Source organism: Dolichospermum circinale AWQC310F (assembly GCF_000426925.1).
GTDB classification, from domain to species: domain Bacteria; phylum Cyanobacteriota; class Cyanobacteriia; order Cyanobacteriales; family Nostocaceae; genus Dolichospermum; species Dolichospermum circinale.
In genome coordinates, this window is sequence record NZ_KE384663.1 from 192568 (window position 1) to 241079 (window position 48512).

Annotated in this window: 43 protein-coding genes, 1 tRNA gene and 1 pseudogene; 22 read left to right on the forward strand and 23 right to left on the reverse strand. The window is 38.0% G+C overall.

Going from position 1 to position 48512, the window contains the following annotated elements; all coding sequences use genetic code 11:
- Positions 1–261: 261 nt before the first annotated feature.
- The 9 genes from ndk (at position 262) to ACIR310F_RS0101360 (ending at position 6564) form a co-directional block, all read left to right on the forward strand.
- Entirely contained in the window at positions 262–711 is a 450-nt protein-coding gene (gene ndk / locus ACIR310F_RS0101320; RefSeq protein WP_028082267.1) for a nucleoside-diphosphate kinase, read from the forward strand.
- Positions 712–1008: 297 nt separating this feature from the next.
- Entirely contained in the window at positions 1009–1344 is a 336-nt protein-coding gene (locus ACIR310F_RS0101325; protein WP_028082268.1) for a cation:proton antiporter subunit C, read from the forward strand.
- Between the two features lie 228 nt (positions 1345–1572).
- On the forward strand, positions 1573–2856 hold the full coding sequence (gene iscB, locus ACIR310F_RS0101330) for an RNA-guided endonuclease IscB (protein ID WP_028082269.1): 1284 nt from the start codon (positions 1573–1575) through the stop codon (positions 2854–2856).
- A gap of 145 nt (positions 2857–3001) precedes the next feature.
- Positions 3002–4435, forward strand: a complete 1434-nt coding sequence (locus ACIR310F_RS0101335; protein ID WP_028082270.1) for a cation:proton antiporter — start codon at positions 3002–3004, stop codon at positions 4433–4435.
- The gene (locus tag ACIR310F_RS0101340; protein WP_028082271.1) at positions 4432–4809 is read left to right on the forward strand and encodes a Na+/H+ antiporter subunit E; all 378 of its coding nucleotides are present in this window, start codon (positions 4432–4434) and stop codon (positions 4807–4809) included. Before ACIR310F_RS0101335 ends, ACIR310F_RS0101340 begins: the two co-directional genes overlap by 4 nt.
- A 4-nt stretch (positions 4810–4813) precedes the next feature.
- Positions 4814–5071, forward strand: a complete 258-nt coding sequence (locus ACIR310F_RS0101345) for a hypothetical protein (protein ID WP_028082272.1) — start codon at positions 4814–4816, stop codon at positions 5069–5071.
- Positions 5068–5346 (forward strand): monovalent cation/H(+) antiporter subunit G, encoded by a 279-nt coding sequence (locus ACIR310F_RS0101350; RefSeq protein ID WP_028082273.1) that lies wholly within the window; start codon positions 5068–5070, stop codon positions 5344–5346. Before ACIR310F_RS0101345 ends, ACIR310F_RS0101350 begins: the two co-directional genes overlap by 4 nt.
- Positions 5339–5881, forward strand: coding sequence for a DUF4040 domain-containing protein (locus ACIR310F_RS0101355; protein WP_028082274.1), 543 nt, complete (start codon positions 5339–5341; stop codon positions 5879–5881). Before ACIR310F_RS0101350 ends, ACIR310F_RS0101355 begins: the two co-directional genes overlap by 8 nt.
- 20 nt (positions 5882–5901) lie before the next feature.
- Positions 5902–6564 carry a Na(+)/H(+) antiporter subunit B gene (locus ACIR310F_RS0101360; protein WP_028082275.1) on the forward strand — a complete coding sequence of 221 codons (663 nt, stop codon included), beginning with the start codon at positions 5902–5904 and terminating at the stop codon, positions 6562–6564.
- 52 nt (positions 6565–6616) lie between these two features.
- Here the strand turns inward: ACIR310F_RS0101360 and ACIR310F_RS0101365 are convergent, their stop codons facing one another.
- Positions 6617–7339, reverse strand: coding sequence for a TerC family protein (locus ACIR310F_RS0101365; protein ID WP_028082276.1), 723 nt, complete (start codon positions 7337–7339; stop codon positions 6617–6619).
- Positions 7340–7556: 217 nt separating this feature from the next.
- Here ACIR310F_RS0101365 and ACIR310F_RS0101370 point away from each other — a divergent pair, with 217 nt between their 5' ends.
- On the forward strand, positions 7557–9017 hold the full coding sequence (locus ACIR310F_RS0101370; protein WP_028082277.1) for an aminotransferase class I/II-fold pyridoxal phosphate-dependent enzyme: 1461 nt from the start codon (positions 7557–7559) through the stop codon (positions 9015–9017).
- Between the two features lie 101 nt (positions 9018–9118).
- Positions 9119–9631: a DUF2059 domain-containing protein gene (locus tag ACIR310F_RS21170; protein WP_051289434.1), complete on the forward strand. Its 513-nt coding sequence runs from the start codon at positions 9119–9121 to the stop codon at positions 9629–9631.
- Between the two features lie 138 nt (positions 9632–9769).
- Here ACIR310F_RS21170 and dusB read toward each other — a convergent pair whose 3' ends face one another.
- The gene (gene dusB, locus ACIR310F_RS0101380) at positions 9770–10819 is read right to left on the reverse strand and encodes a tRNA dihydrouridine synthase DusB (RefSeq protein WP_028082278.1); all 1050 of its coding nucleotides are present in this window, start codon (positions 10817–10819) and stop codon (positions 9770–9772) included.
- Between the two features lie 109 nt (positions 10820–10928).
- Between dusB and ACIR310F_RS0101385 the strand changes: the two genes are divergently transcribed.
- The gene (locus ACIR310F_RS0101385) at positions 10929–11423 is read left to right on the forward strand and encodes a TM2 domain-containing protein (protein WP_028082279.1); all 495 of its coding nucleotides are present in this window, start codon (positions 10929–10931) and stop codon (positions 11421–11423) included.
- A gap of 272 nt (positions 11424–11695) precedes the next feature.
- Here ACIR310F_RS0101385 and ACIR310F_RS0101390 read toward each other — a convergent pair whose 3' ends face one another.
- The 3 genes from ACIR310F_RS0101390 to thrC form a co-directional block, all read right to left on the reverse strand.
- Positions 11696–12145 (reverse strand): DUF2996 domain-containing protein, encoded by a 450-nt coding sequence (locus tag ACIR310F_RS0101390; RefSeq protein ID WP_028082280.1) that lies wholly within the window; start codon positions 12143–12145, stop codon positions 11696–11698.
- Positions 12146–12319: 174 nt separating this feature from the next.
- Positions 12320–12595 carry a MoaD/ThiS family protein gene (locus ACIR310F_RS0101395; RefSeq protein WP_028082281.1) on the reverse strand — a complete coding sequence of 92 codons (276 nt, stop codon included), beginning with the start codon at positions 12593–12595 and terminating at the stop codon, positions 12320–12322.
- Between the two features lie 134 nt (positions 12596–12729).
- Positions 12730–14034: a threonine synthase gene (gene thrC, locus ACIR310F_RS0101400; RefSeq protein WP_028082282.1), complete on the reverse strand. Its 1305-nt coding sequence runs from the start codon at positions 14032–14034 to the stop codon at positions 12730–12732.
- Positions 14035–14620: 586 nt separating this feature from the next.
- Between thrC and ACIR310F_RS0101410 the strand changes: the two genes are divergently transcribed.
- Complete coding sequence (locus tag ACIR310F_RS0101410; protein ID WP_028082283.1) at positions 14621–14971, forward strand: hypothetical protein; 351 nt, start codon at positions 14621–14623, stop codon at positions 14969–14971.
- 54 nt (positions 14972–15025) lie between these two features.
- Here ACIR310F_RS0101410 and ACIR310F_RS0101415 read toward each other — a convergent pair whose 3' ends face one another.
- The gene (locus ACIR310F_RS0101415; protein ID WP_028082284.1) at positions 15026–16024 is read right to left on the reverse strand and encodes a cyanophycin synthetase; all 999 of its coding nucleotides are present in this window, start codon (positions 16022–16024) and stop codon (positions 15026–15028) included.
- 687 nt (positions 16025–16711) lie between these two features.
- Between ACIR310F_RS0101415 and ACIR310F_RS0101420 the strand changes: the two genes are divergently transcribed.
- Positions 16712–16948, forward strand: coding sequence for a hypothetical protein (locus ACIR310F_RS0101420; RefSeq protein WP_028082285.1), 237 nt, complete (start codon positions 16712–16714; stop codon positions 16946–16948).
- Positions 16949–17031: 83 nt separating this feature from the next.
- Here the strand turns inward: ACIR310F_RS0101420 and ACIR310F_RS0101425 are convergent, their stop codons facing one another.
- Positions 17032–19137 (reverse strand): M3 family metallopeptidase, encoded by a 2106-nt coding sequence (locus ACIR310F_RS0101425; protein ID WP_028082286.1) that lies wholly within the window; start codon positions 19135–19137, stop codon positions 17032–17034.
- Between the two features lie 443 nt (positions 19138–19580).
- Between ACIR310F_RS0101425 and ACIR310F_RS0101430 the strand changes: the two genes are divergently transcribed.
- Both ACIR310F_RS0101430 and ACIR310F_RS0101435 read left to right on the forward strand, forming a co-directional pair.
- A complete protein-coding gene (locus tag ACIR310F_RS0101430; RefSeq protein ID WP_028082287.1) occupies positions 19581–19958 on the forward strand; it encodes a DUF1823 family protein in 378 nt (125 codons plus the stop codon).
- Positions 19959–20359: 401 nt separating this feature from the next.
- On the forward strand, positions 20360–21403 hold the full coding sequence (locus ACIR310F_RS0101435) for a 3-deoxy-7-phosphoheptulonate synthase (RefSeq protein WP_028082288.1): 1044 nt from the start codon (positions 20360–20362) through the stop codon (positions 21401–21403).
- A gap of 182 nt (positions 21404–21585) precedes the next feature.
- Here ACIR310F_RS0101435 and ACIR310F_RS0101440 read toward each other — a convergent pair whose 3' ends face one another.
- Positions 21586–22005: an ATP-binding protein gene (locus ACIR310F_RS0101440; protein WP_028082289.1), complete on the reverse strand. Its 420-nt coding sequence runs from the start codon at positions 22003–22005 to the stop codon at positions 21586–21588.
- A gap of 128 nt (positions 22006–22133) precedes the next feature.
- Here ACIR310F_RS0101440 and ACIR310F_RS0101445 point away from each other — a divergent pair, with 128 nt between their 5' ends.
- Complete coding sequence (locus ACIR310F_RS0101445; RefSeq protein ID WP_028082290.1) at positions 22134–23339, forward strand: SpoIIE family protein phosphatase; 1206 nt, start codon at positions 22134–22136, stop codon at positions 23337–23339.
- A gap of 228 nt (positions 23340–23567) precedes the next feature.
- On the opposite strand, the gene ACIR310F_RS0101450 is transcribed toward ACIR310F_RS0101445, so the two are convergent.
- Positions 23568–23900: an STAS domain-containing protein gene (locus ACIR310F_RS0101450; RefSeq protein WP_028082291.1), complete on the reverse strand. Its 333-nt coding sequence runs from the start codon at positions 23898–23900 to the stop codon at positions 23568–23570.
- A gap of 223 nt (positions 23901–24123) precedes the next feature.
- Positions 24124–26154 (reverse strand): glycosyltransferase, encoded by a 2031-nt coding sequence (locus ACIR310F_RS0101455; protein ID WP_028082292.1) that lies wholly within the window; start codon positions 26152–26154, stop codon positions 24124–24126.
- A gap of 278 nt (positions 26155–26432) precedes the next feature.
- Here ACIR310F_RS0101455 and ACIR310F_RS0101460 point away from each other — a divergent pair, with 278 nt between their 5' ends.
- Positions 26433–29267 (forward strand): DUF3131 domain-containing protein, encoded by a 2835-nt coding sequence (locus ACIR310F_RS0101460; RefSeq protein WP_028082293.1) that lies wholly within the window; start codon positions 26433–26435, stop codon positions 29265–29267.
- Between the two features lie 239 nt (positions 29268–29506).
- On the opposite strand, the gene ACIR310F_RS25075 is transcribed toward ACIR310F_RS0101460, so the two are convergent.
- Both ACIR310F_RS25075 and ACIR310F_RS25080 read right to left on the reverse strand, forming a co-directional pair.
- On the reverse strand, positions 29507–29839 hold the full coding sequence (locus ACIR310F_RS25075; RefSeq protein ID WP_051289435.1) for a hypothetical protein: 333 nt from the start codon (positions 29837–29839) through the stop codon (positions 29507–29509).
- A 78-nt stretch (positions 29840–29917) separates the two neighbouring features.
- A complete protein-coding gene (locus ACIR310F_RS25080; protein WP_051289436.1) occupies positions 29918–30238 on the reverse strand; it encodes a hypothetical protein in 321 nt (106 codons plus the stop codon).
- On the opposite strand from ACIR310F_RS25080, the gene ACIR310F_RS25085 reads away from it, so the two are divergent.
- A complete protein-coding gene (locus ACIR310F_RS25085; protein WP_051289437.1) occupies positions 30237–31088 on the forward strand; it encodes a hypothetical protein in 852 nt (283 codons plus the stop codon). The two genes, ACIR310F_RS25080 and ACIR310F_RS25085, sit on opposite strands and share 2 nt — an antisense overlap.
- A gap of 265 nt (positions 31089–31353) precedes the next feature.
- On the opposite strand, the gene ACIR310F_RS0101470 is transcribed toward ACIR310F_RS25085, so the two are convergent.
- From ACIR310F_RS0101470 to opgC, 3 genes are all read right to left on the reverse strand, one after another.
- Complete coding sequence (locus ACIR310F_RS0101470) at positions 31354–32745, reverse strand: DUF3131 domain-containing protein (RefSeq protein WP_081677535.1); 1392 nt, start codon at positions 32743–32745, stop codon at positions 31354–31356.
- A 175-nt stretch (positions 32746–32920) separates the two neighbouring features.
- Positions 32921–34228: a DUF3131 domain-containing protein gene (locus ACIR310F_RS21180; protein ID WP_051289438.1), complete on the reverse strand. Its 1308-nt coding sequence runs from the start codon at positions 34226–34228 to the stop codon at positions 32921–32923.
- A 2-nt stretch (positions 34229–34230) separates the two neighbouring features.
- A complete protein-coding gene (gene opgC, locus ACIR310F_RS0101480; RefSeq protein WP_071604772.1) occupies positions 34231–35379 on the reverse strand; it encodes an OpgC domain-containing protein in 1149 nt (382 codons plus the stop codon).
- Positions 35380–35879: 500 nt separating this feature from the next.
- Between opgC and ACIR310F_RS0101485 the strand changes: the two genes are divergently transcribed.
- On the forward strand, positions 35880–39650 hold the full coding sequence (locus ACIR310F_RS0101485; protein WP_028082296.1) for a response regulator: 3771 nt from the start codon (positions 35880–35882) through the stop codon (positions 39648–39650).
- Between the two features lie 106 nt (positions 39651–39756).
- Here ACIR310F_RS0101485 and aroF read toward each other — a convergent pair whose 3' ends face one another.
- From aroF to ACIR310F_RS0101510, 5 genes are all read right to left on the reverse strand, one after another.
- Positions 39757–40806, reverse strand: coding sequence for a 3-deoxy-7-phosphoheptulonate synthase (aroF, locus tag ACIR310F_RS0101490; RefSeq protein WP_028082297.1), 1050 nt, complete (start codon positions 40804–40806; stop codon positions 39757–39759).
- A 185-nt stretch (positions 40807–40991) separates the two neighbouring features.
- Entirely contained in the window at positions 40992–41573 is a 582-nt protein-coding gene (locus ACIR310F_RS0101495; protein ID WP_028082298.1) for a Uma2 family endonuclease, read from the reverse strand.
- Positions 41574–41872: 299 nt separating this feature from the next.
- Positions 41873–42343: a PAM68 family protein gene (locus ACIR310F_RS0101500; protein ID WP_028082299.1), complete on the reverse strand. Its 471-nt coding sequence runs from the start codon at positions 42341–42343 to the stop codon at positions 41873–41875.
- A gap of 11 nt (positions 42344–42354) precedes the next feature.
- Positions 42355–42624: a 30S ribosomal protein S15 gene (rpsO, locus tag ACIR310F_RS0101505; RefSeq protein ID WP_028082300.1), complete on the reverse strand. Its 270-nt coding sequence runs from the start codon at positions 42622–42624 to the stop codon at positions 42355–42357.
- A 121-nt stretch (positions 42625–42745) separates the two neighbouring features.
- The gene (locus tag ACIR310F_RS0101510) at positions 42746–43222 is read right to left on the reverse strand and encodes a hypothetical protein (protein ID WP_028082301.1); all 477 of its coding nucleotides are present in this window, start codon (positions 43220–43222) and stop codon (positions 42746–42748) included.
- 170 nt (positions 43223–43392) lie between these two features.
- On the opposite strand from ACIR310F_RS0101510, the gene ACIR310F_RS0101515 reads away from it, so the two are divergent.
- Positions 43393–44652 carry a hypothetical protein gene (locus tag ACIR310F_RS0101515; protein ID WP_028082302.1) on the forward strand — a complete coding sequence of 420 codons (1260 nt, stop codon included), beginning with the start codon at positions 43393–43395 and terminating at the stop codon, positions 44650–44652.
- Positions 44653–44771: 119 nt separating this feature from the next.
- On the opposite strand, the gene ACIR310F_RS0101520 is transcribed toward ACIR310F_RS0101515, so the two are convergent.
- Positions 44772–45917: a SpoIID/LytB domain-containing protein gene (locus ACIR310F_RS0101520; RefSeq protein WP_028082303.1), complete on the reverse strand. Its 1146-nt coding sequence runs from the start codon at positions 45915–45917 to the stop codon at positions 44772–44774.
- Between the two features lie 70 nt (positions 45918–45987).
- Positions 45988–46059: transfer RNA gene (locus ACIR310F_RS0101525), tRNA-Gln, on the reverse strand.
- 436 nt (positions 46060–46495) lie between these two features.
- Between ACIR310F_RS0101525 and ACIR310F_RS0101535 the strand changes: the two are divergent.
- Positions 46496–47840, forward strand: a pseudogene (locus ACIR310F_RS0101535) (ammonium transporter).
- Between the two features lie 149 nt (positions 47841–47989).
- On the opposite strand, the gene ACIR310F_RS25090 reads toward ACIR310F_RS0101535, so the two are convergent.
- The coding region (locus ACIR310F_RS25090; protein ID WP_196803144.1) for a hypothetical protein at positions 47990–48512 on the reverse strand (523 nt) is incomplete at its 5' end.

Consider the following 48512-nt stretch of genomic DNA (forward strand, 5'->3'; position numbering starts at 1 on the left):
TCGTTATTCCATGAATCTTGCGTAAGTCCTAAAGAATTAGGATGATCAGCCAATATTCCCCTGTGCTAAGAATCGTTAGTTACAAGAATCTGCGTTTATCTGCGGTTAATTACCTATTGCTGTATGTAATCAGGAAAAAAATGGTAATTCAATCCGGTTATCCACCATGATCAGGGAAAATTGCTCAGACTACTAGACAAAAGACCTCAAGACAACTGACAATTAACCCATCAAAATTTGATTATGTTTTTGGAGACAGACTTGGAACGCACATTTTTAGCAATTAAGCCGGACGGTGTACAGCGTGGTTTGGTGGGTGAAATTATCCGCCGTTTTGAAACCAAAGGCTTTACCTTAGTTGGGTTGAAGTTTATGAAAGTCAGTAGAGAATTAGCGGAACAACACTACGCTGTTCACCGTGAAAGACCTTTTTTTCCTGGTTTAGTGGAATTTATCATTTCTAGTCCAGTTGTGGCAATGGTTTGGGAAGGTGAGGGCGTTGTTGCATCAGCGAGAAAGATGATTGGTGCAACCAACCCCTTAAACGCAGAACCAGGTACAATTCGTGGCGATTTTGGCGTTAATGTAGGTCGTAACCTGATTCACGGTTCTGACGCTCAAGAAACAGCCCAAACAGAAATCGCTTTATGGTTTAAGGATGAGGAATTAGTTGCTTGGCAACCCCATTCAAAACTGTGGTTAAATGAGTAATTAGGTAATGGGTAATGGTTAATGGGTAGTAAAACTCTTAGCTGTTACCTGTCACCTGTTACCTTAAATGAATATAAAAAATTTAATACACCATCAGAGATTTTGAAAACCTCCTTTTGGAGGTTAGGAAAAAAAGATTGCAAGCCAAGATATGATACATAAGTTCCTTAATACTAAATCATTAGATATCACTATAATAATCATCAAAATATTTTAGCACTTGATATTAAGTTAGTACCAAAAATCTGTGCTTATATTAAATTATCACTTGAGCATAAAATAAAATAATTAATTACCGTGTTAGAAGCCTGTGTACTAATAACAATATTGTGCGGTTTTTTCGGGATTATCCTCAAAAAAAACCTGGTGATGAAAATTGTCTCCATGGATGTGATGAGTACAGGTGTGATTGCCTTTTATGTACTAATTGCATCACGAGAAGGCTTATTTACCCCGATTATTTCCAGTGTAAAAAATATTAATTATGCCGATCCTGTTCCCCAAGCAGTGATATTAACAGCGATAGTTATTGGTTTTTCTATTCAGGCTTTGATGCTGGTTGGTGTGATGAAATTAGCACAGGATAATCCCACCCTGGAAACCCATGAGATTGAGAAAAATAATACACCGTAAATTACCCACCACTTCCCTTCGGGTAAGTGGGGGCTTTTAAAGCCCAGAGTTTACCCGACTAAGTGTTAAATCACTACGATTTTCAGGTCATCTCACCTACAAATACGCAGCCAGTTTGTAGATCTGAGGTTAACAGTTAAACAGGCCTATTGGGTTAATCCAGTGCTGTTAGCGTAAAAAGCCTTTAAATCTTTGTCTAGGCTAACATTACCCGCAAGGAGGGACAATATGTCCAAAGTATTTGTTTTAGATACCAACTTCACGCCATTAAACCCAATTCATTCAGCACAAGCTAGACAACTACTAAGAACCAAAAAAGCAGCAATATTTAGACAGTTTCCGTTCACAATTATTCTCAAAAAATCCCGTCCTGACTCCCCAGTATCGTTGCTAAGGCTAAAGATTGATCCTGGTGCAAAATTCACGGGAATGGCATTAGTTAACGATTCAACTGGCGAGGTTGTATTTGCTGCTGAATTAAAACATAGAGGCTTTGCAATTAGAGATGCTTTAACTTCTAGAAGGCAATTAAGACGTTCTAGACGTGCCAGAAAAACTCGTTACAGACAACCAAGGTTTTTGAATAGAACCCGTCCAGAAGGATGGTTAGCACCGAGCCTACAAAGTCGGGTTGATAATATTAAAACTTGGGTTGAAAGATTGCGTAAACTCGCACCAATTGAGGCTATTAGCCAAGAATTAGTCAGGTTTGATATGCGGTTAATAGCTAATCCTGATATTCAAGGCCAGGAATATCAACAGGGAACTTTAGCTGGTTACGAAACCAGAGAATACTTACTAGAAAAGTGGGGTAGACAATGTGCTTACTGTGGAGTAAAAGACGTTCCTTTTCAAATAGAACATATTCATCCACGGGCCAAAGGTGGTAGTAATTCAATTACAAATCTCACTTTAAGTTGTGAAAAGTGTAACACCAAAAAGGGAACGAAAGACATTAAAGATTTTCTCAAAAAAGACCTTTCAAAGTTAGAAAAAATCTTGAAGCAAGCTAAAAGACCACTGGCTGATGCAGCCGCAGTAAACACAACTCGTACTGCATTACTAGAAGTTCTAAAAGCAACCGGATTACCTGTAGAAACAGGTTCAGGAGGGTTAACTAAATTTAATCGTAGCCAACAACAATTAGAAAAAAACCACTGGATTGACGCGGCTTGTGTTGGTAAATCAACGCCAATTCTCAATATCAAAAGTGTTAAACCATTGTTAATTACAGCTAACGGACACGGTTCTAGACAATCTTGTCGAACCGACAAGTATGGTTTTCCAAGTAGGCACGTACCGAGAGAAAAAATACATTTTGGTTTTCAAACTGGCGATATTGCTAAAGCGGTTGTCACCACTGGTAAAAAGATTGGTACTTATGTAGGAAAAGTTGCTATTCGTTCAACTGGTAGTTTCAATATTTCTACTAAAAATGGATTGATTCAAGGAATATCACATAAGTTTTGTAAACGCATTCACGCAAAGGATGGTTATTCGTATGCAGTATAAAAGATTTGTTAATTACTCAACTGTCCTTCTCGCTATTTGTGCTAACGCACAAAATTACTCAAGGGACGTTTCACAATTAACCCTCCATTCCTCCCATCACCAAACTGAGTACAGTTTTGGTGGGGGTCTCCTGGAGGAGGTTTAGATGAATACTATTACATTGACTTGGATTGCTACCCCATTTTTTCTAGGGTTCATCATTTTTATCGTTCCCAAACTCAACCGACATTTAACTCTGTGGGGAACTATTGCTTCTGCTGCTTATGGGTTGCAGTTATTTCTCAATCCATCACCTGTGACACTTAATTTACTAGACAGTTTCGGTATTAAATTAATAGCAGACGAGTTAAGCGCTTACTTTATCCTCACAAATGCTATAGTCACGGCTGCTGTTGCTCTTTACTGCTGGCGCAGTGATAAAACGGCTTTTTTCTATGCTCAGATGATTATTGTCCATGGTAGCCTCAATGCTGCCTTTGTCTGTGCAGATTTCATTAGTTTATATGTGGCTTTAGAGGTAAGTGGTATTGCGGCCTTTTTATTGATTGCTTATCCCCGTAGCGATCGCTCAATTTGGGTAGGTTTACGGTATCTATTTGTAAGTAATACTGCCATGTTGTTTTATCTGGTTGGTGCGGCGCTGGTTTATCAGACACATCATTCCTTTAGTTTTACAGGTTTAAAGGGATCACCACCGGAAGCACTAGCATTAATTTTTCTGGGATTATTAATCAAAGCGGGGATTTTTGTATCCGGTTTATGGCTACCTTTAACTCATTCTGAATCAGAAACACCAGTTTCTGCATTGATGTCGGGAATTGTCGTTAAAGCCAGTGTTTTACCTTTATTACGTACTGCATTCGTTTCCGAAGAAATTGATATTATAGTCAGAATTTTCGGTGTAGGAACAGCTTTAATGGGTGTATCCTATGCTGTTTTGGAAAAAGATACTAAGCGAATGTTGGCCTTTCACACAATTTCCCAATTAGGCTTTATTCTCGCTGCACCAGTAGTAGGTGGATTTTATGCCCTCACCCATGGATTAGTCAAATCATCTTTATTTTTGATTGCAGGTTCTTTACCCAGTCGCAACTTTAAAGAATTGCAATATAAACCCATTCATACAACAATTTGGATAGCCTTAGTTATCGCTAGTTTATCAATTTCTGGTTTTCCTTTATTATCAGGCTTTGCTGCCAAGAGTTTAAGCATGAAAAATTTAGCATCTTGGCAATTCATAATTATGAATATTGCCGCAGTTGGTACAGCAATATCCTTTGCTAAATTTATTTTTTTACCCCACAGTCGAGAAGGAGAACAGAAAATCAAACCAGGTTTTTGGATATCAATAATATTTTTGATCACTGGTTTAATTGTTGCCAATATTGTCTATCCTCAAGCTTATAATACTGCTGATATTACAAAAGCACTTATAACCATTGTTGTGGGCTGGTTAGCCTATCATGTTATTTTCAAAAAGTTATCAATATCTTTACCTCGTGTATTTGAAGAATTTGAGCATTTGGTTGGTGTCATGAGTCTAACTTTAATTTTGCTATTTTGGATGGCTTTCCCATGATTGGACATCTCATATTAAGATTATCAATTTGGTTTTTACTCACTGCTAACGTCAGTTTAACAAATATTATCATTGGTGTAATTATTGCCTTAATTTTACCACGTGGTAAATCCTCACCAGAAAAATTAAAAGCTTGGTTAAAGGTGATAATTAAAATTATTATTACCATTCCATTGGCTTTTATGGAGGCATTTGAAATTATCCTGCGTCCCCATCATCAAGAAGAAATTATCATAGAGAAAGTCAAACTCAAAAGATCACCTTTATTGATTTTTGTGGATATATTTCTAATTACCTTCACACCCAAAACCATAGTTTTTAAATACCGTGAAGAAGGATGGTATGAAGTCCACCAAATTAAACCCGGCAGGTAAAATTATGAACTTAGAAATAGTCTTAATGGCAATGATTGTAGCTTTACTTATCCCCATTTATGAAGCTGGGAAAAGTGATGATATTTGGCAGAAAATGTTGGCCTTTGGTAGTATTTCCAGTAAAGTAGCAATCATGATTCTTGTAATTTCCGTTTTGCGAGATGATTGGATGATTGGTGTAGTCGCAGCGATTATTTTGAGTGTAGGAAATGCCGGATTAATGTTATTAGCACATATCCTGAGAAGATTGGGTGAAGTATGATCAACTTTCTGAGTTATACCTGTATAGCTATAGGCATAGTTTTTTGGTTTTGGGGAACTTTTCATTTAGTTAGCAACAGATCAGTATTATTCAAATTACATGGACTTTCTGTTGCTGATACTTTAGGTTCAATGATTATTATCATCGGACTATTATTGAAAATACCCAGTGAATGGCCATTACTTATTCTGGGCATTATTTCCTTAGCAATTTGGAATACTATGCTGGGTTATGTATTAGCATATTGTTCAACACAAGAGGCAAAAAATGAATGATACTTATCTCTATTTGATCATTGCTTTATTACCCTTAACTGCGGGGATGTTAGTAACTCAAACTAACCCCTATCATGCTTTAGTGATTCGTGGGGTACTCGGTGCCATAGCCGCAATGGTAGATGCAGTTTTAGGAGCAGCAGATGTAGCTTTAACAGAAGCATTAATGGGAACAATGCTATCAATTACTCTCTATGCAATTGCAGTCCGTTCATCTTTAGTTTTGCGTCTTGGTGTCATTGAAAATCAGTCAATAGAAAAAAATCAGGATAGCACTTTGCAACAACTTATCAACGAATTTCGCCAGATTTTTAACAAACATTACTTACGGCTAGAAATTGTTCCCTATAGCAATAACCAAAGTTTACAACAGGCATTAATAGAAAAGGAAATTCATGCTACTTGTGTGCGTTTGGAAGAAAGTAATCAAGGAGAAGAAACCTACCAAACTGCAATTCGAGTGCAACGTATCTATAACATTATAGAAAGTGAACTTTCATCACCAAAAACAATTTTAAAATATTTCCATGTTTGACATTTAGGGGAGCAGCATTTATGAAATTAGTCTACATTTTAGCGGGAATAGCTTTATTTGTGAAAATGCTGATCATGCCTAATTATGAACCGAATTTATCAGATATTTCCATTGTGGAAACAGTAGTTAAAGAAAGTGGTGTTCCCAATGCGGTATCAGGGATTATTTTCAGAAATCGGTTATATGATACAATCTTTGAAGTAATTGTTTTTACTATCGCCATTCTCGGAGCTAATTTTTTACTAGCTAATGACAAACCATCTTGCAGTATTTATCAATTCAAAGATCAACCATCAATAATATTAGCTCGTCTAGGGGCGACAATTGCGGCGTTAGTGGGTATTGAATTAGCAATTAGGGGACATTTGAGTCCTGGGGGCGGTTTTGCGGCTGGTGTCGCTGGTGGTACAGCCATTGGACTCATAGCAATTACTTCATCATATCAGTGGATGCAGGATATTTATCACCGTTGGCACGCTGCTACTTGGGAAAAGGTTTCGGTATTGGTTTTCATTGTTTTAGCAGTGATAACTTTATCGGGACTAGAATTACCCCACGGTGAGTTAGGGGCCTTATTTAGTGGTGGAATTTTGCCGATATTAAACATCCTAGTTGCTGTTAAGGTAGCATTAGGTTCTTGGGCTGTGGTTTTGATTTTTATTCGTTATCGTGGTTTGTTGTAAGTTGAGGTCAGAAAAGTTCGGGAAAGTATTTGTCACTTAGTTCCCGTCTTTATCACTTTGAGACTTGAGTTTTTTCCCTTTCTTCTGGGACTAATTCTACAACGGTACGCTTGGAAAATCCCCAAGCTAAGATCACACCAATAACAGTTACTACCAGCCATTGTGGTGGTACTAAATCATCATTGATGACTTTTAATAGCAACCGTAAACCGACAAATGCGACAGTAATATAACCTGCGTCTTCTAAATTTTCATATTCATCTAACCAGCGGATAAATAATCCAGCCATGAATCTGAGAGTCACAATACCAATGGTTGTACCGGTAATTACTAACCATGTTTCTTGGGAAACTGCGATCGCGGTTGTGACACTATCCAAAGAAAAAGCTAAATCTGTCAAGGCAATTACGGGTATAGCTTGCCACAGGGAGTTAAACCGTGGACCGTGATGATGATTGGACTCGTCTTCCTGAGAACTAAAGTGTTGAAATACTAACCATAAGAGATAACCAGCACCTAAAAGTTCAAATTGCCAAAATTTTTGTACCCAAGTCGCTGTTAACAGCAGCGTAATTCTTAAAATATAAGCGAATACTAAGCCAATGTTGAGGGCTTGACCTTCTCGTTTTTTGTCTTCTAGTCCTTGGGCGATCGCAGCGAGGGCGATCGCATTATCAGCGGATAGTACCGCTTCTAAAAATACTAAAATCAAGAGAACAATGGAGGCTTCAACGCTGAAGTGAAAGTTTAGGTAATTAAATATTTTGTCTAACATTTTTCACAAGAGGGGGATAATTAAAAATTAATAGGAGATTTTTACTGTAGAACGCACATTGGCACTCTAAATTACCTCCTTGTTGTTTACGCAATATGTTTATTATATATCAGAATGTCAGAGCCGAGAAAATAGTTAGTATTGCTGAGAGGGTGTACTTCACTCAAGCCAAAGGTTTTTATTCCTTGCTTAAAAGACCCTAGGGGACATTGACAATATGCTAAATCAAAACCAAACCCCGCTTATAGAGGCATTAAAAGCTTGTACAACCCGTTCTCATGCACCATTTTACACTCCAGGGCATAAACGCGGCCAGGGTATTTCCCCAATTTTCAGCGATTTATTAGGTAAAGAAATTTTTCGCGCTGACTTAACGGAATTGACAGAATTAGATAATTTATTTACACCCCAAAGCGTAATTTTAGCAGCACAAGAATTAGCAGCAGAGGCTTTTGGGGCTGAGAAAACATGGTTTTTAGTTAATGGTTCTACCTGCGGAATTGCAGCTGCAATTCTTGCTACTTGTAAAAGGGGAGAAAAAATAATTCTCCCGCGCAATGTTCATTCTTCAGTTATTTCTGGATTAATTCTTTCTGGTGCAATTCCTATTTTTATAAATCCTGAATACAACTCAGATTTAGATATCACATATAGTATAAGACCAGAATTAGTAAAAGCAGCATTAATAAAACATCCAGACACAAAAGCAGTATTGATAGTTTATCCAACTTATAATGGTGTTTGTGGAGATTTAAAGGCAATTTCACACCTAACTAATCAATATAATATTCCCTTAATTGTAGACGAAGCTCATGGCGCACATTTTCATTTTCACCCAGAATTACCGACCTCAGCTTTAACCGCAGGTGCAGATTTAACTATACAATCAATTCATAAAACATTAGGGGCAATGACACAAGCCTCAATGTTACATATTCAAGGAAACAGAATTGATATTGATAGAATTAATAAAGCCTTACAATTAGTTCAATCTACCAGCCCTAGTTTTATACTTTTAGCTTCTTTAGATGCTGCACGTCATCAAATGGCAATACATGGAAAAAAATTGATGTCTCAAACTTGGGAATTAGCGCAAGAAGCGATAATTAAAATTAATCAAATTCCTGGTTTATCTACTCCTTTAATTAATAGCAAAAAATCACCAGTATTTTTAGATTTAGATCAAACTAGATTAACTGTAAATGTTAGTAAAATAGGATTTACAGGCTTTGCGGCTGAAGAAATTTTAGATAAAAAATTCCATGTCACTCCAGAATTTTCATCTTGGCAAAATCTCACATTTATTATTAGCTTAGGAAACACAAAAGCAGATATTCAAAACCTGATTCAGGGATTAAATAATCTTACCCATGTCACCCCCTTGACATCTGAGTGTCAACCGTGTAAGAATAGAAACGATGCTATAATGGGTCATGATCTGTGCATTTCTCCCCGTGAGGCCTTTTTTGCTAATAGCGAGGTATTACCCATAGGGGAAACCCAAGACAGAATTTGTGCAGAAATTATTTGTCCTTATCCTCCAGGAATTCCTGTATTAATGCCAGGGGAAATAATTACAAAATCAGCTTTAGAATATTTGCAAGAAATTCAAAATATGGGTGGTTTTATTAGTGGTTGTGCCGATGAAACTTTACAAACTCTAAAAGTTGTGAAATAATATAAGATAGTGTTTCTACATCATAACCCCTGGTCTTTTACGGGGATATTATACTTCACTCAACCAACAACCGCTATAATACAAAACTGGGTTTTAAAACAATGCAAATAAAAACTTTTATTTTCGCGGTTTCACTGTCCTTTCTCTCTACTGTCAATATCCCAGTTTTTGCTCAAATTCGAATTATTCCGACTTTACCAACTAACAAAATTGAAGATCAAGAAAAAATCAGTAATATCAAGAAATTGTTAGATATAACTGGTTTTAAAAACATAGCAAGATTAGAAACAATCAAATTAAGAGATAGCTTCAAAGCTAAATATCCTCAAATACCTGCAAAATTTCTAGATGCTTTTTTGGCTGAATTAAAACTAGAGGAAATAGTAGATGAATTAATTCCAATTTACAGCAAATATTTTACCAATGAAGAAATAAAAGGACTTATTGCATTTTACGAAACACCACTGGGAAAGTATTATTTAACTGTGAGTCCTCAAATTTCTAATGAAGCAGAAGAAATTGGCCGAAAATATGGGATACGAGCCATGCAGAGAGCATTGGAAAAATTGAAATTAGAAGGATTGAAATCAGAAGGATATGTCACCCCACGTTAATAGGATCTAAGGCGTTGCTGAACTGAAGTATGAAATTGAAAAATCAATGATTTCAAACTCCTACCCTCTGCGACTCTGCGTCTCTGCGTGAAATAAAATCATACTCTTAATCAGCAAAGCCGGATCTAAACTTGATATTTATGCTATAGTTGCGGGTATTTCTTCCTCAATTTCATAACCATGAGTTAAATTTTCCTTAGCTCTATCAATCAAATCTAAACCTTGTTGTACAGTTTCCATTAAACTTAATTTACCTCGTAAATCAGCAGCACCAGCAAAACCTTTAGCATACCAAGTCATGTGTTTACGAGCTTGACGGACTCCCCTATCTCCCTTGTATTCCCATAAAGCAAAAAGATGTTCTCTAGCACATTCTAAACGTTGAATGGGGTTAGGTGATGGTAATAATTCTCCTGTTTTTAAGAAATGATCAACCTCACCAACTAAAAAGGGATAACCTAAAGTTCCACGAGAACACATTACCCCATCTGCGCCAGTTTGTTCTAAACATTTTACCGCAGCTTCCACAGAAAAAATATCCCCATTACCAATAACAGGAATTGACAGCACTTCTTTAACTTTAGCTATCCATTCCCACCGCGCATTACCATTATAACCTTGAGCGCGAGTGCGTCCATGAACAGTAATCATTTTTGCTCCCGCGTCTTCCATGCGTTTAGCAAAATCTAAAATAGTAATTTCATTTTCATTCCAACCAATACGAGTTTTCACAGTTACAGGAACATCTACCGCTTTCACAACTTCCCGCACAATTGCCTCTGCAATTTCCGGTTGACGTAATAAAGAAGAACCACCACCATTTTTAGTAATTTTATTAACTGGACATCCCATGTTAATATCAACAGTATCTGCACCTTCCGCAACCGCTTTTATTGCTGCTTCCGCTAGAAAATCGGGACGACAATCAAATAATTGAATACTAATAGGTCTTTCTTGAGGATCTACCTCCATAATTTTTGGTAATTGGTTAACATAGTGTAAACCCGTTGCATTGACCATTTCCGTATACATCATAGATTCTGGTGCATAACGACGTACTAAACGACGAAAGACCAAATCAGTCACCCCCGACAATGGAGACTGTAAAACACGGCTTTTAACCGCAAATGAGCCAATTTTGAGAGGTGTCGAAAGTCTAGCTTGAAGTTCAGGAGAAAGAGAAATCATGGTTAAAATTAAAAATAGAATCGTTAATTGGGGAATTGAAGACTAACGAAGGGTAGTTAATCAAAGGGTAGATGATTAAACCAGTAAATCCTAATGGACATAAAATAAAATGACTATAAAAAACAATCAAAATCAAGATCGTCTTCTTGTTTCTTATCTTCTGTGTGGAGCAGGTTTTTTTGGTATAGGAGGCTTACATCGCTTATATAATGGCAAAATCGGTACTGGTTTATTATGGCTATGTACTGGTGGTTTATTTTATATTGGACAACTTGTTGATTTAGTGATCATACCGAATATGGTTGACGAATATGAGCAAAAATTGCGGTTAAAAGCAGGTGTATCATCTGCGGGTATACCCATGAATGAGCGGATATTTATATCACAAGTTCACCAACCAAATGGTAAACCACTCATTGTCAAACTCATAGAAGCAGCAGAGGCTAATGGTGGTAGTTTAACAGTAACTCAAGGTGTTAAGGCCACAGGAGCTAGTCTTATAGAAGTAGAAACCATGCTCAAAGAAATGCTACAATCAAATCATGTAACAATAGGCAACAACCCTATTTCTGGAGTTGTGACTTATTACTTTGATGAATTGTAAAATCAAGAACCTTCATTCATTAATGGAAAATCTTAATTTCTCTTTGCGCCTCTGCGCCTCTGCGTGAGATAAAAAAACAACAATTAAACCCACCAAAAACAAGTAATGACTCCATGATGAATTGTAAAATCAAGAACCTTCATTCATTAATGGAAAATCTTAATTTCTCTTTGCGCCTCTGCGCCTCTGCGTGAGATAAAAAAACAACAATTAAACCCACCAAAAATAGGTAACGACTCCATTTCTGAAGTCGTGACTTATGATTAAGTTAACTAATTTCTACCTAGCCATTTTTGACCATTCAAACGATATACTAACCGAGATACTAACAAATCTAGGGTGATTTTCCGCTCGTCAATTAAAAATGATTCTAGGGTACTCGGTTTTTTACCTTCATTACAGGAAAAACCTTTTTTACCTTGAATATTCTCTTCGGGGAAATATACATTAAACTGGCGTTGTCCCCCTTGCCAGGAACCGATAACTTGCCAACATTCTTCAGCTGAGGTAAAACCAATTATGGAATACTTCTGCTTGGCAAAAGTCAGTTTTACATCTGGCACACCTTCTTTTGTAATTGCTGCTTGCAGTGCTGGGAGATAATGTTGCTGCATAAACTCTTCAAAAGGCTTATCTTCCAAAGCTGGGGGTTTTTCCTTTTTAGCAGCTTTGGCGGCGGTTTTTTCGCTTTCTGCTGGAGTTTGTGTGGTTTCTTCTGCCATTGCTCATTTTGGGGTAGTCAGTTATTTTTATTTTGACATACCAGAGCTATGAATTTTGCAATTTTATTCATTTACTGTTGAAGCAGAGCCTCTGGACTACATTCCCAGTGGGAGACTGGGAATGAGATAAGGAGATATGACTAAAACTTTATACTTTAAACATTTATATATGCTTCAACCACCTGCAACAGCAGGAACAATACTCACCTCGTCACCATTATTGAGGGCTGTTTCTGTACCGTCTAAAAAGCGAATATCTTCGCTGTTAACATAGAAATTCAAGAACCTTAAAGGTTCTCCTTCTGGCTTACGCAACCGCCCTTTGATAGCAGGATAGCTGTCTTCTAAGTAATCAAACAATTCAGAAATATTACTACCACTGCATTCTAGGACAGCTTGCTCGTTTGTAAACTTTTGTAGAACGGTGGGAACTAAAACTTTTACGGCCATTGTTTAAACGTTAATTGTGAGTGAGTAAGCTAAATAGGCGGTTATAAACCGCGACAGGTAAAAACCTGAATTTTTGTTGAGTCCACGGAGGTGGACTTTATTTGTATAACTACGGTTTCTCACCGCTAAAGCTTCTAAACTAGGACTTGTTGCCATTCTAAACGGTCAAGGGTCCGGGATCTTTCTAAAGCCCGCTCAAAACTGTCTAGTTTGGCCTCAATTGTCAAAGGTTCGCCAATATAACCTTGAATTGCTTCCTGGGTTTTCAAACCATTACCAGTGATATAAACTACTGTGGTTTCATCTGGATTGATTTTGCCAGCTTCTACCAATTTCTTCAGAACTGCAATGGTTGTACCCCCTGCGGTTTCTGTAAAGATGCCTTCGGTTTCTGCTAATAATTTAATACCTTCGATAATTTCCGCATCATTAACTGATTCAATATTACCGTTGGTTTTTTGAGCTATTTCTACAGCATATACCCCATCTGCGGGGTTGCCAATAGCGATTGATTTAGCAATTGTATTCGGTTTAACTGGTTTAATAAAGTCTTTACCTTCTTTAAAGGCTGTCGCAATGGGAGAACAACCTTCTGCTTGAGCGCCACTGAACCGGACAGCTTTATTTTCTACTAAACCAACTTCTACAAATTCTTGGAAACCTTTATAAATTTTAGTAAATAGAGAACCGGAAGCCAATGGTGCAACTATATGATCTGGTAATTCCCAACCTAGTTGTTCTGCAACTTCAAAGCCCAAGGTTTTAGAGCCTTCAGAATAGTAAGGACGGAGGTTAATATTCACAAAACCCCAACCATGGGTATTGGCAACTTCTGAACAAAGACGATTAACTTGATCATAATTGCCTTTGACTGCCATGAGGGTAGGACTATAAATCAAACTACCGATAATTTTACCAGCTTCTAAGTCAGAAGGAATGAATACACAACAATCTAAACCGGCATGAGCGGCGATCGCTGCGGTAGAATTTGCTAAGTTACCTGTACTAGCACAAGAAACAGTTGTAAAACCTAATTCTCTCGCTCTACTGAGGGCAACGGATACCACCCGATCCTTAAAACTCAGGGTGGGCATATTCACGGCATCATTTTTAATATAAAGCTTATTTAGACCCAGGCGACGGGCAAGACGGTGAGAACGCACCAAGGGAGTCATCCCTGTACCGACATCTATATAATTATCTGTAGCAACGGGTAAAAAGTGACGGTAACGCCAAATTGAGTTGGGACCTGCTTCAATAGTTTCTCGACTAACTAAGCTTTTAAGAACATTGTAATCATATTTGACTTCTAGCGGACCAAAACACAATTCACATACATGAGTAGCTTTAAGCTCGTATTCTGCGCCACATTCTTTACACTTCAATGCCTTGAGTATGGAAGTGTTTGCTTGGTTGAGGTTTGTAATCGCCTGAGTCATAATTTACCTTTCCCTGGATGTCCGTCAACTTTGAAATCATAGTAGCACGAGACAAAATCATCGTCAAACATACCCGACAAAAATTATCGGGTTTGGTTACTCAACCGCAGCAATTACCAGAAAATTCATGAATTACTCTCAAAAAAGATCAGGCTTTAGCAGTACGCACTTGAGTGAAATACTGTTAGTAACAGCTTGTCTAGTTCCCCTCATTGGGGTTTTATGACAACCAACAGGTAACTTGCTGTGTGTCACTGGTTGTGAGTACAGAATTTAGTATAAAATAACGACATATACAAGCCAGAAATGGGGGGGTAAATACTGATTTATAGATTTTTGGTGAAAAAGTACTAAAAATCATTTACATCCTGGAATTAATGCCATATATTATTTATCAATACAATCTAAAAACCAAATAAATCCTAGCAGTCAAAGGGCTTGAGTGCTAATGTCTGAGGTAATCTTGAAACTGATGTAATTGGCAGAAATTCTACTTTTTCTAGATGAAGTTAGCGGACTTTTCCGCAATAGTTTTCGCCAAAAACAGAGGTTTATCGGCAATTGATGACTTTGGAGGACGAGAATGATTAAATACAGTTTCAATTTGATAGGGGTATCTCCTGTTTGGCATTTTTTTAATCACCAACAACAGAGTTTAGTAAAACCACAACATCAAGGGATAGAATATCTAGGAACTCACACTTGTACTTTAGATGCGTTCCTAGAATCTATAGAACCAATTCCTGTAAAATGGGGTTGGAATTTAGATCAAGTGGTAGATACGGTAATTGAGTTTTGGATGAATAATGCTGAGAGTATTAACTATTGGAAATCTCGTTTACAAGATGCCGGACATGATAGTTTACTCGTAGCTAGAGTAGCAGATATGAACTATTTGTCTGGGGAATTGGAATCACTACTAGAGAAAAATTTGTAACTCTTAATTACCAGCAATAGAATAGCAGGAAACAGGAAATAGAGTATTTTTTGTTTACCTGGCAACTGCTATGTCATTTTCTAGTGCTTTGAGAATTTTTAAATACAATTCTTCTACTTTTTGCGCTGCTACTTTACCACTAGCAGCATAGTGATCTAACCCGGGAGAACCATTTACTTCAATTAGCGTATAATCTGTCATTGGGATAGTAATATCATGGGTGAGTATATCTATTCCTGCTAATCTTAATCCTATATCTTTAGTAATATTAATTGCTAATTTTTGAAAGTCAGGATGAATAGTTGCCGAAAAATCTACAGCCTCACCTCCACTAGATAAATTAGCATTATCTAAAAGATAAACAATCTGATTATTAGGAATCACACTATCCCAATGAAGATTTTGTGTTTTTAATTTTTTATCAATGCGGAAATCATCAACTTTAATACCGTTTTTTCTGCCAATGATAATAAATTTTTCCTGCTTTTGTTGTAGCAACTCTAAAACATTAGATATACCATTACCGGCAACAAATAAGGGAATCCTTTGATAAGCAACAATCACTTCATTATCTAAAACAACAATTCTATAGTCATTACCACTATAAAATTTTTCGACAATCAATCCTGATTTAATTTGGAATATTTTATCAGCTACATCATAATATTCTGCCTGATTATATACTTTAGTAACTAATATTCCATGACTAAGATTGAGAGGTTTAACAATTACAGGAAATCCCATTGATTCTGCATAATTAAATCCATCATCAATATTTCTGAGATTTGTCAATTTAGCGCATAAATTATCACTAAAAAAAGTTTTTCCTTCTGTAACTTTATATCCAAACTGCTTCAGGAAAAAATTACTATACGCTTTATCTTTAACTAACTCAGCTGCCCCAAAACCATTAATATCTAATTTGCTATGACTAAAAACTGACTTTTTGCCATTTTTAAATGTAATATGTCCAACTAATTCATATTCTGGTTCAACTAAAACTATAGCCCCTATTTCCAATGCTACTTTTCTGATAATTGGTGTAATTGACATTTTTATTTTTCCAGACTATCTCAGATTATACGGAAAAAGTATAGCAACATTAGTAAATATTTGACAATCTAAAATCTCAAGTAATTTAGGACTTACACATCTGGCATAATACATGAAATCGTAGTTAGGACTAAAGTCCTATGTTCAAGACGCTATGGTAACACCCATCAGGGCATGAAATCGTAGTTAGGACTAAAGTCCTATGTTCAAGACGCTATGGTAACACCCATCAGGGCATGAAATCGTAGTTAGGACTAAAGTCCTATGTTCAAGACGCTATGGTAACACCCATCAGGGCATGAAATCGTAGTTAGGACTAAAGTCCTATGTTCAAGACGCTATGGTAACACCCATCAGGGCATGAAATTGTAGTTAGGACTAAAGTCCTATGTTCAAGACGCTATGGTAACACCCATCAGGGCTAAAGCCCTGACTACAAACAAATGATATGATAATTTATACGACTACAATTATTTATATGTAAGCTCAAATACTGAGTAAGTCCGTATTTACTCCTTAGCAGCAAATAAAAGTAAATTTTATTAAAAAATAAGTTGTTGCATCACGTATTGACAATTTTGAAAATATGTAATAACAAGGTGGCATCATCAATAAAAAGCGATGGTACATTCTTGGTTAAAACACAAAGTAACGCCCTTCACTCAAGTTCATACGCATAAAATAATCATGCAACAAAATACTGATTACAAAAACACCACTTCAGAACATCAAGCTATAGCTTACAGAAAAAGGCTGAACGGCTGGGCTGTAGCCCGTGTCGTTACCGAAAAGGAAAAAGTAATTGTTGCCAGATTCCGCAGTCGTTCGGATGCAGAAGGTTATATTCAGCACATACGCCAGTTAATTCTTGATGCTGATTTTGAACTTTTCTTTGATTGTCAACGTGAAGAAGCTGTAATATAAATTCACTCAGACCTGGGGTAAGAGGAACAGATTTTCTTTGGGATTTTGAATTGTTTTGTCCTCTTATACCTTGAATTGCTAATTTACGGGTCAGTTAGCAGCCCATTGTGTTTGAGTAAAGCCTTGGTACTGGGTTCTCGTCCCCGGAAGGTTTTAAAGACATCCATGGGATGCTGACTACCACCTAATGCTAAAATTGTATCTCGATAGCGTCTACCAATATCATGAATTGCGGCCTCATCTTCCAAGCCCGCTTCTTCAAAAGCAGCAAAAGCATCAGCACTAAGTACCTCAGCCCATTTATAGCTATAGTAACCCGCTGCATAACCTCCTGCAAAAATATGACCGAAAGCACACAAAAACCCATCCTCTGGTAATGGTGGTAACACAGTTGTCAACTTAGGGATTCTTTTTTGCACATCTGTGACAGTTTCTTGACTGTTGGGACGATAGCGGTGATGTAATTCCCAATCCACACTGCTAAAATATATCTGTCGCAACATAGCTGAACCACTCATGTAATTACGTGCCGCCAACAACTTTTGGTAATAATGTTCTGGTAATGGTTCACCCGTCTGATAATGTTTGGCCATACCCAATAAGGTCTGGCGGTCATAACACCAATTTTCCATAAATTGGCTTGGTAATTCTACTGCATCCCATTCTACATTATTAATACCTGCTGCTTCTAAGTAATTTACCTTAGTCAGCATATGATGTAAACCATGCCCAAATTCATGGAATAATGTCTCAACTTCGTCAAAAGCCATTAAACTAGGATTACCATCCACAGGGGGCGTTTGGTTACAAATCAAATAAGCGACAGGGAGACGGATAGTAGTTACAGCATTTTCTTTGATTTGTTTGCGGTGAATACAAGCATCCATCCAAGCACCACCACGCTTTTCAGCCGGACGGCTATAAGCATCTAAGTAAAAATAAGCAATGATTTCACCGTATTTATCAGCAATTTGGAAATAACCCACATCCTCATGCCATACTGGTGCTTGGCCGTCAGCAGGAGTTACTGTGACACCAAAAAGCCTTTTTACCAGCCCAAATAAACCATCTAGGACTTGAGGGAGGGGAAAATAGGGGCGTAATTCTTCAGCCGTAAAAGCAAATTGTTCTTCCTGTTGACGTTCAGCCCAAAAACTAATATCCCAGTGTTGCAAATTTTCTGCTTCTGCTGCTTTTTTATTCTTTGCAAAAGCTTTAAGTTTGTCTAAATCTTTAACAGCAGCATTATAACTAGCTTGACGAAGTTCTTCTAAAAGTTTTTCTACAGAGGTAACATCCTGAGCCATTTTACTAGCCAAACTGAGTTCAGCAAAGGTTTCAAAGCCAATTAACTGAGCTAATTCCTTTCTTAACTCTAAAATGCGGGTAATTAAGGGATTATTATCTAATTCTCCAGAAGATGCTCGAGTAATATAAGCTTTATAAACTTTTTCCCGCAAATCCCGTCTGGTACTATGCTGCATAAAAGGGAAATAACTGGGAAAATCTAAAGTAATATACCAAGGACCATGTTCTGCTGTAGCATTTTCCTCTCCAGCCGTGCGAGCAGCTTGGGCTGCAAGGCTTAACAAGCTGCTTGGTAAGCCGTCAATGTCATCTAAGGTGGTGAGGATTAAAATAAAGCTTTTAGTGGCATCTAGGATATGATTAGCAAATCTAGTGCCTAGTTCTGCTAATTCCATCTGAATAGCATTAAAACGCTGCCTGGATTCTCCCTCTAAGCCCACACCTGACAATTCTGCATCTCGAATAGCCGCTTTAATAATTCTCTGTTGGGCTGAATCTAAAGTTTCCCAGGTATAACTATTACGAATTGCTTTAAAAGCATTATAAATAGGTTTACTTTGACCCAAAATATTTAGAAACTGAACTACTTGTGGCTGTACCTGTTCGTAAGCAATACGTAGTTCTGGACTATTTTTAACGCCCATTAAATGATTGAGTATTCCCCAACTCCAATTTAGTCTTTCTGTCAATTTTTCTAAAGGTTCTATTAAACCAGTCCAAGTAGGCTGTATATTTGCCTCTAGGATGGTTAACTGCTTTTCAAGTTCTGCTAATAAATAATTAAAAGCTGGTTCGACTTGCTCCGGTTTAATATCCGCAAATGCAGGTAAACCAGAGCTTTGAAGTAAAGGATTTTGAGAAAAAGTAGCAGTTGCACGCATGGTAGTGAATTAATAGCCAAGGAGTTAAGTGGGGACAAAAATTGATTTTTCTTGCTTGATATGGTGACTCAGTAAGCGTAAAAATCGGCTTTTTTAGGAATAAGCTCACATTGATACGCATGACTGTTACTGCACTATTTTTGGGTTGAAAATATCTTCGAGATACTCTATGTGATATAATCAGCACAAGTCAAAAACGTGGCGATAAACTTTCCCATTGCTAGAATTACAAAATTAATATTGTAGCAATTTTTTTCCAACTAATTACTTTTATTTTCACTGATTCTGTAGTCATAATGCGCTATAGGCAATTTGCATCTTGAGTACACAATATGCAGTATCTGAGCAAAAAATATCATCAAGCTTTCTACGTATAAGAAATCAGCTATATATCAGCTATATAATAGCCATATAATATCTATTTTCTCTGTTCTCTTAAAATCATGTCTAACCTACCACCCTTGAATACAGAAACAATTTGGGCAATCATTAATGATACCATTGATGATGCTACCGTCAACCAATTACTATGGTATTACTTAGGTTATCGCTATGATACCACAACAGAAACCTATGATCATAGTCAAGTAGAGACGGCATGGAGAGACGAATATCCCCAACCACCGGATTTTATAGATTCTCGCCTAGCAATTATGAAATTAACTCGTTCTATTCCTCCTGAAAATAAACAACTACTTAAAGAAAAATTAGGTTTTAAAGGTTACAAAATTGGTGAATTTGGTCCGCGACAAACTCGCAGAGCCACCTCCGCAAATTGGTTATTAAGTTATATGTTAATCACCACTGGTAAAATTGAGTAAAATTACTGAACTGCGTCTACCTTGAAAACCATATTTTTGGGAAATTGGGTCTATATTAAATTGGTAATAATCTGTACAGAATCATCAAGCTTATAAATTTATTTATCTTCATCTGCGTTTATCTGCATTCATTTGCGGTTATTACTTCTGACTTAGGTTTAGGTATTAAATTATCTTCTTCCAGCTAATGTTATGGAAATAACACAGACTTATGTTGTATTTTTGAAAAAAGCTGTGTATATTAATATAATATATATCAACCCTTGCACATAATAATCCTACCTGAATTTGTGCAACTTGTTTTTTGTTAACTAACTAATTTAGACTTAAAGAGAATAAAAAACAGTGTCACAGAAGTTTTAGGATTGCTAACGTATAACACAAATCAAGAGATTTCTGCTATGATCCACAAATTAATTAACACTAACATTAAGAGTTCTCATGTTTTGCTAACTCCTAATGAAGTCAAGGAAAAATTACCTTTAACCAAGACCGCTGAAAATACAATTTTAAAATTCAGACAAGAAATAGAGCATATTCTAGATTTCCAAGATAGACGAAAATTCATTGTTGTTGGTCCCTGTTCAATTCATGATCCTAAAGCAGCCATAGAATATGGAGAAAAATTACTAGATTTAGCGAAAAAAGTTGATGATAAACTGCTATTAATTATGCGAGTTTATTTTGAAAAACCGAGAACTACCGTAGGCTGGAAAGGACTAATTAATGATCCCGCAATGGATGATTCCTTTAATGTAGAAAAGGGGATATTAATTGCTAGAAGTTTATTGTTAAAGTTGACAGAGTTAGGATTACCAACCGCCACAGAAGCACTTGATCCGATTATTCCTCAATATATCAGTGAATTGGTATCTTGGTCTGCAATTGGCGCGAGAACAACTGAATCACAAACACACCGAGAAATGGCTAGTGGTTTATCTATGCCGGTAGGTTTTAAAAACGGTACTGACGGGAATATTCAAGTAGCTGTAAATGCACTCAAATCAGCGAGAACACCCCATAATTTTCTGGGTATTAATCAAAAGGGACAAGTGAGTGTATTTCAAACTAGGGGAAATGATCATGGTCATGTAATTTTGCGTGGTGGAACTCAGCCTAATTTTGATGCAGAGAACATTAAATTAGTGGAAGAACAATTAAAAGCTGCCAAATTATCACCAAGAATAGTTGTTGATTGTAGTCATGGTAATACTAATAAAGATTACAGGTTACAATCTATGGTGTTTGAAAATATTATTCAGCAAATATTAGATGGTAATAGTTCCATTGTGGGAATGATGCTAGAATCGAATTTGTATGAAGGTAGTCAAACGATTACAGGAAATCGTGAAGATCTAAAATATGGTGTTTCCGTAACTGATAAATGTATTAATTGGGAAGAAACAGAAAGAATTATTTTGGCTGCTCACGCCAAATTGACCTAAATCCACAGCAGGTTTCATGTATTTATACCACAGATGAATAGATTGAATGAATCTATTACCAATAGACATCTGATGAGAATCAAATGTGGCTAACTGGAAACTATGATAGGGATAATTCATTAATTGTCCCTATATTTTTTCCCACGCCATGTCTAGTAATAGTGCAAAATCAATTTCATGTTCTAACAATAATGTTTACTGATAAATAAACAATAACGATTGTCATCTGTTAGTTTATAGGATAGTTTGTCAGCAATGGAGGACATTATTTGCAATCCCCGTCCTCGTTCTTGATCATTATCCTCTAATGCTGAAGTTATTTGCAATTGCTTTTCTAACTCAAAAGGTTCTCCCAAAGACCATATCCGAATTTCTATATCTTCTTCGAGTCTGATAACTTCTAATTCAATCGGAGTTTCTCTGGGCAATTTTTTGTGGGCGTGTTCTACAATATTAATAAATCCTTCTACTAGTAGTGTTTGTAATTCCCACCAAATTGTTTGATTATTAAATGGGGGCTGGTTGATTTGCTCCAGCCAGGATAAAACTTCACTTGTAGCATTAATATCTGTATTGGTTTTTAGGTAGATTTTATGATTCATTGATCAGTCTATAGAATATTTGACTATGAGTGTATATTCAAAATGTGAAAAATAAAAATGTAAATCCTTAGACAAGATTTAATGTAGAGTAATGAATAAGTAATTATTCAAACTGTTTAATGGTCAAAATGTTTAAAATTCTTGTCATTGATGATGATCCTATCTTACGAATGGTTTTGAAAAAAACGCTGAAAACCCAGGGCTATGATGTTACCATAGCGACTAATGGCGAAGAGGGAATAATAGAAGCCAAAAAATTATGTCCCGCTCTCATTATCTGTGATTGGGTAATGTCTGGGATAGATGGTTTACAAGTGTGTCGTCAGATTAAATCAGATCCCAAATTAGCTACAACTTTTTTTATTCTTCTGACTGCAAAAGGAGCTTCTTTAGGAGAGGAAGATGATCGTGTCAGAGGATTGGACGCAGGAGCAGATGAATTTATCTCTAAACCCATTGAGATGAATGAATTAAAAGCACGGGTAAGAGCAGGATTAAGGCTACATCAATTAAGTCGAGATTTGCAGCATCAAAAACAAATTTTAGAGCAGTTAAATCGAGATTTGCAGCATCAAAAGCAAGTTTTAGAAACCGAACTAGCTGAAGCTGCTGATTATGTGCGATCGCTTTTACCATTACCACTTGTAGGATATGTTACCATAGAATCTTTATTTGTACCTTCAGCACAGTTGGGTGGAGATTGTTTTGATTACTATTGGATTGATGATGAGCATTTGGCAATTTATCTATTAGATGTCTCTGGTCATGGCGTAGGCTCGGCTTTGCTATCTGTATCTGTATTGAATATCTTGCGATCACAGTCTCTACCAAATACTAATTTTTGTCAACCAGCAGAAGTTCTCAAGGCACTCAATGAAAGTTTTCAAATGAGTAAACATGGCGATAAATACTTTACCATTTTGTACTGTGTTTTTAATCGTGTTAATCATCAGCTAGTTTATGGCAATGCTGGACATCCACCGGCTGTATTAATATTTGGAAATGATCCCTCCAGCATTGAGGTTATAAAACTAGAATCTCTAGATTTACCCATTGGCTTTTTACAAGATATCAGTTTTGAAACTGCTATTTTGGAAGTTGCAGAAAACAGCACTTTATATATTTTTAGTGATGGTGCTTACGAACTGCTGCAACCAGGGGGACAAATTTGGGGTTTCGACTCCTTGGTTAATTTATTGCTCACCCATAATCAGACAAATAACAATCATATTAATCAACTCTTACCTGAGATTATAAATATCAGCGGCAACGAAAATTTTGATGATGATTTGTCTTTACTACGAGTTAATTTTAGTGGCTGTCAAAATCCCTAAGATGTAAACTTTTATTAACGGTGTTTGAAAAGTTTTCGGCGATTATAAATCCCTACTACACAAACACAGACCACCTGGGTGGACTAGGAAAAAATTAAGGGTTTGAAACATAAAAGATGGGTTTTGTCTGTCTGCAACTAGACTTGTCTATTCATCCTGATAAGATTGGGAAAAACCGGATATGTACAAGTTTAGACTTGCTAAAACTTCACCTATAGAATCAAACCATTAAGCATTTTCTAGTTCTAATACTTTGCTGTCAAACACTTCTCTATTACTTAATATGTTCAAAACTCGATTGATTTTCGTTAATTCAAATAACATTTTGACTTGTTCATTAATGGAACATACAAATAGTTCTCCTTTAGCATTTCTAACACTTTGCATTGCTCCCACTAAAGCACCTAAACCAGAACTATCAATAAACGTCACCTTTGACATATCAATCAATAGCATATTAACTCCATTATTAATGATATCAGTAATTTGACGACGTAATTCATTACCGGAGGTGGCGTTTAAAATTCCTGATGGTTCAAAGACGTGAATTTTAGAAGTCACAAATTATCTTCCTTTCTGTGTTAGTTTGTAAATTTACCATTGAAAATGGTCATATCTATTGAAAATTATACTACTATTTAAGGCATTTTGTAGAACTTTAAAAAATAGATTTACAAACAATAAGGACTTTCATTAACTTTCCCCACGGGGTGAGGGGGTGAGGTTTTGTGGTTGTATACAATTCTGTTGAAACACCCTCTCAGAGGTAATTCATGAATTACCTCTACTTTCCTTCTGTTTTGTGTAAATCCTGTGGTTGCCAAACAGCAGCGCTGATAATTGCCCAAAGTAGAGATAAAATATATATACCCCATAATGTGTTGATCAAATAAACCCAAGGAGTTTCTAACTGACCAATAGCGAGACGATATATACTCCATATTATACCTAAAATTATTAAAATAAACACAGTTAGTTGTGGCCAGATTAGCTGGAGATAGATTCCTGATTGTCGCTGCTTAGGTGTAACCTGAAATTTAATAGGTTGTCCGGTTAATACACTCCATGCAGATTGAATGAATAGGGGAAATAAAGAGATAGAATATTGTTCTGAACGCCATAATTCCGCAGCATTAATTCCCCAACCAGCGGCTAAAAAAGTCAACCTATTAATTATAAAAGCTGGAAGAAAATGGATAGTAAAATCAAAGCCATAAGTTTTCACGGGGATAGTTCCTGTAAAAAAATAGATAATGGGACAAGCAATAAAAATCAAAGTTGCAAACCCAGAAAAATAACTATATGTTGTCTTAAAATAGTGTAATCGTTGCCAAAATGTCAGTCCTGGTTTGGTGAGAGGATTTTCTCTCATTAACACTTGAATTGTGCCTTGAGACCAGCGCATTCGCTGTTTGAGGGTAGAACTTAAATCATCAGGAGCAAGTCCTTCTGCTAATAATTCATGATGATAAATTGATTTCCAACCAGAACTATGCAACCGCATGGCTGTATTCATATCTTCGGTAATACTATTGCTAGAAACACCACCAATTAATTCAAATTCATCTAATTTTTTGCCATCTTTGACAAATTCATCTGCAAAATATTGTAAACCCACACTAACCAATGCTTCTCTTCTGAGGACTGCATTTGTACCCGTGTAGAAAGCTGAATTCATGCCATCTTTACCTTGTTGAATGGGTCCATAAAATAAATTGGCTCGATGTCCAAAGGGGTCTCCAGGGGGAATATTATAAAAATCTTGAGGAGTTTGCACAAATGCAATGCGGTTTGGCTCATATTTTCCTGAATACAAATTATAGGTATAGAAATATGGCAAAACTCGCTTTAAAAATGCTGGTTTGGGAATATGATCTGCATCTAAAGTCAGAATAAAATCCCCTGTGGTTTCTCCAGAAAAAATGGCGTAATTGAGATTACCTGCTTTAGCATGATGAGGTACTCCTGGTTGTTTAGGACGAGCAATATACCGTAACCTAACCAGTTGCACAAGTTCTAATTCTTTTTGACTAATTGCTAATTCTAATGCCCTGCGTTCATGATTAAGATGTTCATATATAGTTGATTTACTGCCATGATGACTATTTTGATGTTGAGGATTTAACCAGAGAATAAACTGTTGTAAACTGTGGACAAATTTAGCGGGAATATCCTCGAAAGTATTTTCTGATCTAGAAGATGATTTTTGCAGCCATTCTTCGGCGGCTTTTACGTCAGGTGCTAGATTTTCCAGTTGCTCAATTCGTTGATTTAAAGTAGATAATTCCGCGTCAATTCGATTAGCTTCCTGTTGTAATAATGGTGATTGTAAATCCTCTAGAGCTAATCTTTCTGACATGGCTCGCATTTGTTCAGAATTACCATCATCTAATACATATACACGCAGCTTTGTGGTTGGATAATCTATTGCTAAAGCTGCTCTAGCAGTTTCTTCCACCATTTCTGAGGGCTCATTATAGCAGGTTATAAATACATCTACATTTGCCCAATCAGAGCTAGGAAGGGGTGGGCTTAACTGGTGAAGGGACTTAACTTGTCGGACTATAGGCCGCCATAGTCCAATGACAAACATAACTCCCCCGAAATAGCTGTAAATTTCCGCCAGTAATAAAGGAATAGACAGCCATAGAGCATCAAAGTTGATAGAATGAGTTATCCGCCATTGTAAATACCAAGCACCCAAAATTAAGTTGATTTCCGCTAAATACCGAAAAAGTAGGGTTCTTTTTTTCAGTTTTGAACGGCTATTACCGGAAAAATTAGCTGCATCATAACTAGAGTACGCTGAGTTCATTTTGCTACCAAAAATAAAATTTAAATTAGTCAATTAGAAGTTGTTCGTTTTTATACGAGTCACGTATTTGATTTTTGATTTTAACTCCCATGGTTGCCCATAGCCGGCCTATAGTCCTTGATATTTTTTAGACATCATTCAGGATTCCTGTAGCTTGGTAACATAGAGTTGTTATTTAATGTATCAGATTTTTGGTGTCATTTCTAACGATAGCGAAATGATTCTCTCTTCTCTATCACTCTAGTCCCCCCTGAATAGTTCTCAAATTTTATTTGTAAATGATACAGCAACACCGTCGCTACAAACTATTAAGATGGATTGCATTGTTCCTAAGTGGAGCATTTCTGCAATTTTTGTTCTGTGTGCCTACAGTATCTTTAGCACAAAATTCTACTCCTAATGGCTGTAGTCAAATTTCAGCCCCTCTGACACCGGAGGAACAGACTTACGCTCGTGCAGCTTGGCAGTATTTTGTCAATAACTATCAAGCAAATACAGGGTTTACTAATTCTACTGGTGGTTATCCTTCTGGTACTCTCTGGGACATTGGTAATTACCTAATGGCTTTGAATGCAGCGCGGTGGATCAATTTGATTAACCAGTCGGAATTTGATTCGCGCTTAAACAAATTTCTTACCAATTTTGCTAACCTTACTTTATTTGAAAACGCTTTACCAAATAAGGTATATAATGCTGCTAATGGAAAAATGACTGATTATGGTAATAAACCTCTAGAAAAGGGTCTGGGTTGGTCTGCTTTGGATATTGGTCGCATATTGGCTGCTTTTCATATTATTGGCACTTGTCATCCTCAGTATAAAAATTGGCTAAAGGGAGTTCTCGGTAAGTGGCAGTTAGCAAGATCACTGAAAGATGACCAACTTTACGGAGCGCTTGTCTTACCTAATGGTAAAACATTGTTGGTACAAGAAGGACGACTTGGTTATGAGGAATATGCTGTTAGGGGTTATGAACTATGGGGATTTAAAGCACCCAAAGCGGCGGCTTTAGAGCCTTTCAAACTTGTAGATATTAACGGTGTGAAAATTCCTGTTGATACCCGTGATTTTCAAAGCACTAATGCTAATAATTATGTAGTTAGTGAATCCTATATTCTTGATGGTATTGAATTTGGCTTAGAAGGTTATTTAAAAAAATATGCTGCTGACATTTTAGAAGTACAAAAGCGACGCTTTGAATCTACGGGACAACTAACTGCTGTTTCTGAGGACAACATTGATCAACCTCCTTATTTTCTCTACAATACTATTTACTCCAATGGAGTTGCTTGGGCGACAATTACGGAGAAAAATAAGCCCTATACAGAGTTGCGGAGTATCAGCACTAAAGCTGCCTTTGGCTGGCGCTATCTTTACCCAGGTAATGCTTATGCTCAAAAGGTTTTTGATGCGGTTAAGGATTTACGTGATCCTAAAGGTGGCGGCTTCTACGCTGGACTGTATGAAGAAACAAAAAAACCTAATAAGTCCTTGACAGGTAATACTAATGGCCTAATCATGGAGATTTTATATTACAAGGCTAGAGGAAATCGTCCTTTGATTGGTGGTAGTGGGGTGAGTTTTGCAAAAATACCGTCTGGTGATTCTAAACCCTCAGATTCTAAACCCTCAGATTCTAAACCCTCAGATTCTAAACCACCTGCTGCAAATTCCCCAACTCCAGCCCAAAATCCTATTCCCATAAATGTTACACCTGCCCAGACTAATACAGCGACTAACCCACCACCGCTGATAGTTAAACCTATTCCATCCTTGGGTGTCCCGCAGCCAGCTAAACCATTACCTAAACCTTTAACAGTTGTGCAAAGACGTTACGCTCAAGCCGCCTGGAACTATTTCTCTGCTAATTCTCAGCCTACAACAGGATTGGTGAGCGATCGCTCTGATGTTAAGGGTTCAACATTGTGGGGATTAGGAGATTATCTAACAGCGCTCAATGCAGCATGGGCAATGGATATAATTTCTGCCAAGGAATTTGATCAGCGCATTCGACAGTTGTTGGCTGCTTTAGCGCAGATACCGCTGTATGCGGGGGAATTACCGAGTCGGGGTTATGATCCGCGAACATTGCAACCAGTAGATTATGGTGGTAATCCAGTTCCTGAAGGTACTGGTTGGTCGTCTTTGGATGTGGGAAGACTATTAGCAGCCCTTTATAATTTAAAAACAGATCATCCCGAATACACGCAAGTTGTTGATCAAATTGCTCTCGATTGGTCATACTTGCGGGTTGTGCGGGAAGGTATTCTTTCTAGTGCCAATGTCACCAAAGATAAAAGTGGGCGGTTAGTCCCCAGAATTAATCCTGAAACCCGCTTGGGTTATGAAGAATATGCTGCTAGAGGTTTTCAATTGTGGGGATTTAATGTTGATAAATCTGCTGTGGGTGGTGAATATAAAACAACATCAGTGGAGGGGGTAGAAGTTCCCATTGAACGGCTTCGTAAAGATACAAAATCAAAGGTTAATCAATATACCGTTAGTAATCCTTTCCTGCTGTATGCTCTAGAGTTTGGTTTAGATCCAAAAATGCGATCGCTCTTTACAGCAGTCTACCAAGCCCAAGCCCAACGCTACCTTAATACTGAGACTCTTACTGCCTCAGCTACTACTCTCATTGAGCGTCAACCTTACACTGTCCACAGTTCAATTATTGGTCAAAATCAGCCTTGGGTAGCCTTAGATGATGATGGTAAACTACTACCAGAGGGAAGATTAGTCAGTTCGGCTGTGGCATTTGCCTATTATGCCTTATTGCCTAAGGATAGCTATACTCAGGAATTAATCAAGGCAACAACGGACTTATATAACCCTTTGCTGGGCTTTTATGAAGGTTTTTATGAAAAAACAGGTAAAACTGCTCTTGGTTCTACTAGTAGCACTAACAGTATGATTCTACAATCTTTACTGTACACGGCAACAAAGCAACAACCCCTCCTCCGTCCCAATACGGATATGAAATCACCCTGGTGGCAAGCAGTGGCCGATGGTAATTCTGGTCGGGGTCTACCGAATACTTCTACTCAGAAAACCAAATTTGTGACTAATGCCACTGAACATTACTGGATTACTGTCAAAGATGGTACGAATTAACTTTTGCATGGTTAGATACTTGATATCATATCCGCCCAATCACTTACAATATAGTTCATCATTGTATTGCCTTTTCCCAATTACCAATTACCAATTACCAGCCTCAACAGATATGATAAGTGTTCAACCGAACATGATATGATGTCGCTATCAAAGAAGAGATAAATGATCATGAGTCCACCAGATGAACCTAATTTACCAGTTCAGATTCATAATTTATGAATCTGAAAATATTCATTTTATTCCCCTAAGTAACTATTTTGTAAGATGTTACTCTCAATAAACTTGCTACAACGAATACTATATTTGTTTTCTCCAATAAGTATCATCACTAGTTTCGGTATTAAGTCTGTATCTGCTGCTCCTATCCAACTAGATGAAAATTGGGATTCAGTCTCACTTTTGATAGAACCCTTCCCTGTAGTTGATAATTTACCAAATTCACGCCAAAATAACGGAGATATTACAGAAACAGATTCCTCTCTTTTTTTCCCACTAGATGAAAACTCGAACTCATTTCCAGAATTAACCACACAAATTGCAACTTTTAGTATTTTAGAAAACTTAAACACAGTTTTTGACAGTAGCTTTCTTCCTCAAAACTTACATTCAATACCAGTATTAATTGCTGCACCTGAAAACTTCAATCCTCAGCTAAGGTTAACTTCCCAACGAGTATCTCCTCCGCAAGCACAACCAACTTCACAACCAACTTCTACAGTACAACCAACTTCTACAGTACAACCAACTTCACAACCAACTTCTACAGTACAACCAACTTCTACAGTACAACCAACTTCACAACCAACTTCTACAGTACAACCAACTTCTACAGTACAACCAACTTCACAACCAACTTCTACAGTACAACCAACTTCTACAGTACAACCAACTTCACAACCAACTTCTACTACACCTGTGCGGTCAGCATTTATTTTGGAAAGTATCCAAACAGGGTTTCGTAGGGACATGAATAGTTCCCAGCAGGAGAACCAAACTATTGAACCAGTCTTTCAATTTCGGTTATTCAATGGAGAGAAAATTAAATTGAAAACTGCCTTTAATAAGTTGAGTCAACCGAAATTTGCATCTCTTACTAATATTCCCCTTCAGTTGGGATGGGAAGGCAAAACAGGTAAATATACTATAAAATTAGGAGCAGGAATTGATCTATTTAATCGCTTACCAATGGCTCTCAATTTCAATGCTCAGATAGATAGACCAATTGCTGTTAAACTCAATCCAGATTATAGCCTCAAGTCAGGTTTATTTTTATCAGCAGTCGTAGAACAAAGTCCTTATAAAACTAGTGTGAAAACACTGGAAAATCAAATTACAGCTATGCGCTCTGGATTCAATACTTTTTGGCAAATTGACCCTAATACCAGCTTTTTTGGCTCCTATCGTGTGGGTTTATATAATGATGGTAATTTTGAGCAACAGATTTTTAACCGCTTGGAACATAAGTGGGGTGAATTTTGGTTTGCTGGTAATGTTTTCGCTTGGAAGTATGCAAGCGATCGCCAAGAGAGTAGTGGCTATTTTTCTCCAGTATCTTCTCTAGTTTATAACGGTGAAATCGGATGGGGAAAAAACATTTTTCCTTTTTTAAATTGTCGCTTAAATACCACCTTGGGAAGACAAAGAGTTAACGGTGATAAAAGTGGAGGTACTGGCTATCAAACTCGCTGTACAGTCAAAATATCACCAAATATAGCTTTAGATTTAGGTTATAGTTTAGGTAAGTCTCACAATCTCATGACTGGGGAAAGTCTGTATAATAATCAGACATTAACAAGCCAATTACAGATAAAATTTTGACCTATTTTTTGACTGAAAACCCAATATTTCACAAGTAGAAAAAATTCAGAGTAAACAGGAAGAACTCATGTTTAAAAACATGAGATTGAAATAATGACACTGTTTTTTTCGTGCTACGCATCTTTTAAAAACATCTTTTTTTTGACTGAGCTTTAAACTCAGCAACTTTTGTTTCTTATCTGTTCCCTGTTCCCTTTTTTTGTAAAAGTACGGAAATTGAAATCATAAATTATCGAATTTCACAGCATCAAAATAAACTTTTACTTTACTCTTTTATTCCAGCCCAAACCGTAAGAGGTTTACCAACTTTTTTGTACAGCAAGCTTTCTAAAATTACACCATTATTATTAGCAGTAAGAGCTTTATTTGGCTGATTTAAAGACTCATAAAACCCGTTGTACCAACCTTGATCAGATTTGAGTTGAGTTTGCACAAAATTAAATAATTTGTCTGTGTAAGCAGTATTATAAAGGACGTGCCAACCTACTGCGGCCTTAGCGCTGAGAAAACGTAAATCATCATATTTTTTTCCTGTTGCTGTGATGGTTGCCCAAGGTTGTCCATTCACAAATAAGCTACTATAAACAAAGTAAGGAGCGCGATCTAAATTATCTTCCGTGACAGCAGTTAAAAATTTAGTCGTTTGATAACGAGCTTCTTGAGCAGCTAAAATTCGGTCTGAGAATGCTTTAGGTAAAGCTTGAAATCCGGTTTCAATGCCATCTAAAATATAAGGCTCGCTGAGAACATAATTATTTGCACCTGAATTTTGATAATCCCGTCGATCATAAGGAACACCCTGCCCGTAGAGGTCTACAAAGTCTGTATTTGATGTATAATCTAAGGCTTTTTTGACATCTAAACCCCAGAGTTTTAACCCGTAAGCTCCGTAATTTTCATAACCTAAACGCCCTTCTTGGGTATACTGTTCTTGACCAGCAATAACAGAAGTACCGTACATTTGCCCGTTTTTGACCAATCGCTTGATTTGCCAATGTTTCCAGACGGCTTCTGTTGGCGATCGCATTTTGGGATATTTTGTACCAACAATATTCAGCCATATAGCTAAACGTCCTAAATCCAAAGCAGACCAACCAATTTCTTCTCGTTTATCTAATTGACCATAATTTACAGGTATCAATGTTTTTGAATTATAGACTTTATTCGGTAATTCTCCCTTATACAAAGGCATGGACGCTAGAGTTTTTAACATCTGACTCATTTTGCTCTCAAACTCTTCTACCGTAATGATATTAAGTTCTTTAGCACTGACCAAAGCAGCCATAGCAGCGGCTTGGTCCCACATAGTAACAGAGGCAAAATTATTTACAGAATTAACCAAGCCAGTTTGATCGTTCCAATTACGTTGGAAGTATAACCAAGCTTGACGCGCCATTGCAGTTTCCTCTGTAGTTAATGTCCCACTTCCGGGCGCAATATAGGGTCCCTTGGCGGTTGTCAATTCGGCAGCGGCAATGGGTTTACCTGCTACAATTGTTAATTTAGTATTCAGCTTGCTAATACTATCAGTATTTATAGCTAAATACTTTGACAAAGAATTGAAACCTATAATTGCGATGACAGCGGTTATAACTCCGCCAAAGGTAGCGATAAAAGATAGTTTTTTTGATGGTGGCTCAAAATCAGAATTGATCATGGAATTGGTAATTGGTAATATAATTGAAAGTCTTTTCTTGTCTAGTTTTTTTTAAGTCAGGACTTACGCAAAATATCTCTCCCTAAGCCCCCATTTCTGTTCCCTGTTCCCTGCCCCCTCACAGGCAACTTTTATGGCTACGCCACGCGGGCTATCAGCAAGCCCTATCCGATGATTAGGATTCTTTTTCCTTAGCCCAAACTGTCAACGGTTTGCCCACACGACGATATAGTATTGCTTCTAACACTATACCGTTAGTATTCACAGTTAAAGCTCGATTTGGTTCTTGAGTTTCCTCATAAAAACCTGCAAAAACGCCACGACTTGGATCAGTCAGCCAGCGCATACCCTTATGAAGTCTTTCTGTATAGGGAGTTTGAAACAGCATATTCCAGCCTATTGCGGCTTTAACACTACTACCCCGATAAACAAAGGCATCTTTACCAGATGAGTCTATACTTTTCCAAGGTTGACCATTGACAAAAATACAATTGTAGACAAACCAAGGCTCCCGATCTAAATTATCCTCAGACCAGGCTGTGAGTTGATTGGTAGCTTGATAGCGACGTTGTTGAACTTGGAGTAACTTGGCTGCATATTCCGCAGGTAAAGCCTGAAAACCACTTTCCAACCCGTCCAAAATATAGGGTTCACTAGTGACATAATTATGATAGGTGCTGCGTTTATCCGCTGGTACTTCCACACCCATAACATTGACAAACTGAGTTTCGGCTTTGGTATCAAGTGCTTTGGGGGCTACAATCCCCATTTTTTGTAATCTATAGGCTGCATATTGTTCATAACCTAGCCGTCCTTCTTGGTTCCAGGTTTCCTGGCCATTTTTAATCGCTGTCCCCATTAGCTGTCCATTCTCTACTAACCGCTTTAACTGCCAACGAGCCGTGACGGCTTTACTGGCCGCAGCGTGTTTGGGGTATCGAGTTTCGATGATATCTAGCCATTGCACCAGTCGTGCTAAATCAATGGCCGAAAACCCAATTTCTTCAGGTTCTGCCAATTTGCCGTAGTTAACCGGGATTAAAGTTTTCGCGTTATAGGCTTTGTTTGGTAACTCATTCCGGTACAAAGGTATTTTGGTTAGGGTGGCCAATACTTCCTCTATCCATTGATCAAATTCTGCTGCCTTGAGTAAGCCTAATTCCCGTGCTGCCACCATACCAGCTAACTGACTACCCACGTCCCACATTGTTGTACTGGGAAAGTCCGCAGCGGAAGAAACTAAACCCGTGGATAAACGATTTTTCTCAAAATAGCGCCAAGCTGTACGGGCTAATTGTATATCTTCTGCATTCAGCCGATTTTGACCAACGGAAGTCACTGGAATTGGGAGAATGTTAGTCTCACGCCATTCTATTCCTTTATGCAATCCAAAGCCAACTAAGGCGATCGCCGCAGCGACAATAGTTTGTTTTAATAAACTAGGTTGGATCGGAGTAGGATTGATAGTTGTATCTTGTGTCATGGTTAGCGGGGGATAATATTAAACAACACTTCTTTTTTCACCAGCCACCAGAAGCAGCCCACAGCTACAGCCTGAGCGATAGTAGTGACTATGGGATTACCATCAACTAAAGCCGGAATTAAAAACCAAATCACTGTGACTGGAACGTGAACAATATAGACGTACAAGGAGTTTTGACCCAAACTAATCAACAGTTTCCCCAGAATTTTATTTAACGGTTGCCAAAATGTATCCACAATTATGTACAGCAAAGGGAAGAAACCGATGTGATTAATTAAACGCAAAAAACCCACCCGACTCCGGTCTGTCCATGCTAACCAAGCAACTCTATCTGAGAATTTGGCTGGCCAAACACCAAGCTGAATATCATAATGTGCGGTTGTAATTGAGCCAATGACGATTAATACCAAGCATAAGACTAGGGGAATTTTCGGTATTTTTCCCCATAATTTTTGTAGTTTTTGACGATAATAACCTGCTAATACTCCATGCACGTATAAAATTTGCCAACCAGCTAAGGCAAAGTAAGGATGTTCTCTGTCTAAAGGATGGAAACTCAAGGCATAAGGATGTAATTGTTGGATACTCCAAAATGTCCAGGAAATAGCCAAAACAGGCAACCAAAAGCCCTTCCTTAACATCCAGAAAATGGCAGGGGAAAACAGCAACAGCAATACATACAGTTGCAAAATGTCAATGACAGGTGGTGCTAAATGGAATGTAGCTGCCGCTAGTAATATTTGCCACCAAGTCCCGGGCGCAAAATCAAAGGCTGGACGAGTCCAACCGGGGGCAATTATACTTAATAAACCCAGGACAGACATTAAAATAAGACTGGTGAGATAAAGTTTTCCAGAACGCTCTAACAGTTTTTTCATGGCTTCAGAAAAGCCAACTTTATTGATACGCCCCAATGTCACCATTCCTAATACTAGCCCAGAGAGAAATACGAATCCTTCGGCCGCACTGGCGTAAATATGTCCCCTGTTGATAGCACTGAAATAAGAAGAACTTTCTAAATGATTGAATACCATGGAAACAATGGCAATGCCCCGGAGAAAATCAATCCTTATATCTCGGTTTCCGTAGAGCGTGGGATCATAGCGCCAGGATACAGGAGGATTGTTTGTTGTAATTGTATTGTTATGCACAGTATATGGTTACTTTCGGTTATTTAACTACTTGGTTCTAGAACAGAAACTAGATATTTCTTTGTAGGGTTTAAACTCTTCTCTGTAATGGAGTACGTGAGGCATTGAGTTTATTCAGAGGGGTAATTTCGCCGCCCCACACTTTTCCTGGAGTCCTGACTTGGTTTACAAGGCTGAACATATACCGATAATCTTAGGCATACCTACTCAGTCTAAATCATAATGTATTTTAGGATCAGAGTTGAAAATTTTTCTTAATATTCAGCACTTTTGCTATTTTGCTGATAATATACCCTCAAGCAAGAAATAAAGTGTAAAAATCCTGAATTTTCTTGATCTGCTTGCAGCAGCGCTTCGCTATCAGTAGGTAAGTGGTGAATTAGTCAAATAACGCATCAATTAAATTTACGTAAATATTGTTACACATTTTGGTGTTTTTACGTCTACATACTCAAAATAGCCAAAATCACAACACTTTTAACTAGGGGTAAATTTTAAATATGAAAGCATTATTACGCAATGACGAAGCTGGAAGAATTGAAGCACTTTTACAGTACAGAATTCTTGATACTCAGTCCGAACGGGAGTTTGATGATATTACCCGTTTAGCTTCTTTTATTTGTGCAACTCCCATGGCCGTAATGACCTTAGTTGATACAGACCGCCAATGGTTTAAATCTAAAATTGGGCTAGAAGCATCAGAAACACCCCGTAGTATGAGTTTTTGCAATCATGCTATCCAGCAACCAGATCCCATGATCATTCCCGATGCTACTTTAGATCCAAGATTTGTGGATAACCCTTTGGTGACATCAGATCCCAATATCCGTTTTTATGCGGGCATACCCCTAATTAATGATGACGGTTATGGCTTAGGAGCGCTGTGTGTTATTGATGACATACCAAGACAACTCGCACCACAACAGATAGAGGCATTAAATATTTTAGGTCGCCAAGTCATGCAACAATTAGAATGGCGGCGTAATTTAGATAGTTTGCTTCTCTCAACGGTATTAGATACAGTTAATGCTTTAGTGATAGTTCTTAACCCAGAAGGGGAAATTATTGGATTTAATCGAGCTTGTGAAGAAACCACGGGTTATTCTGACAATGAAGTTAGAAATCAATGCTTTTGGAACGTATTTACAGAACCGAAACGCCGTCGAACAGTGCGATCTATTTTTGAAAAAATTAAATTAAGTAAGGGGTTAAGAGAATATGAAAATTATTGGCGAATAAAAGACGGAAGTCTGCGGCTAATTAATTGGTCAAACAGAACGGTTTCAAATGAAAATGGTGAAATTGAATTTATTGTTTGTACCGGCATAGATATCACTGAACGCAAACAAGCTGAAGAGTCTCTAAAACGACAATTAGCAGCAGTGGAAGCAACGAGTGATGGCATTAGTATTGTTGATAAACAGGGTAATTATCTTTATCTCAATAGCTCTTACGTGAATATATTTGGCTATAGTCATGCCACGGAATTGCTAGGAAAAAATTGGCAAGAAGTGTATGAACAAGAGCAGGTTAAATTGTTTGAAAAAAACATATTTCCTGAACTAATGAAACAAGGTTACTGGCATGGAGAAACAATTGCTCAAAGAAAAGATAGCAGTAACTTTCCCGCAGAAATGTCTTTGACAAAGTTGAAAGATGGCGGATTCATTTGTGTAGGCCGTGATATCAGTAAACGCAAAGAAGCCGAAGAAGAACTAAAATACTTGAACTTGCGATCGCAATTATTAGCTGATATTACTTTAAAAATCCGCAGTTCTTTGCAGATAGATGATATTCTGCAAACTAGTGTTACAGAAGTACAAAAACTGTTGAAAACTGACCGTGTAGTAATTCTAGAGTTGTTGGCCGATGGCTCTTTAACAGCGCGGAAAGAAGCATTAATTCCCGGTATTCCAGTTGTTATGGGGACAAATATTGTTGAGCCTTGTTTGACAAAAAATTACATCGAGAAATATACTCAAGGATGGATTGGTGTGATTAATGATATTGAAAAAGCTGACATTCGGCCTTGTCATATCGAACTATTACAAAAGTTTAATGTCAAAGCTAACCTAGTTATTCCTATTTTTCTTAAAGATGAATTTTGGGGTTTACTAATTGCTCATCATTGTACCCAACCCCGTCAATGGACTAACTGGGAAACAGAATTTCTCAAGTCTTTATCTGATCAAATAGGTATTGCTTTAGCTCAAGCTAAATTGCTGGAATCGGAAATTCTGCAAAGACGAGAACTGGAAATTGCTCGTCATCAAGCTGAGTTAGCATCTCTGTCCAAAAGTAGTTTTTTAGCGAATATGAGTCATGAAATTCGCACCCCCATGAATGGCATTTTGGGCATGACTGGTTTATTATTAGAAACTCCTCTCAACCCAGAACAAAAAGATTTTTTAGAAATAGTTCGCGTCAGTGGGGATGCTCTTTTATCTCTGATTAACGAAATTTTAGATTTATCCAAACTTGAAGCTGGAGAAATGATCATCGAAAGCATAGATTTCGATCTTTGTAATTGTCTGGAAGAAGTGCTAGATTTATTAGCTCCTCAAGCACATCAAAAGGGACTAGAAATTGCCACACTGGTACAACAGAATGTCTATAAATATCTGAGGGGAGATGTTGGGCGCTTACGACAAATTATCATGAATCTGATTGGTAATGCTATTAAATTTACCAAACAAGGAGAGGTATTATTAGAAGTAGAATTGAAGTCAGAAACTCAGGATCTAGTCATTCTCAACTTTACTATTATAGATACAGGAATTGGTATTAGTCTTCAAGATCAAAACAAACTTTTTCAAGCATTTAGCCAAGTTGATGCTTCTATTACCCGTCAATATGGTGGCACAGGTTTGGGATTAGCAATTTGTCAACAATTAGTAAGTTTAATGGGTGGAAAAATTGGCGTAAAAAGTCAGATGGGTAAAGGATCTCAATTTTGGTTTGAGCTACCTTTTCTGAAGCAAATCCAGCCTTCTTGTCAGATTTTGGAGCTTAATATATTGACTAACAAGCGGTTGTTAGTAATAGATGACAATGGCACTAACCGGAGAATTATTTATCATCAAGCTACTCATTGGGGAATGTTGGTAGATGAAGCTGCTTGTGCAAATACTGGTCTTGCAGCTTTACAAAAGGCTGCTGCCGAAAATCACCCCTATGATATTGTTCTCATTGATATGCAAATGCCTGTGATAGATGGTCTAACGCTGGGATCACAAATTAAAGCTAATGCTGCCATTAGCAATATTCCTTTAGTTCTATTGACTTCTAGTAATCAAAAGGATGAATCGAAAAAAGCAATCAACATCGGATTTATTAGTTATTTAGTTAAACCAATAAAACCTTCTCGCTTGCTAGATACTATCATGGATATCTTAGGAAGCCAAGCAAAATTAGATAATTTCCAATCTTCTAAAATTGAGCAATCTTCTATAACTGTGTTGGATGAAAAGATACCTGATTCGACAAAATCAAAGTTAAAATTGCTCGTAGCAGAAGATAATCCAGTTAATCAAAAAGTTATCCTCAAGCAACTCCACAGTTTAGGGTATAAAGCTGATATCGTCGCCAATGGCCAAGAAGTTTTGGAAATGTTGGATAACATTGCCTATGATTTAATTTTGATGGACTGTCAAATGCCAATTCTCGATGGTTTAAAAACTACAAAAGTAATTCGTTCTCGGCCAATAAGTTCATTTGTTAATCACCGACAACCTATAATTATTGCTATTACTGCTAATGCTATGAAGGAGGATCAACAGAGTTGTTTAGATGCTGGTATGGATGACTATTTTAGCAAACCAATTACTAAGGATAAATTAGCAGCATTATTAGAGCTTTGGAGTTCGAAAATTATGGCGGGACGAGTAGTGACTATTCCTGACCCTGAGCCAGCAGTTTTAATGACAAATAATCCGTTAACAGATTTACCAATTGATTGGGAACATCTACATCAAATCTCAGACAATGATCCAGAATTTGAGTTAGAAATATTAAAAGTTTTTGTGGAAGATAGCCTGTTTCATGTGGAGGGAATTAAAGCCGCAATTACCGTTAATGACTTTCATCAACTGGCCAGGGAAGCTCATCATCTTAAAGGTTCTAGTGGTAATGTTGGTGCTACAGCCATGCGGAAAATTGCAGAAGAACTAGAACAACTCAGTCGCAAACAGAGTTTTGTCGGTGCTTATCAATTGGTACTAGGATTAGTTGATTTTATCAACAAGATTCAAGGATTTTTAATTAAGTGCTGAAAAAGTTTTTTCGTTCCCTGACAAGGTTATCCATGAAGTTAGGTTGACCGTGGTAGAGACGTTCCATGGAACGTCTTTACATAGAGCCGACTCTTGTTAGCATTCGTTAGCTTTTTTGGTTCGGCCAACGACCGACCGCTTGACCAATTACCGCCAATTCTGACATTAATTGATCAAAAGCGTCCGGTGTTAAGGATTGGGGTCCATCGGATAACGCTTTGGCTGGGTTGGGGTGAACTTCAATCATAAGCGCGTCCGTACCCGCAGCGATCGCCGCCATGGCCATAGCAGGGACAAACTCGGACCAACCCACACCATGACTAGGATCAATCATAATTGGTAAATGGGTGAGTTTCCGCAACACCGGCACAACCGACAAATCTAGAGTATTGCGGGTATATTGACGGTCAAAAGTTCTAATTCCCCGTTCACACAAAATCACATGAGGATTACCCGCTGCTAAAATATACTCAGCCGCCATTAACCAATCCTCAATAGTTGCAGCCATACCGCGTTTTAACAGCACAGGTTTATGTTGCGCTCCTACTTTTTTAAGCATGGAGAAATTCTGCATATTTCTCGCCCCCACCTGAATCACATCTGCGACTTGGCCAATTTTCTCCAAATCTTCCGTATCCATAACCTCGGTAATAATCCCCAACCCGCTGACTTTCCGGGCGGTAGCTAACAATTCCAAAGCACTTTCACCATGACCTTGAAAAGCATAGGGTGACGTACGGGGTTTATAGGCCCCACCTCGCAAAAACTTAGCCCCCGCAGCCTTTACCCGCAGCGCCGTTTCTACAATCATCTCCTCATTTTCCACCGAACACGGTCCAGCCACAACCACCAAAGGATGATGTTCACCAAACACCACATCTCCTTGAGGAGTATTTACCACCACCTCAGAAGCTTCTCCATGACGGAATTGACGACTAGCCCGTTTATAGGGTACTTCCACTCGTAATACTTGTTCAATCCATGGACTTAATTCTTGAATACGGGGGGGGTCTAAATCAGCGGTTTCCCCAACTAAAGCAATGACCACCTTATGTTGACCAATAATTTTTTCTGGAGTTAGTCCCCAACTAGATAATTCTGTAGTAATGCGATTTATTTCTTCCTGGGGGGAACCAACCTTCATGACGATAATCATTTACGAGTTCCTTTTGTAGTAAATTTTTGATTAACTAACTTGAGATTAACAAGGAAAACCTATGAAAAAAAGCGTTACCCGCAAAATTTTATCTATGATAGGTTTGGATAATTTGGGATAATACTCATCATAAATTACCTTACCAGTGGTTTTGTATGATGCTTCTTTGCGAATAGCATAGCGAGCTACATGATAGCCACATTGATAACATCCTCATATATATCTGCCATTTCTAAAATTAATCCAACGGAGTCTAAATGTAATTTATCATCACGATTAATCAAAGTTTGTATAGTCCAATTTCTTTTTTCATCTTGACGATAAACCTCTACTTTAACTTGATCCTGAGAAATCAAAACATATTCTTTCAAACTTGCTAAACTGCGGTAATTAAGAAGTTTTTCCCGTCTATCTATAGTTTCTGTACTTGGTGATAGGACTTCAATAATTAAACAAGGATAATTCAAAAAATAACGGTCTTGATCTTCCGTGTCGCAACTGACGATGACATCAGGATAGTAAAATATAGTTTGATTCTCATGAGCTAAATTTATTCTTACTTTCATGTCAGACATGAAAACATTACAGGAACTACCCCGTAACCGAGAACGCAAAGGCGAATAAACATTTCCAGAGATTATATTATGTTCTTTACTACCTCCAGCCATAGCAAAGACCTCACCGGCAAAATATTCATGACGAATATCGCTAATTTGTTCTAACTCCAGATATTCTTCAACAGAGAAAAAGTAAAGAGGGGACTGCATAATTATAATTTTTTCCGGCTTAATAATTCTCAAATTATGATCAAATCCTTCACCAACATAACAATATAACTTATTTGAGGATTTCGGGTTCTCAAACTCTTCCTCTCTGCGCCTCTGCGCCTCTGCGTGAAACCTTGATCAAAATTATGTTGTTATAAAATAGCCCTAAAATCCCTACCAATTTAACAATATAGCGCCAGGTATTTTTGGCTGCATATTGGGTATAAACCAGAAAAAACTTATTTTCCAACTTACCCCAGATTACAGTTATGACCTGGACGCTGATTATTAGATGATGATTAGACGTTCTTTTTCCGGGTATCACGCCAAACTTCGGTCATCCTTCCCCAGTTAGTGCTAAATTCATCCAAACCGATCATATTTCCCGGTCTTTCCACGTCCCAAGAAGCGGAAAGAACACCATAGGTAATTCCCAACACGCCTAAACCAAATAATCCCATATTCACCAATAAAACGGCGATAGGCGGAAGTTGGATATGAGCTAGAGTAACTAGCAGATAGCTAACTACCAAACTAGCAATACCCAAAAATGTGGGAATACCGCAAAAAGCAGCCACTCGGCGAATCATGCGCTGGCTCACCACTTCAGGAATAGCCATTTCTTGTTTAGAATAACGACGTTGCTGTTGCGGTTTTTCCTGGGTTTCTTGGGTTTTAAGGACGGGCTGAGTTATGGACTTAGCGGATTTTTGACGCTTTTTGTTTGGTTCAAAAGGTAATTTACTACGTTCCGATTCTTCAGCAGCCATAAGAATAGTTCCTAACCGCGAATACCGAGACGAGTAATTAAAGCTTGATATTTTTCCCGGCTACCTGCTTGGATGTAAGCTAGAAGACGCTTTCTTTGACCAATCATCTTCAATAATCCTCTGCGGGAGGAATGGTCTTTCTTATTAACTTGCAAATGTTTACTGAGTTGGTTAATCCGGTCAGTGAGCATTGCTACTTGAACATCAGCCGAACCAGTGTCGGTTTCATGAACTTGGTAGCCAGAAATGATTTCTTGTTTGCGCTGTTGCGTCAGAGCCATGATAGATTAGGTCTTTATTGTTTGTAAATTTGTGTAGCAGTTTCCTATAATATCACACCTATCCATTCCTGTGGCAACTTCCTGATCAGGAGTCAGGAATGCAGCAATCACCCATTACCGCTTACTCTGGTGATTTAAGGGCTTGATCTAAAATTTGTCTAGCTTGTTCGGCTTTTGATTTTGCTTCGTGGTAACGGAGATTGGCCTGAGCAAAATTTTTGAGAACCTTAAAACCTTCTTTGAGATTGGTTATTTCTTCCTCGGTGACGGATTTATCAGTAAATAGCACATCAATGGCTTTGCGAATTTCTAAGGCTTCTGTGCGCGATTCTTGGACTTTTAACTTTAAAGAAGCTAAATTACTGAGAATTTGCACCGCTTGGGTAATTTCATCTTCACGACTAGAAGTATCTGTCGTTGGTTCTTTGATTTCAATTAACTGTTGGGGACCAAATCCTGCTTCTAGTTCGGTTGGTAATTCCCCCGCTTCCATAAGTTCCATTAGCTGATCCATTGCTTTGTCACGGGCTTTAGCGGAATCTTTACCAGGAACAATCAGGATAATTTCTGGACTTTGAGGAATAGTGTATTGAACCATAGGTGTATATATAAATTTCAGCTAATTGGTGATAGGTACGGAATAATGAATTAACCGCAGTCCAGAAACCACTATAAGGTATTATTGCAATTAAGAACCGCAAAGACAAGAAATATTAGTTCAATTATACTTAATAAAGGTCAACCAAAATATAACAAAATGACAAATTTATGACTCCCAATTCCGCCATTATGCGTTCTGTGGAACAACTGGGCTACCGCGTCACTGTTGGTGATGTGGCCACACAGATAGGATTAAATATAGCTGAAGTCAATCAAGGTTTATTAGCTCTAGCTGCTGACGCTGGGGGACATTTACAGGTTGCAGAATCAGGTGATGTTGTTTACCAATTTCCCCGCAATTTTCGAGATATTTTACGCAATAAATACTTGCAAATACGGTTGAAAGAATGGTGGAAAAAAATCTGGTCTGTGCTATTTTACTTAATTCGGATTTCTTTTGGTATTCTTTTAGTTGCTTCTATCATTTTGATTACTGTAACTATTTTCATTATTATCACTGCTAGTTCAAATCGGGATGATGATAATCGCGGTGGTAGTAGTTCTAGAAGTAATAATTTCTTCTTTTTCCCTGATTTATTCTGGTATTTTAGCCCAAATTATGGCGATAATTACCAAGAACGACGAAGAGAAAAGGGCGAAAATAGTGAAATGAATTTTTTGGAAGCGGTGTTTTCATTTCTCTTTGGTGATGGTGATCCTAATGCTAATTTGGAAGAACGCCGCTGGGAAGACATTGGGGCTGTGATTAGTAATAATCAAGGTGCAGTAGTAGCAGAACAAATTGCTCCTTATTTAGATGATATTGGCGAAAAATATCAACAAGAATATGAGGATTATATGTTGCCTGTGCTGGTAAGATTTAATGGATTTCCCCAGGTAAGTTCAGAGGGTCAAATGGTATATTATTTCCCAGAATTACAGGTAAGAGCTAGTAAAAAACAGCGGCGTTCAATATCTGAATATCTCCATGAATTTTCCTGGAAGTTTAGTGCAGCTAGTTCTGGACAAATTCTCCTCAGTGCGGGTTTAGGCGGAGTGAATTTTGTTGGGGCTTTGATTTTGGGAAATTTATTGAGAGATGGCACAATTGCGGCTCAAATTGGCGGTTTAGTTGCTTTTGTGCAAGGTATTTATGGATTGTTATTGGCTTATGGTACGGGGTTTTTAGCCATTCCCTTAATTCGATATTTCTGGATTAAACGGCGTAATGATAAAATTACTACTCGCAATTATCAACGCCAAGAACGATCTAGATTATTAGCAGGTGCGGATACTTCTTTGCAGAAGAAAATCGCCTTTGCTCGTGAATTTGCAACGGAAAAAATCATTAGTAAAGAAGATTCTGTTTATTCCACAGAAACAGATTTATTAGAACAGGAATTTCAGAATAAGCAAATAGGTGATTAGTCAGTGGTCAGTTGTTAGTTGTCGGTTGTTAGTTGTCGGTTGTCAGTTGTCAGTTGTCAGTTGTTAGGTAATAGGTAATAGATAATAGGATGATATTTATTTTTCTCTTGCAAGAGCGCCTATTTTGTTTGAATGGGTGTCAAGGCTACACCTTGATAGTAATATCCTAAAATTTGTAGATGGTTTGCACCACGTTTTGCTAATTCATAAGCCCCCCATTGACTCATTCCTAAACCATGACCAAAACCTAATCCTTGGAGGATAAAACTACCATTTGCGTCTTTATTGACAATGAACCGCGTACTTTTAATTTTTAGTGCGGTTCTCACTTCTTCACCTTGGAGAATTTTAGTGCCTTTATTACCGATAATTTTCAGAGTTTTGACACTTCTAAAAGGTGAAACATTTTCGATAATCATCTCTTTGACATTACCAATACCGGCAATTCTGGCACTAATTTCTCCGGGGGTGAAGGTTTTTGTCCAGTTACATTCTTTGATTTTTTGATCAAAATCGGGAACAGCACGCAAATAAGGTTCTCTGGTACTCCAGACATCTTCGACGTTTTCAGTGTGTCCACCGGAACAAGCATGAAAGACAGAAAGAATAATTTGATTATTGTAGGTTAATATCTTGCCTGCTGTCTGGTCTGCTGCGTTGTAGGTTCTGGGAGATTCACTGCTTACACCTTTATAAATTTGCCAACGATCTGGACTATCCCCTAAATCATACACCGGATTTCTTCTCTGTCTTTCGCGCTCATAAAGGGCATAGGTACGGGCTGCTATGGCTTGGGCTTTGAGGGCTTCCTCCGGCCAGCTAGAATTCATTTCTCCACCAATGACGCTGTAGAGATATTCTTCTAAATCTACCCAGTTCACAGCAGTTAAGCCGTTACCTGTGGGTACTACTAAGGTTCTACCACGAAACCAGCGATCGCCAATATAAACAAATCCCTTATTTGTTGGTTCAATCCAAAATAACCCTGATTGCCATCTGTCTAAGGCAATTCCCCCGGCAACCGCTTGAGCGGCAAAGGGTTTCATTCCTGGTAATTCTCCTAATGTCTTACCCCTACTATCTTTGACAATAGCGGTTGTGGAAGCACCGACTTTTACCTGTTTAACTTCTCTTGCAATGGCCACACGCAGAATTACAGACCCTTGGGCAGGAGCAAGTAAAACAAACCACAGTAGTATACCTATCCACCAATGTCTACCTTTAAGTTCAGAAAAAAAACTGCCTAATAATAGTTGAAATTTCATTTTAGTTGTTTAACTATAAGCGTCTACTGTTTACTTTTTATATATTTGTATATATTTGGTTCTTATATAACTGGGGCGCTAGGATTCGAACCTAGGGATGGCGGGACCAAAACCCGCTGCCTTACCACTTGGCTACGCCCCAAGGAATTAACTTTAGATAATATAGCAGTCCTTCTGGGATTATGTCAACTGTTTTGAAAAAAAATTTTTTTGCTGATGGGGAATGGGCGGTTAAGGGGTTTTTTGAGAAAAAAATATTTATTGCTTATTGCCAACTGATTGCCAAAAAATGGGGTGTTTGTAAAATTTTACAGCCTCCACAAAATTGTATTAATAGTAACAGAATTTTCCATGTCAAGATCACTCAGATAGAAATATAAAAAAAGATCAAATTTTTAGTAAAATTTTGGTTAAGCTGATGTTAAGCTGACTAGAAAATTAGAATTTAAGTAACTTTTAAGACAGAAAAAAGTAGCGAAAAATACGAATTGTATTTAATCAGGATCAACATCGTAGACGCAGAGGAAAGAAAACAAGTGTTGAAGAAAGTAGTTATTACCGGGTGTTTAACTTTATTGATGCTGGGGGGGTTGTTAACAGGGAATGCTTGGGCAGCGGGGTCAACGGCTGCAGCACCCCCTGATACAGGAGATACAGCATTTATGTTGATCTCATCTGCCCTGGTATTGCTGATGACACCGGGATTAGCGTTCTTTTATGGTGGGTTTGTGCGATCGCGCAATATCCTGAACACATTAATGATGAGTTTTGTATTGATGGCCATTGTTGGAGTCACTTGGGTTGTGTGGGGTTATAGTCTTTCCTTTGCCCCTGGTTTACCTTTCATTGGTGGTTTACAGTGGTTAGGTTTAAACGGTGTTGGCTTAGAAACAACAGGTTATCTGCAAGGTTCAGCCCCAGCAGAAGTGGTATCCTACGCGCCAACAATTCCCCATCAGGCATTCATGATCTATCAAGCCATGTTTGCTATTATCACTCCAGCATTAATATCAGGTGCGATCGCTGAACGGATGAGTTTCCGTGCCTATTGCCTATTTGTAGTGCTGTGGTCAACGTTTATCTACACACCCCTAGCGCACATGGTGTGGGCTAAGGGAGGATTTTTAGGTTTATATGGCGGTATAGGCGCTCTAGACTTTGCCGGTGGGACAGTAGTACATATTAGTTCTGCTGTTTCGGCACTAGTAGCAGCTATTGTCCTCGGTCCGAGAAAAAACTATCCAGATCGTCTGAGTCCTCCCCACAATGTCCCCTTTATTTTGTTGGGTGCTGGCTTACTTTGGTTTGGTTGGTTTGGCTTTAACGCTGGTAGTGCCTTATCTGCTGGCACAGTAGCCACAGTAGCCTTTGTGACTACTAATACATCCGCTGCCGCCGGGTCGTTAATGTGGTTGATTTTAGAAGCTACATTACGGGGAAAACCCACCGCTGTAGGGGCAGTGACCGGTGCTGTCGCTGGTTTAGTTGGAATCACCCCAGGGGCGGGATTTGTCACCCCTCTAGCCGCAATCTTCATCGGTTTGATTACCTCTTTCCTCTGCTTCTATGCTGTCAGTTTTAAACACAAGTTACAGGTTGATGATGCCCTAGATACCTATCCTGTCCATGGTGTTGGCGGTACTATCGGGGCGATTTTAACGGCTTTCTTTGCCACAACTGAAGTTAATTCTGGCGGTAAGGACGGGGTACTGCGTGGTAACTTGAGTGAATTATTTGTGGAATTAGCAGCAATTGCTCTCGCCTATATAATTGCTGGGGTGGGGACTTGGATCATTCTGAAAATTATTGCGGCTACAGTTGGTTTAAGAGTCCCAGATCAAACAGAAAATCAAGGCTTGGATATCCATGAACACGGGGAAGAAGGTTATAACTTGTGAGTTCGCAGACCGAATTTCTAACTAATAAGTAATTTAATTTATTAGGGATATCCGGTAAAGATTGTAGAGACGTGACCTGGAACGTCTCTACAAGGGTTGTAAGTCAAGCATATTTTATTTTCACCTGATGTCTATTAGGGTCAGAGGTAACAAATTAGTAATTGTGGATAGATTTTATTTCAGTAAAGAAATATGATTTTGATACCTCTTCCCTGTAACCTGTTCCCTCTTCCCTGTAACCTCTTCCCTGTAACCTGTTCCCTCTTCCCTGTAACCTGTTCCCTCTTCCCTGTAACCTCTTCCCTCTTCCCTGTAACCTCTTCCCTGTAACCTGTTCCCTCTTCCCTGTAACCTCTTCCCTCTTCCCTGTTCCCTGTTCCCTGTAACCTGTAACCTGTTCCCTCTTCCCTCTTCCCTCTTCCCTCTTCCCTCTTCCCTGTAACCTGTTCCCTGTTCCCTGTAACCTGTTCCCTGTTCCCTGTTCCCTGTAACCTCTTCCCTCTTCCCTGTTCCCTGTTCCCTGTAACCTGTAACCTGTTCCCTCTTCCCTCTTCCCTCTTCCCTCTTCCCTCTTCCCTGTAACCTGTTCCCTGTTCCCTCTTCCCTCTTCCCTGTAACCTGTTCCCTGTTCCCTGTTCCCTCTTCCCTGTTCCCTGTTCCCTGTTCCCTGTTCCCTGTTCCCTGTTCCCTGTTCCCT

Excerpts from the sequence above, each read along its gene's own strand:
- iscB (WP_028082269.1), top strand. The coding sequence starts at position 1,573 with ATGTCCAAAGTATTTGTTTTAGATACCAACTTCACGCCATTAAACCCA.
- ACIR310F_RS0101335 (WP_028082270.1), top strand. The coding sequence starts at position 3,002 with ATGAATACTATTACATTGACTTGGATTGCTACCCCATTTTTTCTAGGG.
- ACIR310F_RS0101340 (WP_028082271.1), top strand. The coding sequence starts at position 4,432 with ATGATTGGACATCTCATATTAAGATTATCAATTTGGTTTTTACTCACT.
- ACIR310F_RS0101345 (WP_028082272.1), top strand. The coding sequence starts at position 4,814 with ATGAACTTAGAAATAGTCTTAATGGCAATGATTGTAGCTTTACTTATC.
- ACIR310F_RS0101350 (WP_028082273.1), top strand. The coding sequence starts at position 5,068 with ATGATCAACTTTCTGAGTTATACCTGTATAGCTATAGGCATAGTTTTT.
- ACIR310F_RS0101355 (WP_028082274.1), top strand. The coding sequence starts at position 5,339 with ATGAATGATACTTATCTCTATTTGATCATTGCTTTATTACCCTTAACT.
- ACIR310F_RS0101360 (WP_028082275.1), top strand. The coding sequence starts at position 5,902 with ATGAAATTAGTCTACATTTTAGCGGGAATAGCTTTATTTGTGAAAATG.
- ACIR310F_RS0101365 (WP_028082276.1), bottom strand. The coding sequence starts at position 7,339 with ATGTTAGACAAAATATTTAATTACCTAAACTTTCACTTCAGCGTTGAA.
- ACIR310F_RS0101370 (WP_028082277.1), top strand. The coding sequence starts at position 7,557 with ATGCTAAATCAAAACCAAACCCCGCTTATAGAGGCATTAAAAGCTTGT.
- ACIR310F_RS21170 (WP_051289434.1), top strand. The coding sequence starts at position 9,119 with ATGCAAATAAAAACTTTTATTTTCGCGGTTTCACTGTCCTTTCTCTCT.
- dusB (WP_028082278.1), bottom strand. The coding sequence starts at position 10,819 with ATGATTTCTCTTTCTCCTGAACTTCAAGCTAGACTTTCGACACCTCTC.
- ACIR310F_RS0101385 (WP_028082279.1), top strand. The coding sequence starts at position 10,929 with ATGACTATAAAAAACAATCAAAATCAAGATCGTCTTCTTGTTTCTTAT.
- ACIR310F_RS0101390 (WP_028082280.1), bottom strand. The coding sequence starts at position 12,145 with ATGGCAGAAGAAACCACACAAACTCCAGCAGAAAGCGAAAAAACCGCC.
- ACIR310F_RS0101395 (WP_028082281.1), bottom strand. The coding sequence starts at position 12,595 with ATGGCCGTAAAAGTTTTAGTTCCCACCGTTCTACAAAAGTTTACAAAC.
- thrC (WP_028082282.1), bottom strand. The coding sequence starts at position 14,034 with ATGACTCAGGCGATTACAAACCTCAACCAAGCAAACACTTCCATACTC.
- ACIR310F_RS0101415 (WP_028082284.1), bottom strand. The coding sequence starts at position 16,024 with ATGTCAATTACACCAATTATCAGAAAAGTAGCATTGGAAATAGGGGCT.
- ACIR310F_RS0101420 (WP_028082285.1), top strand. The coding sequence starts at position 16,712 with ATGCAACAAAATACTGATTACAAAAACACCACTTCAGAACATCAAGCT.
- ACIR310F_RS0101425 (WP_028082286.1), bottom strand. The coding sequence starts at position 19,137 with ATGCGTGCAACTGCTACTTTTTCTCAAAATCCTTTACTTCAAAGCTCT.
- ACIR310F_RS0101430 (WP_028082287.1), top strand. The coding sequence starts at position 19,581 with ATGTCTAACCTACCACCCTTGAATACAGAAACAATTTGGGCAATCATT.
- ACIR310F_RS0101435 (WP_028082288.1), top strand. The coding sequence starts at position 20,360 with ATGATCCACAAATTAATTAACACTAACATTAAGAGTTCTCATGTTTTG.
- ACIR310F_RS0101440 (WP_028082289.1), bottom strand. The coding sequence starts at position 22,005 with ATGAATCATAAAATCTACCTAAAAACCAATACAGATATTAATGCTACA.
- ACIR310F_RS0101445 (WP_028082290.1), top strand. The coding sequence starts at position 22,134 with ATGTTTAAAATTCTTGTCATTGATGATGATCCTATCTTACGAATGGTT.
- ACIR310F_RS0101455 (WP_028082292.1), bottom strand. The coding sequence starts at position 26,154 with ATGAACTCAGCGTACTCTAGTTATGATGCAGCTAATTTTTCCGGTAAT.
- ACIR310F_RS0101460 (WP_028082293.1), top strand. The coding sequence starts at position 26,433 with ATGATACAGCAACACCGTCGCTACAAACTATTAAGATGGATTGCATTG.
- ACIR310F_RS25085 (WP_051289437.1), top strand. The coding sequence starts at position 30,237 with ATGAATAGTTCCCAGCAGGAGAACCAAACTATTGAACCAGTCTTTCAA.
- ACIR310F_RS25080 (WP_051289436.1), bottom strand. The coding sequence starts at position 30,238 with ATGTCCCTACGAAACCCTGTTTGGATACTTTCCAAAATAAATGCTGAC.
- ACIR310F_RS0101470 (WP_081677535.1), bottom strand. The coding sequence starts at position 32,745 with ATGATCAATTCTGATTTTGAGCCACCATCAAAAAAACTATCTTTTATC.
- ACIR310F_RS21180 (WP_051289438.1), bottom strand. The coding sequence starts at position 34,228 with ATGACACAAGATACAACTATCAATCCTACTCCGATCCAACCTAGTTTA.
- ACIR310F_RS0101485 (WP_028082296.1), top strand. The coding sequence starts at position 35,880 with ATGAAAGCATTATTACGCAATGACGAAGCTGGAAGAATTGAAGCACTT.
- aroF (WP_028082297.1), bottom strand. The coding sequence starts at position 40,806 with ATGATTATCGTCATGAAGGTTGGTTCCCCCCAGGAAGAAATAAATCGC.
- ACIR310F_RS0101495 (WP_028082298.1), bottom strand. The coding sequence starts at position 41,573 with ATGCAGTCCCCTCTTTACTTTTTCTCTGTTGAAGAATATCTGGAGTTA.
- ACIR310F_RS0101500 (WP_028082299.1), bottom strand. The coding sequence starts at position 42,343 with ATGGCTGCTGAAGAATCGGAACGTAGTAAATTACCTTTTGAACCAAAC.
- rpsO (WP_028082300.1), bottom strand. The coding sequence starts at position 42,624 with ATGGCTCTGACGCAACAGCGCAAACAAGAAATCATTTCTGGCTACCAA.
- ACIR310F_RS0101510 (WP_028082301.1), bottom strand. The coding sequence starts at position 43,222 with ATGGTTCAATACACTATTCCTCAAAGTCCAGAAATTATCCTGATTGTT.
- ACIR310F_RS0101515 (WP_028082302.1), top strand. The coding sequence starts at position 43,393 with ATGACTCCCAATTCCGCCATTATGCGTTCTGTGGAACAACTGGGCTAC.
- ACIR310F_RS0101520 (WP_028082303.1), bottom strand. The coding sequence starts at position 45,917 with ATGAAATTTCAACTATTATTAGGCAGTTTTTTTTCTGAACTTAAAGGT.